This window comes from Bacillus sp. FSL K6-6540 (assembly GCF_038007545.1).
In genome coordinates, this window is the sequence record NZ_JBBOXH010000001.1 from 6,903,529 (window position 1) to 6,961,199 (window position 57,671).

51 protein-coding genes (2 of these 51 only partly in view) are annotated in these 57,671 nt (G+C 54.0%); 16 read left to right on the forward strand and 35 right to left on the reverse strand.

Going from position 1 to position 57,671, the window contains the following annotated elements:
• From MHH82_RS31105 to MHH82_RS31135, 7 genes are all read right to left on the reverse strand, one after another.
• Positions 1 to 1,387 carry the 5' portion of a solute symporter family protein gene (locus tag MHH82_RS31105; protein WP_015737891.1) on the reverse strand. Its footprint begins 125 nt before the window's first position, so the window shows 1,387 of its 1,512 coding nt (coding positions 1–1,387); its start codon is at positions 1,385 to 1,387; its stop codon lies off the left edge, out of view.
• 5 nt (positions 1,388 to 1,392) lie between these two features.
• The gene (locus MHH82_RS31110; RefSeq protein WP_009593006.1) at positions 1,393 to 1,692 is read right to left on the reverse strand and encodes a DUF485 domain-containing protein; all 300 of its coding nucleotides are present in this window, start codon (positions 1,690 to 1,692) and stop codon (positions 1,393 to 1,395) included.
• A gap of 195 nt (positions 1,693 to 1,887) precedes the next feature.
• The gene (locus MHH82_RS31115; RefSeq protein ID WP_081746233.1) at positions 1,888 to 2,682 is read right to left on the reverse strand and encodes a LytR/AlgR family response regulator transcription factor; all 795 of its coding nucleotides are present in this window, start codon (positions 2,680 to 2,682) and stop codon (positions 1,888 to 1,890) included.
• Positions 2,669 to 4,435: a LytS/YhcK type 5TM receptor domain-containing protein gene (locus MHH82_RS31120; RefSeq protein ID WP_340969375.1), complete on the reverse strand. Its 1,767-nt coding sequence runs from the start codon at positions 4,433 to 4,435 to the stop codon at positions 2,669 to 2,671. Before MHH82_RS31120 ends, MHH82_RS31115 begins: the two co-directional genes overlap by 14 nt.
• A 418-nt stretch (positions 4,436 to 4,853) precedes the next feature.
• Complete coding sequence (locus MHH82_RS31125) at positions 4,854 to 5,300, reverse strand: threonine/serine exporter family protein (RefSeq protein WP_036659345.1); 447 nt, start codon at positions 5,298 to 5,300, stop codon at positions 4,854 to 4,856.
• 23 nt (positions 5,301 to 5,323) lie between these two features.
• Positions 5,324 to 6,079: a threonine/serine exporter family protein gene (locus tag MHH82_RS31130; RefSeq protein ID WP_015737894.1), complete on the reverse strand. Its 756-nt coding sequence runs from the start codon at positions 6,077 to 6,079 to the stop codon at positions 5,324 to 5,326.
• A 197-nt stretch (positions 6,080 to 6,276) separates the two neighbouring features.
• Complete coding sequence (locus MHH82_RS31135) at positions 6,277 to 7,260, reverse strand: aldo/keto reductase (protein WP_340969378.1); 984 nt, start codon at positions 7,258 to 7,260, stop codon at positions 6,277 to 6,279.
• A 221-nt stretch (positions 7,261 to 7,481) separates the two neighbouring features.
• Between MHH82_RS31135 and MHH82_RS31140 the strand changes: the two genes are divergently transcribed.
• From MHH82_RS31140 to MHH82_RS31160, 5 genes are all read left to right on the forward strand, one after another.
• Complete coding sequence (locus tag MHH82_RS31140; protein WP_145039432.1) at positions 7,482 to 8,006, forward strand: PadR family transcriptional regulator; 525 nt, start codon at positions 7,482 to 7,484, stop codon at positions 8,004 to 8,006.
• 88 nt (positions 8,007 to 8,094) lie between these two features.
• Positions 8,095 to 8,820 carry an ABC transporter ATP-binding protein gene (locus MHH82_RS31145; RefSeq protein WP_145039434.1) on the forward strand — a complete coding sequence of 242 codons (726 nt, stop codon included), beginning with the start codon at positions 8,095 to 8,097 and terminating at the stop codon, positions 8,818 to 8,820.
• Between the two features lie 24 nt (positions 8,821 to 8,844).
• Positions 8,845 to 9,615: an ABC transporter permease gene (locus MHH82_RS31150; RefSeq protein ID WP_015737898.1), complete on the forward strand. Its 771-nt coding sequence runs from the start codon at positions 8,845 to 8,847 to the stop codon at positions 9,613 to 9,615.
• Between the two features lie 330 nt (positions 9,616 to 9,945).
• On the forward strand, positions 9,946 to 11,247 hold the full coding sequence (gene serS, locus MHH82_RS31155; RefSeq protein ID WP_340969383.1) for a serine--tRNA ligase: 1,302 nt from the start codon (positions 9,946 to 9,948) through the stop codon (positions 11,245 to 11,247).
• 789 nt (positions 11,248 to 12,036) lie between these two features.
• A complete protein-coding gene (locus MHH82_RS31160) occupies positions 12,037 to 13,074 on the forward strand; it encodes an LLM class flavin-dependent oxidoreductase (protein WP_251501113.1) in 1,038 nt (345 codons plus the stop codon).
• Between the two features lie 70 nt (positions 13,075 to 13,144).
• Here MHH82_RS31160 and MHH82_RS31165 read toward each other — a convergent pair whose 3' ends face one another.
• The 15 genes from MHH82_RS31165 to uxaC form a co-directional block, all read right to left on the reverse strand.
• Complete coding sequence (locus MHH82_RS31165) at positions 13,145 to 13,903, reverse strand: SDR family NAD(P)-dependent oxidoreductase (protein ID WP_340969386.1); 759 nt, start codon at positions 13,901 to 13,903, stop codon at positions 13,145 to 13,147.
• A gap of 106 nt (positions 13,904 to 14,009) precedes the next feature.
• On the reverse strand, positions 14,010 to 14,762 hold the full coding sequence (locus MHH82_RS31170; protein ID WP_036659355.1) for an SDR family NAD(P)-dependent oxidoreductase: 753 nt from the start codon (positions 14,760 to 14,762) through the stop codon (positions 14,010 to 14,012).
• Between the two features lie 17 nt (positions 14,763 to 14,779).
• Positions 14,780 to 15,211 (reverse strand): MarR family winged helix-turn-helix transcriptional regulator, encoded by a 432-nt coding sequence (locus MHH82_RS31175; protein ID WP_340969388.1) that lies wholly within the window; start codon positions 15,209 to 15,211, stop codon positions 14,780 to 14,782.
• A 468-nt stretch (positions 15,212 to 15,679) separates the two neighbouring features.
• On the reverse strand, positions 15,680 to 16,321 hold the full coding sequence (locus MHH82_RS31180) for a nitrite reductase (protein ID WP_340969390.1): 642 nt from the start codon (positions 16,319 to 16,321) through the stop codon (positions 15,680 to 15,682).
• An 87-nt stretch (positions 16,322 to 16,408) separates the two neighbouring features.
• Entirely contained in the window at positions 16,409 to 18,841 is a 2,433-nt protein-coding gene (locus MHH82_RS31185; RefSeq protein ID WP_340969391.1) for a heavy metal translocating P-type ATPase, read from the reverse strand.
• A gap of 36 nt (positions 18,842 to 18,877) precedes the next feature.
• The gene (locus MHH82_RS31190) at positions 18,878 to 19,078 is read right to left on the reverse strand and encodes a cation transporter (protein ID WP_015737908.1); all 201 of its coding nucleotides are present in this window, start codon (positions 19,076 to 19,078) and stop codon (positions 18,878 to 18,880) included.
• Positions 19,079 to 19,351: 273 nt separating this feature from the next.
• Positions 19,352 to 19,675 carry a metal-sensitive transcriptional regulator gene (locus tag MHH82_RS31195; RefSeq protein ID WP_009592707.1) on the reverse strand — a complete coding sequence of 108 codons (324 nt, stop codon included), beginning with the start codon at positions 19,673 to 19,675 and terminating at the stop codon, positions 19,352 to 19,354.
• Between the two features lie 245 nt (positions 19,676 to 19,920).
• The gene (locus tag MHH82_RS31200) at positions 19,921 to 21,999 is read right to left on the reverse strand and encodes an alpha-glucuronidase family glycosyl hydrolase (protein WP_340969393.1); all 2,079 of its coding nucleotides are present in this window, start codon (positions 21,997 to 21,999) and stop codon (positions 19,921 to 19,923) included.
• Positions 22,000 to 22,192: 193 nt separating this feature from the next.
• Complete coding sequence (locus tag MHH82_RS31205) at positions 22,193 to 23,209, reverse strand: endo-1,4-beta-xylanase (RefSeq protein WP_340969395.1); 1,017 nt, start codon at positions 23,207 to 23,209, stop codon at positions 22,193 to 22,195.
• Positions 23,210 to 23,370: 161 nt separating this feature from the next.
• Entirely contained in the window at positions 23,371 to 24,306 is a 936-nt protein-coding gene (locus MHH82_RS31210; protein ID WP_036659372.1) for a carbohydrate ABC transporter permease, read from the reverse strand.
• A gap of 52 nt (positions 24,307 to 24,358) precedes the next feature.
• Positions 24,359 to 25,399 (reverse strand): ABC transporter permease, encoded by a 1,041-nt coding sequence (locus tag MHH82_RS31215; RefSeq protein WP_015737912.1) that lies wholly within the window; start codon positions 25,397 to 25,399, stop codon positions 24,359 to 24,361.
• Positions 25,400 to 25,490: 91 nt separating this feature from the next.
• Positions 25,491 to 27,176 (reverse strand): ABC transporter substrate-binding protein, encoded by a 1,686-nt coding sequence (locus MHH82_RS31220; protein ID WP_015737913.1) that lies wholly within the window; start codon positions 27,174 to 27,176, stop codon positions 25,491 to 25,493.
• A gap of 239 nt (positions 27,177 to 27,415) precedes the next feature.
• Positions 27,416 to 29,158, reverse strand: a complete 1,743-nt coding sequence (locus MHH82_RS31225) for a sensor histidine kinase (protein WP_340969400.1) — start codon at positions 29,156 to 29,158, stop codon at positions 27,416 to 27,418.
• Entirely contained in the window at positions 29,155 to 30,756 is a 1,602-nt protein-coding gene (locus MHH82_RS31230) for a response regulator transcription factor (protein WP_340969402.1), read from the reverse strand. The genes MHH82_RS31225 and MHH82_RS31230 overlap by 4 nt, the downstream gene beginning before the upstream one ends.
• A gap of 112 nt (positions 30,757 to 30,868) precedes the next feature.
• A complete protein-coding gene (uxaC, locus tag MHH82_RS31235) occupies positions 30,869 to 32,272 on the reverse strand; it encodes a glucuronate isomerase (RefSeq protein ID WP_340969404.1) in 1,404 nt (467 codons plus the stop codon).
• Positions 32,273 to 32,359: 87 nt separating this feature from the next.
• On the opposite strand from uxaC, the gene MHH82_RS31240 reads away from it, so the two are divergent.
• From MHH82_RS31240 to MHH82_RS31250, 3 genes are all read left to right on the forward strand, one after another.
• The gene (locus tag MHH82_RS31240; protein ID WP_009592701.1) at positions 32,360 to 33,037 is read left to right on the forward strand and encodes a GntR family transcriptional regulator; all 678 of its coding nucleotides are present in this window, start codon (positions 32,360 to 32,362) and stop codon (positions 33,035 to 33,037) included.
• A gap of 115 nt (positions 33,038 to 33,152) precedes the next feature.
• A complete protein-coding gene (gene uxuA / locus MHH82_RS31245) occupies positions 33,153 to 34,250 on the forward strand; it encodes a mannonate dehydratase (RefSeq protein ID WP_340969407.1) in 1,098 nt (365 codons plus the stop codon).
• Positions 34,247 to 35,182: an SDR family oxidoreductase gene (locus MHH82_RS31250; RefSeq protein ID WP_340969409.1), complete on the forward strand. Its 936-nt coding sequence runs from the start codon at positions 34,247 to 34,249 to the stop codon at positions 35,180 to 35,182. The genes uxuA and MHH82_RS31250 overlap by 4 nt, the downstream gene beginning before the upstream one ends.
• 182 nt (positions 35,183 to 35,364) lie before the next feature.
• Here the strand turns inward: MHH82_RS31250 and MHH82_RS31255 are convergent, their stop codons facing one another.
• The 4 genes from MHH82_RS31255 to MHH82_RS31270 all read right to left on the reverse strand — a co-directional run bounded on the left by MHH82_RS31255 (position 35,365) and on the right by MHH82_RS31270 (position 40,043).
• On the reverse strand, positions 35,365 to 36,681 hold the full coding sequence (locus MHH82_RS31255; protein ID WP_036659380.1) for a 6-phospho-beta-glucosidase: 1,317 nt from the start codon (positions 36,679 to 36,681) through the stop codon (positions 35,365 to 35,367).
• A gap of 75 nt (positions 36,682 to 36,756) precedes the next feature.
• Positions 36,757 to 37,740: an N-acetylglucosamine kinase gene (locus MHH82_RS31260; RefSeq protein WP_340969412.1), complete on the reverse strand. Its 984-nt coding sequence runs from the start codon at positions 37,738 to 37,740 to the stop codon at positions 36,757 to 36,759.
• A 109-nt stretch (positions 37,741 to 37,849) separates the two neighbouring features.
• Positions 37,850 to 38,746, reverse strand: coding sequence for an AraC family transcriptional regulator (locus MHH82_RS31265; protein WP_041622075.1), 897 nt, complete (start codon positions 38,744 to 38,746; stop codon positions 37,850 to 37,852).
• Positions 38,747 to 38,966: 220 nt separating this feature from the next.
• On the reverse strand, positions 38,967 to 40,043 hold the full coding sequence (locus MHH82_RS31270) for a branched-chain amino acid aminotransferase (protein WP_036659382.1): 1,077 nt from the start codon (positions 40,041 to 40,043) through the stop codon (positions 38,967 to 38,969).
• Positions 40,044 to 40,166: 123 nt separating this feature from the next.
• On the opposite strand from MHH82_RS31270, the gene MHH82_RS31275 reads away from it, so the two are divergent.
• Positions 40,167 to 41,057, forward strand: a complete 891-nt coding sequence (locus MHH82_RS31275) for a LysR family transcriptional regulator (protein ID WP_015737923.1) — start codon at positions 40,167 to 40,169, stop codon at positions 41,055 to 41,057.
• 61 nt (positions 41,058 to 41,118) lie between these two features.
• Here the strand turns inward: MHH82_RS31275 and MHH82_RS31280 are convergent, their stop codons facing one another.
• From MHH82_RS31280 to rlmN, 6 genes are all read right to left on the reverse strand, one after another.
• On the reverse strand, positions 41,119 to 41,937 hold the full coding sequence (locus MHH82_RS31280; RefSeq protein ID WP_340969414.1) for a GNAT family N-acetyltransferase: 819 nt from the start codon (positions 41,935 to 41,937) through the stop codon (positions 41,119 to 41,121).
• Between the two features lie 447 nt (positions 41,938 to 42,384).
• Positions 42,385 to 42,921, reverse strand: a complete 537-nt coding sequence (locus MHH82_RS31285) for a GNAT family N-acetyltransferase (protein ID WP_015737925.1) — start codon at positions 42,919 to 42,921, stop codon at positions 42,385 to 42,387.
• 297 nt (positions 42,922 to 43,218) lie between these two features.
• Positions 43,219 to 44,160: a macrolide 2'-phosphotransferase MphI gene (gene mphI, locus MHH82_RS31290; protein ID WP_340969417.1), complete on the reverse strand. Its 942-nt coding sequence runs from the start codon at positions 44,158 to 44,160 to the stop codon at positions 43,219 to 43,221.
• 505 nt (positions 44,161 to 44,665) lie between these two features.
• Entirely contained in the window at positions 44,666 to 44,959 is a 294-nt protein-coding gene (locus MHH82_RS31295) for a DUF6509 family protein (RefSeq protein ID WP_009592692.1), read from the reverse strand.
• 268 nt (positions 44,960 to 45,227) lie between these two features.
• Complete coding sequence (locus MHH82_RS31300; protein WP_251501041.1) at positions 45,228 to 45,698, reverse strand: DUF3052 domain-containing protein; 471 nt, start codon at positions 45,696 to 45,698, stop codon at positions 45,228 to 45,230.
• A gap of 150 nt (positions 45,699 to 45,848) precedes the next feature.
• Positions 45,849 to 46,910, reverse strand: a complete 1,062-nt coding sequence (gene rlmN / locus MHH82_RS31305; RefSeq protein WP_015737928.1) for a 23S rRNA (adenine(2503)-C(2))-methyltransferase RlmN — start codon at positions 46,908 to 46,910, stop codon at positions 45,849 to 45,851.
• Positions 46,911 to 47,224: 314 nt separating this feature from the next.
• Between rlmN and MHH82_RS31310 the strand changes: the two genes are divergently transcribed.
• Complete coding sequence (locus MHH82_RS31310) at positions 47,225 to 48,706, forward strand: NAD(P)/FAD-dependent oxidoreductase (protein ID WP_340969422.1); 1,482 nt, start codon at positions 47,225 to 47,227, stop codon at positions 48,704 to 48,706.
• A gap of 59 nt (positions 48,707 to 48,765) precedes the next feature.
• Positions 48,766 to 49,371, forward strand: a complete 606-nt coding sequence (locus MHH82_RS31315; RefSeq protein WP_096775714.1) for a TetR/AcrR family transcriptional regulator — start codon at positions 48,766 to 48,768, stop codon at positions 49,369 to 49,371.
• A gap of 90 nt (positions 49,372 to 49,461) precedes the next feature.
• On the opposite strand, the gene MHH82_RS31320 is transcribed toward MHH82_RS31315, so the two are convergent.
• Positions 49,462 to 50,421, reverse strand: a complete 960-nt coding sequence (locus MHH82_RS31320; protein WP_251501033.1) for a metallophosphoesterase family protein — start codon at positions 50,419 to 50,421, stop codon at positions 49,462 to 49,464.
• A 187-nt stretch (positions 50,422 to 50,608) separates the two neighbouring features.
• On the opposite strand from MHH82_RS31320, the gene MHH82_RS31325 reads away from it, so the two are divergent.
• From MHH82_RS31325 to MHH82_RS31335, 3 genes are read left to right on the forward strand one after another with little or no spacing between them, the layout of a single operon-like run.
• On the forward strand, positions 50,609 to 51,379 hold the full coding sequence (locus MHH82_RS31325; RefSeq protein WP_340969426.1) for a DeoR/GlpR family DNA-binding transcription regulator: 771 nt from the start codon (positions 50,609 to 50,611) through the stop codon (positions 51,377 to 51,379).
• Positions 51,380 to 51,382: 3 nt separating this feature from the next.
• On the forward strand, positions 51,383 to 52,234 hold the full coding sequence (locus MHH82_RS31330; protein WP_145039489.1) for a DMT family transporter: 852 nt from the start codon (positions 51,383 to 51,385) through the stop codon (positions 52,232 to 52,234).
• A 57-nt stretch (positions 52,235 to 52,291) separates the two neighbouring features.
• Positions 52,292 to 53,095, forward strand: a complete 804-nt coding sequence (locus MHH82_RS31335; RefSeq protein WP_340969429.1) for an alkaline phosphatase family protein — start codon at positions 52,292 to 52,294, stop codon at positions 53,093 to 53,095.
• Positions 53,096 to 53,116: 21 nt separating this feature from the next.
• Here MHH82_RS31335 and MHH82_RS31340 read toward each other — a convergent pair whose 3' ends face one another.
• Both MHH82_RS31340 and MHH82_RS31345 read right to left on the reverse strand, forming a co-directional pair.
• Positions 53,117 to 53,647, reverse strand: coding sequence for a cysteine hydrolase family protein (locus tag MHH82_RS31340; RefSeq protein WP_096775711.1), 531 nt, complete (start codon positions 53,645 to 53,647; stop codon positions 53,117 to 53,119).
• Between the two features lie 205 nt (positions 53,648 to 53,852).
• Positions 53,853 to 54,332 carry a MarR family winged helix-turn-helix transcriptional regulator gene (locus MHH82_RS31345; RefSeq protein WP_015737936.1) on the reverse strand — a complete coding sequence of 160 codons (480 nt, stop codon included), beginning with the start codon at positions 54,330 to 54,332 and terminating at the stop codon, positions 53,853 to 53,855.
• Between the two features lie 484 nt (positions 54,333 to 54,816).
• On the opposite strand from MHH82_RS31345, the gene MHH82_RS31350 reads away from it, so the two are divergent.
• Both MHH82_RS31350 and MHH82_RS31355 read left to right on the forward strand, forming a co-directional pair.
• The gene (locus tag MHH82_RS31350; RefSeq protein ID WP_340969432.1) at positions 54,817 to 55,911 is read left to right on the forward strand and encodes a GntR family transcriptional regulator; all 1,095 of its coding nucleotides are present in this window, start codon (positions 54,817 to 54,819) and stop codon (positions 55,909 to 55,911) included.
• A 35-nt stretch (positions 55,912 to 55,946) separates the two neighbouring features.
• Positions 55,947 to 57,671 carry the 5' portion of a GH92 family glycosyl hydrolase gene (locus tag MHH82_RS31355; RefSeq protein WP_015737938.1) on the forward strand. Its footprint extends 468 nt past the window's final position, so only the first 1,725 of its 2,193 coding nucleotides appear in the window; its start codon is at positions 55,947 to 55,949; its stop codon lies beyond the right edge, outside the window.

Below are 57,671 nucleotides of genomic sequence, written 5' to 3' on the forward strand. Positions count from 1 at the left end.
TCATCGGGAAGATCGGATCGCCTACCAAAATCGCTTTGCCGGCCGGATCCCATATATTCGGGCTAAGGGCCACGAGAATCACCGTGCTGATCAAACCCGTCAGCATCCCTGTGACCGCGCCCGTCGTATTGAATCTCTTCCAGAACACTGTGAACAGAATGACCGGCAAATTCGCGCTGGCTGCAACGGCGAAGGCCAACGAGACCAGAAACGCCACGTTCATCTTCTGGGCGAACAACGCTAGCAGGATCGAGACGACGGATACGCCGATCGAAGCGTACCGTGCCATCTTCAGCTGCTCCTTCTCGGAAGATTCGCCGCGGCGCACGATTTGGCCGTAGAAATCATGGGCGAAGGCCGATGCGGCGGACAGCACAAGCCCCGTCACCACCGCAAGGATCGTCGCGAAGGCAACCGCCGAGATGAGCGCGAACAGGAAGTCGCCGCCGATCGCTTTGGCCAGGAGCGGCGCTGCCATGTTGCCCGCTTTATCGACCTCGGTAATATCTGCCGCGCCTACGAAGGCGGCTGCCCCGAACCCGAGAAAGATCGTCATCACATAGAAGATGCCGATAATCCAGGTGGCGTACACCACGGAGCTGCGCGCCGTCTTCGCATCCTTAACGGTAAAGAAGCGGGTCAAAATATGCGGCAGACCTGCCGTGCCGAGTACCAGGGCAAGGTTGAGGGACAGCGTCTCGAGCGGGATTTTGTATTTATTCCCCGGATTCAGGAAGTCCTCCTGCAGCGGGGTGGCCGTCTTCATATGGTGGAACATCTGGGTCAGGCTGAAATCGAATTTGGCGAATACGATCAGCGAGATGATGAACGTGCCGGCCATGAGCAGCACGGCTTTCGAGATTTGAACCCAGCTTGTCGCATGCATGCCCCCGAAGACAACATAGATGGTCATGAGCACGCCCACAATCAATACGGACGTGACATAGTCCAGCCCTAACAACAGCTTAATCAGCGCGCCCGCTCCAACCAGCTGCGCAATCATGTAGAAGATGGAGATGGAGATCGTATTCAGCGCAGCCACGCCCCGCACCTTCTTGTCGGAGAAACGGGCGGCAATCATGTCCGCCACCGTATACTTGCCGAGGTTCCGCAGCGGCTCGGCGACAAGGTACAGCACCACCAGGTAAGCCACGAGGAAGCCGATGCTGTAGAAGAAGCCGTCAAAGCCGACTAACGCGATCGAGCCTGCGATCCCGAGGAAGGAGGCCGCAGACATATAGTCGCCGGCAATGGCTGTCCCGTTCTGCCAGCCCTTGAGTCCTCCGCCTGCCGTATAGAAATCGCTCGTGTTGGTCGTTTTCTTGGCAGCGTAATACGTAATGATCAGCGTAAGCAGTACAATTCCGCAAAACAACGCAATAGCCATGTCGATTACGCCCCCATATCCTTTTTGATATCGTCTACCATTCGGTCAAACTGGGCTGCCTTGCGGGAGTAGAGAATGCACAGAACCCATGTCATGACGAATTGGGCGAAGGCAAATACCCATGCCCACGTGATCGGGCCGATCGCCGGGTGATTCAACACGTCGGTGTACGAAGTAAGGATCGGCAGCGCAAAATAAAACAGAAGAAAAAAGACGGTCATGGGAATAATGAACCGTTTCTTGCGGGAGAGCAGCGTTTTGAATTTTTCGGAATGCCATACTTCGGTATAGCTTTTTTCTTCCATTGCCTTTCCCTCCATTAACGATCAGGATCTATTGCGTCTTTCATTAATGAAAGCGCTTTAGAATGATTATATACGGGAGGATTGCCATCGACCACAGCTCCTGCGCGAAACGTCGGGCAAGGTGCGCGAAAGGGCGGATATGCCGCCCGAACCGGGAGGAAACCGCCATACTTGAGCGCTATTCTTTGTCCTTTTTCAAGCCTCCCTAAGCAACCGGAACAAATCCCGTGCAGCCTCCCGGGACAATGGAATCATCGACCGCTGCTCATCCTTCAGCACGATGTTGTAAGCCCCGTTCTGCCAAGGGGAGAGCTCCGCGATCCAGTTCACGTTAACCAGATAACTGCGATGAGGGCGAAAGAAGGAGTAACCCGCAAGCTTCTCCTCCAGCTCCTGCAAGGTGCTTTTGCTCGTAATCCGCTGGCCTTCCGCCGTCCATACGCGAATGACACGTTCCTCGCGCACCGCGTACAGGATCGCCTCGGGATCAACCAGCACATGTTTATCCCCGTCGTCGAACAGAAGTTTGCCGCGCATGCTGCGGGCGGCAGCCTCCGTGGATGGATAAGGAGCGGCCTGAATAGCATCGTGAGCCTCCTGTTTCGGGAAGGCATTCCCTTCCTGAATCCTGCTTCGAATTCGCTGCAGGGTTTCCTTCAATCGCATATGGCTGTAAGGCTTCAGCAAGTAATCGATCGCGTTCAGGCCAAACGCTTCAACGGCATACTCGTCGTAGGCCGTCGTAAACACAATCAAGGGCGAGATCGGGGAGGCCTTCAGCATGCGCGCCGCCTGCAACCCTTCCAGCTCCGGCATATGAACGTCGAGAAAGACGACATCCGGCTGCCGCAAGGGGACAAGCTCCAGCAGCTCCCGTCCGTTCGCGGCATGCGGAAGCAGCTCGATATCGGGCTCCTGTTCCAGCAGGTAAGCCAGCTCCTCCCTTGCCAATCGTTCGTCTTCCGCTATCATCGTTTTAATTCGCTTCATGGTACCGGCTCCCTTCCGACAAGCTGCAGGGGATGCTGAAGGATATGCTGCAGCCGCCCTCTGCGAGATTCTCCACGATAAGTCTGGCCTCTTTGCCAAACATGCTGATTAAACGCTGATTGATATTGTAAATGCCGTTTCCCGTACCCTCGCTGCCGATGATCGGTTGATCGCCTAAGCTGTCCAGCACTTTCGGCGAAATGCCGATCCCGTTGTCCCGCAGTTGAACAACCGCCATATCACCGGCCCGGCTTAGGCTCAGCCGAATGACGCCTCCGCTCGCTTTGTCGCGCAGGCCGTGCTTAATGCTGTTCTCCACCAGCATTTGCAGCGTTGCCGGCGGAATCATAAGCTCGCCAAGCGCGGGATCGAGCTGGCACTCAAACGCGAACTGATCCTCGAACCGGATCTGTATAATGTCCAGATAGGCATTCAACAGCTCCATCTCCTCGCGAATGGTCGTTCTGCGGGACGCCATGACCTTGACGTTCAGGCGCATGAATGCCCCCAGCTGCATCGTGGCATGTCGTGCCAGCAGCGGATCGGTGCGAATCAACGAATGGATCGCGTTGAGGGTATTGAATAGAAAGTGCGGATTGATCTGCGCCTGCAGCAGCTTGAGTTCCGCCTCTTTCATTAAATGGCTCATCTTCTCGTGTGCGGTGGCCCCGAGCTGATAGGAAATCAGCTGTCCCAGCCCCTGGGCCATCACCAGCTCGACGCGCCGGATATCCTCCGGCCGCTTGAAGTAGAACTGAATGACGCCCACGACCTGGCCCGCCTCTATGATCGGGACAAGGATGGCGGCCCCGAGCGCCGGATGACGGGGCTGGATCTCTTCCGCATTCTCGATGATCCGAAGCTCGCCGGTCGCGATGACGCTCTTGGTCAAGTCCGATTGGATCTCTTCTCCGGGATCAAGGGTACGGCTCCCGGCGCCGGCATGAGCCAGGAACCGCTCCGTATCCGTAATGGCGACGGCCGCTGTTTTCAGCTCTCGCAGTAGCAAGGCCGCCACGGCCTGAGCCGTACGGTACGTCAGCCCCTGCTTCAGATGCGGGAGCGCCGATTCCGCGATATGGAATGCCTTCTCCGTCTCATACGCGGCTGCACGTTCCTCCTCGGTGAGCGCAACCCGCAGCATCGTCGTAAAGATTGCAATGGAGATGCTGTTCGTCAGCACCATCGGCAGGCCGATCAGGTTGACCAGTTCCACTGCACGATCCGGCTCATCCGCACAGATCAAGATCATCCCCATGAGCAGGATCGGAGCGAACATGCCGACGAATAACGCTTTCGCCGGCGAGATGACCCGCTCCTGCGAGAAGAATCGGGCCACGCCTCCCGCCAAAGCTCCCGTAAGCGGCACGGCGATTGCCCCTGCAAGCCCCGTGGCACCGCCAATATACAGGAGGTGGGCGCCCGCCAGGAGCCCGCCCCCGATGCCTACGCGGGGACCGCCGATCAGTCCGCCGATCACCACCCCGACCAGGGCAGAGTGTGCCAGGGCCTGCTCCGCGGTCAGTCGCATCAGCCAGAAGGAGGAACTGGACTCGCCGTTCTCCACGACAACGCCCGCATAGGTCCCGAGGATGCCGAAAAGCCCGAACAGGCCGGAATAGATGAACATCCGCATGCCGGACATCTCTTTGCGGTCCAGCAATTGGCGGAACAGCGGAATTCTCGTCAGTATAAAAGTCAGGATGAGCAGCATGCCCATCCGTTCGAACAAATGCAGCGTCAGCTCCTGCATGGACATCCCTCTTTTTTGATGGACTGCGAATCGAATCTTCACCTGACGTTCGGTAACGCTGTAGATACGGAAAGAACCTCTTTGAATACGGTTTCATTTTTGCAAGAAAGATTATATAGCATGTCGAGGATTTGGACAATAAAAAGGCATAACATGAAACTAATGTAAAAAAATGCATGAAGGAGGGGAGGATATTCACGCCTTGGCGAGCGCGCAAAAAACCGTATCCCGCAAATGCGTACATACGGCTGGTTCATCAATTCAATTACACACGCATAGGTGCCCCTCCCCCGGATACCAACGAGTCGGAGCATGGGCATTTCCCGTCGGATCGAAGCGCATGCTTCGCATATAAACCAGGCTCGTTTCGGGTTGTCGGGGTCCGGATTTCAGGGTGCAGGATTACTGGTTTATCGGTTTATCGGGTGATCGACCATTTCCTTATGACCTGATTGGTCACCTCCGACAGCAGCAACCCCAGCGCGATGGCGCCAGAAATCATGAACGCTTGGGCCCCCAGCTGGACGGCCTGATCGAATTGATTCTGGGCCACATGGCGAAGGGCATTATAGGCGACACCGCCCGGTACGAGCGGAATAATCCCCGACACGCTGAACACGATGATAGGAGTCTTGTATTTTTTGGCGAAAAAATGACTGATCATCGTCACGCAAAATGCTGCGACTACCGTGGCCGTCACCGGCTCAACTTTCATATCCTGAAGCATGATGTAGAGCAGCCAGCCCACCATGCCGGCAAACCCGCACTGCAGCAATGCTTTTTTGGGTACGTTAAAAATGATCCCGAAGGCCGCCGAAGCAACGAAACTCGTAATGAGCTGCTGTATATAAAAGGTTGCCACCATTATCCCTCCACCCTTCCCATCTCTTAGAATGACAAAGTAAACGCAATGCCCGCGCCGATGGCAAAGGACGTAACAAAAGCCTCCGCCCCTTTGGACAAGCCGGATATCAGATGCCCTGCCATCAGATCGCGGATGGCATTCGTGATCAGCAAGCCCGGTACGAGTGGCATCACGGAACTGATGATGATCGTATCCAGCTGATGGCCGAATCCGAATCTGACCATCCAAACGGAGGTTATGCCGATGACGAGCGCCCCCGAGAATTCGGCGAAGAACCGGACGGGGATGACCCGATGCATGAACACGAAGCAGGAGAAGCCCAGGCCGCCCGCAACGGCCGCCGGTACGAAATCCGGCCAGATGCCGCGAAACATGATGAGAAAGCACCCGCTAGCGATCGCTGACAGTAGAATCAGCACCCATGTCGGATAAATGGCCTGCTCATGCTCGATTCGCTCTAGGGCCCGGTAAGCCTCTTCCATCGTCAGCTCGCCGAGGCTGACGCTCCGGGACACGCTGTTGACCTGATCGATCTTATGGAGATTGGTTGTCCGATCCGAAATACGAATAAGCCGCGTAATATGCTGCGGCTCCTCCACCGAGAAGATAATGCCCGTCGGGGTCATATAGCTATGGCTGTTCTCCACGCCGAAAGCCGCGGCGATCCGCATCATCGTATCCTCGACCCGATAGGTCTCCGCGCCGCTCTGCAGCATGATTTTGCCTGCTAACAAGCAGACCTTGATAATGTCATGCTCCCGCTTCAACAAATCATTCAAATCGACAATCCTCCTGCTGAACACATTCCGATTCAGAATCTTTGCCTATATTATAGTATCATTTCCATGATAAAGCATAGGATATGCTTTAAAGCAGCGCTGCAGCAGCTTCCATTCGTTTGATTCCAACTCATCGCCCGCAACAAAAAGCCTCCTGGTGACCGGGAGGCTTCTCTCCTATTATTCTCGAAATCGGCTTAATAGGCGCCGCGGATGTGCATGGCTACCTGCTCCTGATAGAAAAGCGCAAGGCGTTCTTTCTCCTCCATGCTGAACGAAGGCACGTCCAGCGTGCCCAGGTTGTCTTCGATCTGGCGGACGTTGCGGAAGCCGGGAATCACGGCAGTGACCTCCGGGCAATCCAGAATCCAGCGCATGGATGCACGAGCCATGTCGCCTCGGCCCTCGGCAATCCAGGCGAGCTCTCTGGCGAGCTCGACACCTTTTTCAAATCGGAGGCCGGCAAAAGTCTCGCCTACGTTAAACCGCTCGCCGTTCGCGTTGAAATTCCGGTGATCCCCCTCGCTGAAGGTAGTGCTCTCCGTAAATTTTCCGGTTAGCAAACCGCTGGCGAGCGGCAAGCGCACCAATATGCCGACGCCCGACGCTTTGGCCTTCGGGAGCAGTTGGGCCAGCGGTTTTTGGCGGAACAGATTGAAAATCACCTGCAGGGACCTCACCCCCGGTGCCCCAAGACAGAACAATCCTTCCTCCACCGTTTCCACGCTGACGCCGTAATGTCGGATTTTCCCCTCGGCCTGCAGCTTGTCCAGCACTTCAAACACCCGTCCGTCCTTCAACACCTCGAAGGGAGGGCAGTGAACCTGATAAAGATCAATCCGCTCCCGCTGCAGCCGCTTCAGACTGCCCTCGCAATAACGGCGGATCGACGCCTCGGAATAGGTCTGAAGATCATGAATATCACCGGCGCGGCAAAACTTGGTGGCCACATGCACGGTATCTTCTTTCCCTTTGGTTGCGCGCGAGAGCAAATCCTCGGCATGCCCATCTCCATAGACGTCGGCCGTATCGAAGAAGTTTACGCCCTCGCCGATGGCGCGGTCCAATCCCTTCAAGGCTTCCTGATCATCGGTCTGCCCCCATGAGCCTCCGATCGCCCATGTGCCGAAGCTGACCTCGCTAATGTGAAGCTCCGTATTTCCCAATTGTCTGTAATTCATCGACGTTATAGCCTCCTCATCCAACTGCCATACTAGTTCACACTACTAGACTAAACGTTAAATCGCTTTCATTCAATCCATATGTCATATATCTATTTCATCGGGGATCGTTGACAAATGATTCCATCGTCTTTATAATTACAATCATTGAATAACCAACGTTGGATATTCAGTAATGGAATTCATCATTCTACACACACATCCTAAGGAAGTGATCCTACATGACCAACCTCATCCTGCTTTCATTTCTTCGACAGCGTCCTATGCACGGATATGAAATCCAGCAGCTCATTCAGGCCAGCCGTATGGACCTGTGGACGAATATCCTGTCCGGTTCGATCTATTACGCGCTGAACAAGATGGAAAGCGACGGGTTGATTGCAGCCACTGCCGAAGAGCGAACCGGCGCGAGACTCCGCAAAATTTACAGCATCACGGATGAAGGTGAGAAGCTATTCCAGCAGATGATCCGCGAGACGTTGAAGCTTCCTCCCCACACCGTTAAATCCGACTTTTCGCTCGGTTTGGTCTGGATCGAGGACATTCCTAAGGAGGAAGCGGTGGAATTGCTGGAGCAGAATCTCAAGCAAGTGGAGGAATCGTTGGCCCAGTGGCGTTCGGGTAAGGAAATCAAGGGCCAGTACGGCTTATCCAAGATCGCCCTTGCCACCTTCGATAATGCGATTTCGATCCTGGAACAGGACATCGCCTTTCTCCACAAGATCATTGCACTCGTTCAAGAATAAGCCTCAGCTTCAGCTGCGGCTTTCATTTTCGGCTAATATCCAACATTGGATATATAACATTGGTCAAATAAGGAGCGTGAAACGCAAAATGACGTCAACTACACTCATTCAAGCAAGGGGATTAAGAAAAACCTATGGGCAGCGGACGGTCGTACGGGATGTGACTCTGAACATACGGGAAGGCGAAGTGCTGGCGATCATCGGGCCGAACGGCGCGGGGAAATCAACGACGCTGGATCTGGTGCTGGGTCTGCGCCGCCCCGATGCCGGCTCGGTCACCTACTGGACATCCGATCCTTCGCCGCATATCGGGCTTCAGCTGCAGTCCACTCCCTTCTTTCCCGGATTTACCGCCATAGAGAATCTGCGCATGTTCGCCGCCTTCTACGGCAAACGTCTCAGCGGCGCGGAGCTGATCCGGCACCTGGACCGCTGCGGACTTGCGGAGGCTGCCAGAACCGATGCGCTCAGACTCTCCGGGGGGCAGCAGAAACGGCTCGCCATTGCCATGACGCTGGTCCATGACCCCAAGCTGCTGTTCCTCGACGAGCCCACCGCTGCGCTGGACCCGCGGGCCCGCCGGGATATCCGGGAGCTGATCCGTTCATTGGCGGATATCGGCACCTCCATCGTGTTCACCTCGCATGACATGGAGGAGGTCCATAAGCTTGCCACCCGGTTGGTGCTTATCTGCGGTGGAAAGGTGAAGGCCTCCGGCACGCCGGATGAGCTGCTCAGCCGTTACGGCACGGACAGCCTGGAACAGCTGTATATCCAATTGACCGATGAACTCGAAAATGGAGAATGCAAGTAAAAAGAAACCTTAGGAGGAATCGATATGCGTATGATTATGGCAACGATGCTGCGGAGCATGTTCCGCGACACCCACACCCTGGTTTGGAACATCGTTTTTCCAATCGCCATACTGGTCGGATTGGGTCTTTATTTCCATGATGCGACCTACTCCCACCGACTCCTCGCAGGCGTGCTGACAACCAACATCCTGTTCGGGGCCACTATGGTCACCGCTTTTAACGTCATGGCCCAGCGCAACCGGGGCATCTACAAGCTGCTGCGGGCGACGCCCTTTCGAACCGTCTCCTTCATTGCCGCAATGACAGGGGCACGAACCGTGCTGGCCCTGCTCGTCAGCGCCTGCGCGATTCTCATGAGCCTGCTTCTGCTTGGGGTGCAGTTGAGCCTCACGGGACTGGCGCTGATGCTGCTCGTACTGCTGATCGGCTCCGCGTGTTTTACCGCGCTCGGTTTTCTGGCTGCCAATCTGTCCAGGGACGAAGGCAATGTCAACATGATCTCGAACTTGATGAGCTTTCCGATGCTGCTGACCAGCGAAGCCTTCTACTCCTTGGAACATGCCCCATCATGGGTCGTCACCCTGGGGCAGCTGCAGCCGTTTCACCATCTGGTCGATGCCATGGCGATCGCTGTCCATCCGCAGGGAGATATCGCCGGCATATGGATGCCGCTCCTCATCCTGACCGGCTTTACGATCCTCATTCTCGGAGCGGCGGCGTGGACTTTCCGCTGGGACGCAGAGCAGCCTGTCAGCTGGAGGCAGGGATCCGCGAAGAAAGCGGCGTCGACGTAACGGCGTACAAAAATCCGGTTAACCCCTTGTATAAAAGACATCTCATGCGGTATACTGAACAACAATATCAGTATCAGGCCGATGATGAGCTTCCAACTCTGAGGCGTTCTCGTCAAGGGGATTCGATCTACACCCGATCAGCCGTCCCCCTAAGTTAACCGGACCCGCCCGTTATCGCGGAATCAAAGTGGATTGAACGCAGGCCGACATGTTCCCTGGTCAGGTTACGGTTCAATCAATTTGGGTGGCACCGCGAGCGCATAAGCGTCCCTCGTCCCATATGGACTAGGACGCTTTTTTATTTTTTTAGGGCAAAGGAGCGCGGTGATTATGTTAGATATGAAATGGATCCGGGAGAGCACGGATCATCAGGAAGAATTGCAGCAAGTGGCTGACCGGAAAGGCATCGCCCTTTCGGTTGCCGAGCTTGTCCGTCTGGATGACCAGCGGCGTACGCTGCTGTTGGCCGTGGAAGCATTGCGTCAGCAGCGTAATGCCATCTCGCAGGAGATCAGTGCCCTGGTGCGGCAAGGCAAACCGGATGAAGCGGAACGGCAAAAACAGCAGGTCAAAACCATCAACGAGGAACTAGACCAGCAGGAAACGTTATACCGGGAGGTTAACGAAGCTTATAACGAGCTGCTTATACTCGTACCGAATATCGTGTCGCCGGACACGCCTGTGGGAGCCTCGGATGAGGACAACGTGGAGATCAGACGAGTAGGCGAGCTCCCCGTGTTTGATTATCAATTCAGGGACCATGTCACGCTCGGGGAACTGCACCGCATGGTCGACATTCCCCGCGGCGTCAAAACCGCTGGCACGCGCAGCTACTACCTGACAGGCATCGGCGCAATGCTCCATCGGGCCGTTCAGCAGCTGGCGGTGGATATGCTGGTCGCCAAGGGTTTCACCCTTATGGATGTACCGTTAACCGTAAGGACGGAGGCCATGCAGAATACCGCCTTCTTCCCGCTCGGTCAGGATCAGGCCTTTCAAATTACGGAGCAAGATAAATGGCTCGTCGGTACCTCGGAGGTGCCGTTGGTATCGTTCTACAGCGGGGAAATCGTCGATGTAGCGGAGCCGATTCGCCTGGCAGCAGCATCGCTTTGCTTCCGGAGCGAGGTTGGCTCCGGCGGCCGGGACGTCCACGGCCTCTATCGGGTGCACCAGTTCGCGAAGGTGGAACAGGTCGTTCTCTGCGAAGCCAGCACGGAGGCCTCGGAGCAGCTTCTGCAAGAGATTACGGCCAATGCCGAGGAGCTGCTGCAGAAGCTCGAATTGCCTTACCGGGTCGTTGCCGTCTGTACCGGGGACATGTCGCAGAAAACATACAAACAATACGACATTGAGACATGGATGCCAAGCCGCGGAGCTTATGGGGAGACCCACTCGTCGTCGAATCTGCTCGACTTCCAGGCGCGCCGCTCGAACATCCGCTACCGGGACGCGGAAGGCAAGCTGCGCTACTGCCACACCTTGAACAATACGGCCGTGGCTTCGCCGCGAATTCTCATCCCGCTGCTGGAGAACCACCAGCAGCCCGACGGTTCGATCCTCATTCCGAAGGCGCTCAGGCCTTACATGAACGGGATGGAGCGGATTGAGCTGCCCAACGGAGCGGAATAAGGACACCATCAGCTTATTATCTAACGTTCAACAACGCAGCCATGTGATGGCTGCGTTGTTTGGTTTTTTCGAACTCATATTATGTGAGAAGCTGCATAGAAACTCCTTCATTAAAAATGCATGAATAGGGTTTGGCGATACTTAGACCAGCTTAAAAAGCATATACTATATGGATGAGCTGCATGCCGATTTCGAATCTGCAAGCTTTCGGCAAAGCTAGACCATTCGATCATCGCAAGAAAAATTTCCGCTAAAAGCGGTCTGGCTTCTATGACAGTACATCGATGTACATTTTTCTTTAGATGATCGAATCTAAAAGCTTTCAGCAAAGCTGGACCTTTCGATCATCGCAAGAAAAATTTCCGCTAAACGCGGTCTGGCTTCTGTGAAAGTACATCGATGTACATTTTTCTTTAGATGATCGAATTTGCAAGCTTTCAGCAAAGCCGGACCATTCGATCATCGCAAGAAAAATTTCCGCTAAACGCGGTCTGGCTTCTGTGAAAGTACATCGATGTACATTTTTCTTTAGATGATCGAATTTGCAAGCTTTCAGCAAAGCCGGACCATTCGATCATCGCAAGAAAAAATTCCGCTAAACGCGGTCTGGCTTCTGTGAAAGTACATCGATGTACATTTTTCTTATGGATTAAGTAGGTATATAATGTTCGTTATATAGAGATACCATTTTTCGATAGATGGATTTCATGTCCGGCGTCCGTTCGACCGGGTGCCCGTCTCTATATAGAATACTTACCGTGCCGTGCACGAATAAGGAGGTCATTCCGTATGACAGAAGCAAATCTTGACCCTACAGCGTCCAAAACGCTTCGCGATATCCCGATTTCCATCCTCGATCTGGCGCCGATTACAGCGGGCAGCACAGCTGCACAGTCGCTGCGGAATACGCTTGATCTGGCTCAGCATGCCGAGAAGTGGGGCTATAACCGCTACTGGCTTGCCGAACATCACAACATGCCGGGGATCGCCAGCTCGGCCACTTCGGTGGTCATAGGCCATGTGGCCGGAGGCACCAGCAAGATCCGCGTCGGATCCGGCGGCATTATGCTGCCGAACCATGCTCCGCTTGTCATTGCCGAGCAGTTCGGCACCCTCGAATCCTTGTATCCTGGCCGGATCGATCTAGGTCTTGGCCGTGCGCCGGGTTCGGATCAGCTAACCTCCCGGGCGCTCCGCCGCGGCCCGGGCAGCGACGGCCAGGACTTCCCGGACCGCCTCGGCGAGCTGCGGAATTACTTCCAGCCTACCTCCGGCTCGTCCATGCGTATCCGGGCGATTCCGGGGGAAGGCCTGCATGTTCCGATCTGGCTGCTCGGCTCCAGCGGTTTCAGTGCGCAGCTTGCGGGTCAGCTGGGGCTTCCGTTCTCTTTTGCTAGCCACTTTGCTCCGGACTATCTAATGGCTGCGCTCGATCTGTACCGGACCAGCTTCCGCCCTTCATCCGAGCTAAGCAAGCCGTATGCCATGATCGGCGTGAACGTGATCTGCGCGGACACGGATGAGGAAGCGCAGCGCCTGGCTACCTCGCCGTACCAGCAGTTCCTGAACATCATCCGGGGCCGCACCGGCCAGCTGAGTCCGCCGGTGGACAGCATGGATGATCTGTGGAACCTGCAGGAGCAGGCCATCGTGAAGCGCCAGCTCAGTTTTTCCGCCATCGGCAGTCCCGCAACCGTCCGCGCGCAGCTGGAGCAGTTCCAGCAGTCGACGGACGCGGACGAAATCATTGTCGCGGCCGCGATCTATGATCATCAAGCGCGCCTCCGTTCTTATGAGCTGCTGGCGGAAGTCGTCGGCATCAAATAAACGTCATGCCAAAAAGACCAGTCAAGCCCGGAATCCCGGTGCCTGACTGGTCTTTTTTTCAATCCGGATATTACAGCGTCAGCCCGCCATCAATCGTAACCAGCGAGCCTGTCATGTAGCTGGAGCCCGGGGAAGCCAGGAAGGCAACCACGTTTGCGATTTCGTCCGCCTCAGCCGGACGGCCCATCCGCATGTTGCCCACTTCCTCAGGCACGTAGCCGCCTTCCATGAAGGACTTGGCCACCGCTGCGGTCAGCGGCGTCTGAACGCCGCCCGGGCAGATGGCGTTCACGCGAATGCCCTGCTTCACGTATTCCAGCGCAGCTGCCTTGGTCAAGCCCACAACCGCGTGCTTGCTTGCCGAATATGCGGCGGCACTGTGTTCGCTGCGGATGCCCGCCGTGGAAGCCGTGTTCACGATATGTCCGCTGCCCTGTTCCTTCATGACCTTCAAAACATACTTCATGCCAAGGAAAGCGCCCTTCACATTCACGGACATTTGACGGTCAAATTCGTTCTCGTCGATATCGTCCAGCATGGAGAACTTTTGCACGATACCTGCATTACTGAAGAAGAAATCGATTCGGCCGTAAGCTTCAACCGCCTTGTTCACATAGTTCTGAACATCCTCGGTTTTTGTCACATCCGCCTGCACGAAGATTCCCTCTCCGCCCTGCTCCTTAATCAATCGCAGCGTCTCTTCGCCGGCTTCCTTGTTGAAATCCACGAGCACAACCGCGGCACCGTTCTCTGCCAATTTCAGGCTGGCGGCTCTGCCGATCCCGCTGGCCGCGCCGGTAATGACAGCAATCTGTTGGTTATCGGACATGAAACAACACTCCCCTTGATGAAAATAAATATAACGTCTGACTGAGCTTGTGTCCTTATGATTCAAAACATTGACAGCTTATGAACAAGCTGAATGAATGTCCGGCTTACTTCGCGAAATACCCGCCGTCGATCGGCAACTCGACGCCCGTAATGTAAGAGGACTCGTCGGAGGCCAGGAACAGCACGCCGCGCGCGATATCTTCCGCTTTGCCGAGTCGTGGCAACGGCGTCTGGGATTGGAACCACTGCATCATTTTTTCGTCCTTGAAGAGATCCACGGTCATCGGCGTTTCGATGTAGCCCGGGTGAACCGAGTTGCAGCGGATGTTATGCTTCGCAAAGTCAACGGCCGTGGCTTTGGTCAGCATGCGTACCGCGCCTTTGCTTGCCGTGTAAGGACCGGCGCCGCTTCCGCCCGTCAGGCCGGCAATGGAGGAGATGTTGACGATGGAGCCGCCCCCGGCTTCGATCATGTGCGGAATGACATATTTTTGGCCGAGGAATATGCTCGTGACGTTGATCGACATCGTCTTCTCCCAGCCTTCGACCGTCAAATCCATGAACGGCGTTGCATTGGAGACACCGGCATTGTTGACCAGAATATCGATTTTGCCGAATTTTTGAACCGTCTCGTCCACGACGCGGACCCAATCTTCTTCGGAAGCAACGTTATGCTTGATTCCCAGTGCTTCGCCGCCGAGCGCTTCAATCTCAGCGACGACGTCTTTGATTTTGTCCTCCTGAAGGTCCGTAATCGCAACCTTGGCCCCCTCTTGCGCAAACAAAAGAGCGTCAGCTTTACCCATGCCTCCAGCCGCACCCGTAATAATCGCTACTTTATTGTCTAATCTTCCCATATAAATACCTCCTAATGTTAGCCGTTGGATTGGCTGTCCATATGGGACTGCCCGATCTTAAGCTGCAAATGCTCGATCATCTTCTCGTACGAACCGATCAAGACATCCATCTCCTGATCCGAGAAATCCGACCATAAGCCTTCATTCAATTCACGGTACTTCGCAATCATCCGGGCTTCCACCTCGCGTCCCTGCTCCGTGATCCTAAGATAGACTTGACGCCTGTCCTCGCTCGACGCTACCCGTTCAATATAACCCTTGCTCACCAGCTTGTTGCTCAAGTTGGTGACAGCCGACAACGTAACATTCAGGGCATTGGCAAAATACGAGCTGGTCTGCTGCCCCTCATACGCCAAGGTCTGAAGCACGTAATACTGGGGGCCGGTCAAATCATTGTCCAGAATCTTGGCATAGTTCGCCACAAGCGTCATCATCTGACGGGCTACCATGTTAGATAAATGCTCCCGCTTATCCAGTTTCATCACCTCGATGCTTAACGAAGTCCCACACTTATATATTACGAAATTAAATAGTTAAAAGCTTTTAACAATTCAAATTGTATACCCTTTCACATCGCTCGTCAACCACGATAAAATGCCCGATTTGGTGGTTATTCCCACATTCACGCCCGATGAAAACCCGTCTATATTAAAAATGATTCAACTTGGCCGAGCTGGGCAAAGATGCTGCTACACTGCCAATCTGCCAAATAAAAAAAGAGCACCCGCAGGTGCTCTTGAAAGTATATCCATCGTTGCTTCGGCGTAACCCTCTAAACTACACATGTTACCTTGAAGAATAAAGAAGATGTCATGGTGGCGCCGAGCTGGACTCCGACGGATGGGAAGAACTCCAGTGCCAGCCTCCACCAACAAAAAAAGCACCACCCTGAGGTGATGCCTTTCATTGTCCTTCGTTCATCCTGCCGTATCCATCCGCGCATCCAGCGTGGATTGGCGGAGATGATCCAGTGTCATGCGCTCAACGAAACGCGAGAACTTCTCTTTTTTCTTGCCGTGCTCCTGGTAGATGGCGATCAGCTTCAGGATGATCGGAGCCAGCCGATCCGGCGTCAGATCCGTATGGAGCTGCTTCGCCAGTAAAGCCTTCAAGCCTCTCGGCTCCCCGCCTACATAGATATCGTAGGTATTTCGCATCTTAATAACGGCAATATCCTTCAGCAGCGGCTCGCTGGTGCCGAGCGCGCAGCCTGCGTACCCGATCTTTAGCGGATTGGGTACGGGATGGTCGGCGATAGCTTCATCCAGCATCTTGGCAACATCCAGTCCCGAATCCTCCGCCCCCCGGCAAAAGTTGCAGGTAATCAGGCTCTTGGAGACGAAGCCGGCGGGATGTACCTCCAGTCCGGCGGCTTCCAGCTTCGTCTTGGCTTCCTCCACCCGCTCTTCATCCATCTCCACGTACAGCTGCTTGAAGGTTGTCATCTCGATGCGGGCATCATCGCCTACGATGGACCCCAATACGGCCAGCTGATCCGGGCGGAACAGCGTTCCGCCCACTTCAAAGCCGGGGGTCACAGCAAATTTTTGCATGGCCAAATGTCTACACTCCCATCAAGTCACCCTAATATCGTTTTCTTGCTTGGTTACCAACATACTCTATATAAAAGGCCTGCCTGCTTCCCGTTATACCTTCATCCGCTGCAGACGAAGGGCATTCAGCACGACCGATACGGAGCTAAGTGCCATGGCGGCCCCGGCCACCCAAGGCGCCAGAAGCCCGATGGCGGCAATCGGAATGCCGAGCGAGTTGTAACCCAAGGCCCAGAACAGGTTCTGACGGATGTTGCTCATCGTCTTGCGGCTCATGTAGATGGCGTCCGGAATGCTGTTCAGGTCGCCCTTCATCAGCGTAACGTCGGCGGCTTCCATAGCCACATCCGTGCCTGTGCCGATGGCCATGCCGATATCGGCAACCGCAAGGGCCGGCGCATCGTTAATGCCGTCGCCGACCATGGCGACCTTCTTGCCCTGCTGCTGGAGTTTCTTCACTTCATCCGCTTTGCCCTCCGGCAGTACCTCTGCAAGCACATGGTCAATGCCAACCTGTTTGGCAATGGCCTGAGCCGTGCGTTCGTTGTCGCCGGTAATCATGATCACTTCAATACCCATTTGCTTCAGCCTTGCTACAGCAGCCTTAGACGTCTCCTTGATGGTATCCGCTACGGCCACAAGACCGGCATATCGGCCGTCTACCGCGGTAAGCATAGCGGTCTTACCCTCGGTTTCCAGCTCCGACATTCTGGTTAAGGTCGCATCGACCGGCACGTTATGCAGTGCCATCAGCTTGCGAGTACCGACCAGAACTTCGTGTCCTTCCACGCTGGCCTGGATGCCGTAGCCTGGAATCGCTTCAAAATGCTCAGCAGTCGGAAGCTTCGTTCCTTTCGCCTCAATCCCGGCCACGATCGCTTCGGCAAGCGGATGCTCGGAGCTCTTCTCGGCAGCTCCGACCAAACGCAGGAACAGCTCCTGATCGATGTTATCGACTTCCACATCGGTCAGTTCAGGCTTGCCTTTCGTGACCGTTCCTGTTTTGTCCAGAATAATCGCGTCGATTTTGTGCGTGGACTCCAGATACTCCCCGCCCTTGAACAGAACTCCCAGCTCTGCAGCGCGGCCCGAACCGGCCATGATCGAGGTCGGCGTAGCCAGACCCAGCGCGCACGGACAAGCAATAACCAGGATTGCAATGGCAATTTCTAACGATTGCGCGAAATTACCGGGCGTTACCCAGAAGTACCATACGAGGAAAGCAACAATCGCAATGCCGACCACGATCGGAACGAAAATGCCGGAGATGACATCGGCCACCCGCTGAATCGGGGCCTTGGAGCCCTGCGCTTCCTCAACCACCTTGATAATTTGGGCTAGAGCGGTCTCTTTGCCCACCTTCGTTGCTTCAAGCGTCAAGCGTCCGTTCTTGTTAATCGTGGCGCCGATGACGGCATCGCCCGCTTTTTTCTCAACCGGAATGCTCTCACCGGTCAGCATCGACTCGTCTACCGCCGACGTGCCCTCCACGACTTTACCGTCAACCGGAATTTTCTCACCCGGCTTTACCAGTACGAAATCACCCACCAGGACCTGTTCCACCGGGATGGTCATCTCCTGACCGTCACGAACGACCAGCGCCGTTTTGGCCTGAAGACCCATCAGGGTTTTAATGGCCTCCGAGGTGCGGCCTTTGGCCAGGGATTCGAACAGTTTCCCCATAATGACCAGCGTGATCAGCACCGCACTCGTTTCATAGTACATTTCAGGCCCATGGTGTGCATTTGCTCCGGCAGCGGCCCAATCGATCGTTAAATACAGGCTGTAGAAATAGGCTGCCGAGGTACCGAGTGCGACCAGAACGTCCATATTGGCGCTTTTGTTGCGGAGAGCCTTATAAGCTCCCACATAGAACTGTTTCCCGATAAAAAACTGTACCGGCGTTGCCAGGATCAGCTGGAACCAAGGGTTCATGAACAGATCCGGCATCCAGATCCAGGAGGTGAAGGAGAAATGGCTTACCATGGCCCAGAGCAGCGGCAGCGACAGAATCGCCGACAGGAGCAGCTTCCGCTTTTGCTTGGTGATGGCCTCCTTGCGGTGACCTTCCTGATCAAGCGTCTCCTGTTTGGAAACCGCCTGATACCCGAGCTTCTCCACGCGCTGTTGAATATCGCTAAGGCTGACCTCTGCGGGATTGAATTCCACCCGGGCCGTCTCCAGTGCAAAATTGACGTTGGCCTGATTAACACCTGGCATCCGGCTAACCACTTTCTCGATTTTCGTAGCACAGGCCGCACAGTACATGCCAATCAGCTGCAGGTCCACCGTTTCCTTTGCTGTTCCGTAACCCAGCTTTTCGATTTTCTCTTCCATCTGCTGGACGGTAACCACATTCGGATCAAATGTAACCGACGCTTTTTCCAGCGCAAAATTCACATTCGCTTCCTGGACGCCCTCCATTTTGCTAAGACCCTTCTCAATCCGATTCGCACAGGCGGCACATGTCATACCCGTTAACTGCAGCGACGTTTTCTTCTGTTCCATTGTTGCTTCTGCTCCCATCTTCTCCTCACCCCTCTTCATCCTCGTGCCGTTTGGTTAAACTACGTTATATCCTTGTTCCTCGATAATTTCTTTGATTTGATCCAAATTGACTTTGCCTGTGTCATATTTCACGGAGACCGTGCCTGCCTTCAAATCCACGTGCCCCTCGATGTTCTCATTCTTTAAAGCTCCTTCAATGGAATTCACGCAATGCATGCAGGACATGCCTTCTACTTTGATTGTTACCTGTTCCATAATCAATCTCTCCTTTTGGTATTGGATTTATTAGGGCTCTGTAACAGCCAAGCCCGAAACTCGTTGTTCTCATTTCTTGATGTTAGTATACCCCCCTACCCTATAATTAGTCAATGGGTTTTCTCATTTTTTTTGAAAAACATGGCCGCGCTATGATGAAACTGCATAACCGTGCGGTATTTCTCCACTTCAACAAACAATTACTGCCACCTTCCCAAGGTGGCAGCTCCATGGATATTCATCGTAATCGGATAGCCCCAGCAGGGAACTCCGTTACTTCATCAGTTTATTCATGGTGGTTAACAGCTCGGTAATGACCTCATCGTCGCCTTCCTGCAGGCGCTCCACCACGCAGCTCTTCATATGATGCTCCAGCAGCAATTTGCTGACGCCGTTCAAGGCCGACTGGATCGAGGAGATCTGGTTTAACACATCGTCACAGTACGTATCCTTCTCAATTAAGCCCTTCACGCCGCGGATCTGCCCTTCAATCCGGTTCAACCGGCTGATGAGATTGCTTTTCGTTTTGTCCGAATGATGGCTCTTCCGTTCACCGGTTACTGCGCATGCATCATGTACATGGTTCTCGGTTGTCATACCCATTCCCCCCTTGATCACGTTACTTCTTCTTATTCTAACCCTAGTATATCATATAGCCCCCCACCCTATAAAGCCCAGCTTATGGAATGAGATTGCGGAACATTTTGCCGTGGGGGCATGTCATCTACAGTATATGCTTGTACCCGCGATAATTTTCGGCCCATGAAAAAGGGTGCCTCATCAGGCCAGCAGCCTGATGGGGCACCCCCCTATATTTCCGCATGCGGAAAACCTGAGCTCCATTAATAAATCGTCCGCCCCTGCGCATCCGGCACGCCGGATTTGCGGTAAAAATACGTATTGATCACGTCCCGCCAATGCTTGGCATGCTCGGCCTGGTCAGCTAACCGTTCGGTGACTTGGGTTAAACGCTCCAGATCGACCTTGCCTTCGAGCGATGTCCAGGCTTTCAGGAGCCCGGCCGCAGCTTCCGCACCTTCGAAGTGCGTGTCATAGATATGCTGAATCACCGTTTTGCCCGATTTCAGCACATGCGAGTACGGCACATGATGGAAGAACAGCAGCAGCTCGTCAGGACACTCCTCCAGCGAATCATATCGGGCCGCATTCGGCTCGAAATACTGTGCGGTGTACCCCGTGCCCGTCGCCACCGTGCGGTCCACCCCAATACCGTCCCGATCCGCGAAATGGTAGGTGCCCCACCTTGAATATTCATAACCGTCCACATCCGGTCCGTAATGCGTATGCGGCGTAATCATCCAGCCCACCCCGAGCGGCGACGTGTAGCTTTCATAGATCGGCCACGATTGCATCAGCATGCCGCACACCACGGCGACCACCGTCTCATCATTGCCGAAGGTCAGCCTCGTCCATTCCTCCGCGATCCCTTCGGCGGACATATCCGGATTCCAAACCAGCCGGCCGAATCCATACAGATTCGCCTGCGCCAAGGTGTGTCCCGTCCAATTCTCATCATTCCCGATGTTGGAAACGGCGGCGATCCCGCTGTATCTCATGCCGTGCAGCGAACCGTCCACGATCTTCTTAACCTCGGACCCCGTTCCGTTCGCGTAGGTATCGAAATCCAGCACCTCTTTCCACTGCGGCACCAAATAGCATACGTGGCGCTGCTGTCCGGTATATTCCTGGGCGATCTGGAACTCCAGCACCTGATTGGTCTCTTTCATGCTGCCGAACAGCGGGGATACCGGCTCCCTTACTTGGAAGTCCATCGGACCGTTCTTGATCTGCAGCAGCACATTGTCCTTAAACCGTCCGTCCAGCGGGGTAAAATGATCATAGGCCGCCCGCGCGCGGTCCGTGCTGCGGTCCCGCCAATCCTGCATGCAGTTGTAGACGAAGCAGCGCCAGATGACAAGCCCGCCATGCGGTTCCAGCGCTTCAGCCAGCATATTGGCGCCATCGGCGTGGTCTCTGCCATAGGCGAACGGGCCCGGACGGTGCTCCGAATCCGCCTTGACCACAAAGCCGCCGAAGTCCGGTATATGATCGTAGATCTCATTCGCCGTATCCTTCCACCACTGCCGAACCTCTTGATCTAGCGGGTCCGACGTGGGTACGCCGCCGATATGCAGCGGAGCGGCGAAGTTTATGCTCAGGTACAGCGTGATGCCATATTCCCGGAAGATATCCGCGATCTTTGCAATCGTCGGCAAATATTCAGCGGTAATGAACTTCGTCTCGATTTCATGCACATTGACGTTATTAATGGAGATGGCATTCAGGCCCACGGAAGCTAACAGACGGGCGTAGTCTCTTACGCGATCCAGATTTTCGGTGAACCGTCCGTTTTCGTAAAAAATCGAGTTGCCCGCGTACCCCCGTTCAACCGAGCCGTCGGCATTATCCCATTGATTTATCATCCGCACTCCGTTCACAGGCTGCTCGGTTATGTTCAGACCGGTCAACGGCTGGTGGGATGCCAGCAATCTCAATAAATGGAACACCCCGTATAACACGCCTTTCCCGGATCCACCGGTCAGGATCAGCTTCTCCTGCTGCCCATGGACTGTATGCTCCAGCCGAAAACCCTCTGCGCCCAGCCGGGCTTTCCCCACTCCCATCGAATCTTCCCCAATCTCTTCCGTGCCCTCTTCGGCGTCTGCCGCATGAATACGCACCTCGAAATAGGATGAAGCCTTGGCCTCGGATGTGATGGACGGTACGATGCCGAGCATGGATCGACATGCATTCCTCAGTTCCTGGATCACAGCGTTTGCCACCCGCGACTGCTGCAGATCCGCAACCACGGTGCCTAACAGTCGGCTGTACGCGGCAGCAAGCTCCTCGTCCTTAATGGGCGCATACTGCAGCCATGCTTGATATAAAGTGCTGTTCAACGTAATTTCCCCCTTCTTGGGCCAAGGTTAACGTTTCTCCCCAGCATCTCAATGTTTTCGACTCCTGCTTCCTTAAGGACTAACATGCAGACGCCGGTCACAAGGACCGGCTAGATGACAAGCTGATGGCGTCTTCAGCCGCCTATATTATCGCTGTCGTTATCTAAAATGATGGGTTCAACCCCTAAAATCCTTACACTTTGACCATACGCTCCACCAAGCGATGAAACGCCGGTTTCGGCTGATGCCGCTCATCGAACAGGAAAGGCCAATTCTTCCGCCCCCGTACCGGGAAATTGTCCAACCAGGTGTAATCGTCAGCAGCACCCCAGAAGGTCACGGACGTAATATAATCCCGGTATTCCTTCAATATGCCGAACATCGCCTCATACCGCTTCGCTTGAGCCTCCAGCAGCTCCTCCGGCGCCTCGGTCAGATCCTTCCGCTTGTCGTCGAACCGGAACATCGACACATCGAGCTCCGTGAGTTGAAGCTGCAGGCCGAGCGACGCGTACTTCTCGATCGCCGCCCGGATATCGTCAAGATCCGGATCGTACAGATTCCAGTGGGCCTGCAAGCCAACGCCGTGAACAGGAGTTCCTTGATCCAGCAAAGACTTGACCAGCGTGTAGATTTTGTCCCGTTTATTCGGGTGGGACTCATTGTAATCGTTATAGAACAAGAGGGCCGACGGATCGGCTTCATGCGCATACTCGAATGCCTTGGAGATAAAGTCGGGGCCCGCAATGTCCAGCCATTTGGACGGACGAAGAAGTTCGGCGCCTTCATCGGCGATTACCTCATTCACGACGTCCCAGGCGTAAATATCGTCCTTGTACCGCTTCACGACCGTGTCGGTATGCGACTTTAGCCGTTCGTACAGCGTGTCTTTATCCACCAGGCCCCCGTTCTTGTCCTCGAACAGCCAGTCGGTCGTTTGGTTATGCCATACCAGCGTATGGCCGCGCATCTTCATGCCATGCTTCCGGGCGAAAGCGGCAAGCCGGTCCGCATCCTCGAACGTGTACGTATCCTCCGCCGGGTGCACGCTGACAAACTTCATTTCATTTTCCGCCGTAATGCTGTTGAAATGGTACGCTAGCAATTCCTCCTGCGTTTCGATCGTCCTCGGGTTCACGGCCGCTCCGATGAAAAAGTCATCCGCGAACATCTCCTTAAGCCTGGGTTCACTTCGCTGCGTGTTGGACATATCCAATCCCTCCTTAGAATTAAAGACAATAGCAAAATTGATCGTTGATGATCGTGATGCGGCGGCATCCGTTGGTCGACGGACATCCAGACATGCCGCGGACCACGCACCGTGCGACAGGGAGCAATCGTACGGCGTACATCTTTAGCAACTCCCGCAGCTTAACCTTTCACCCCGCCAAGGGTCATCCCTTGCACGAAGTATTTTTGCAGGAACGGGTACACCAGAATGATCGGCACGCTGGCCACAATGGTCATCGTCGCCCGAATGGAGGTCGGCGTAACCTGATTCGCGCCGCTTTCCGAGCTTGCAAACTGGCTTGCATAATCGTTGCCCGAATTCAGCGAGGAGTTGGAATTCTGAAGTATCTTCATCAGCTCGTATTGCAGGGTGCTAAGCTCGCCGTACGAGGAGTTGTACAAGAACACGTCGAACCAGGAGTTCCACTGGGATACTGCCGTAAACAGCGATACCGTGGCCAGCACGGGCACGCACAGCGGAAGCACGATTTTCAGGAAGGTCGTGAATTCGCCGGCGCCGTCGATCCGGGCCGATTCCAGGATCCCCTCAGGCAATCCCTCGATGAACGAGCGGATGACGATGACGTTGAATACGCCGATCAGGCCCGGAATGATGTACACCGAGAAGGTGCCCAGCATGCCCAATTCGCGAATCAGCAGGAAATTCGGAATCAAACCGCCGCTGAAATACATGGTCAAAATGAAGGCGATCGACACGAATTTGCGCAGCACGTATTCCGGACGGCTGATCGTGTAGGCCACCATGGCACAGCAGAATACGGAAGTGATCGTACCGATCAGCGTACGCAGAACCGAGATGAAGGTAGCGTGGAATATCGTGGCTTCGTTAAATACATATTTATAATTCTCCCACGTGAAATCCCGCGGCCATAAATATATGCCGCCTTTCACCGAATCCGTCGCATTATTGAAGGAAACCGCGAGCGTATTGATGAACGGGTACAGCGTGACAATCATGAGACAGATCATGAAGACTATATTAAAGGTATCGAATAACCGGTCCGCGGGAGACTTGAACCGGGCATGGGCTCGCGGTGCATCTGAAATCTTCGCCATATGAATCCTCCTGTACGTTTTCTGATAGAGAACGGTTCTCGCAAGCTTTCGCTTAGAACAATCGGTCTTCGCCCAGTCTCTTCGCGATATGGTTAGCCGTGAACAAGAGTATGAAGCTGACGACCGTCTTGAACATGCCGGCTGCAATCGAGAGCGAGAAGTTGCCCATCTGAATACCGTATTTCAGCACGAAAATATCCAGGTTCTCGGAATAATCCACGTTCATGCCGTTGCCAAGCAAGTATTGCGGTTCAAAACCGGATTCGAGCAGGTTGCCGATATTCATGATCAGCAGGATGATGAATACCGGCTTCAGACCCGGCAAGGTGATGTTCCAGATCCGTTGAAAGCGCCCGGCGCCATCGATTTCCGCCGCCTCGTACTGCGAGGGATCGATCATCGTCATGGCTGCCAAATATATAATGGTGTTCCAGCCGACATTCTTCCATACTTCCGAAACACCGAGTATTCCCCAGAAATATTCCCCTTCCCCAAGCCATAGGATCGGTTCCTTAATGATCCCGAACCACATGAGGAGTTCATTGATAATCCCGCCGTCTGCGGACAAGGCCGTCGAAATAATGCTCGCAGCCACAACCCAAGAGATGAAATGGGGCAAATAACTGATCGTCTGCACGACCCGTTTGAACATCAAATTACGCAGTTCATTAAGCAGAATCGCTAACACAATCGCCGTCACGAACCCTAAGACAAGGTTGATGAAACTCATGGCGAGCGTGTTGCGCATGACCCGGAGGAAGTGTTCGTCCTGAAACAGGAAGGTAAAATGCTGCAGGCCTACCCATTCCTGATCGAATATCTTCTTCGCCGGTTTAAAATCCTGAAACGCGATGGTCCAGCCCCACAGCGGCATGTACTTAAAGACAAACAACCATATCAAAAAAGGAATCGACATGAAGACCAGCGCCTTCTGCTGCAGCAGCTTCCGGAAGAAGCTTTTTTCGCCTGATGGCCGTTCATGATTCAAACCAGTATCGTTTTTTCGTTGTTTATTGAAGAAACCTTTCGATACCGCCGGCGTTTCACGTAGCGCCGTGGTCTCTGCAGGTCCAATCGGGTTCGCCTTATCCACGGTTTCTTCTCCTTCCTATCCAGCCCTAGAAGAGGAGGGACGGATTTGGGCCATTTCGGCGGTCCGCCCCTGTTCGCCTCTCCTTCATCTATTATTGTCCTTGGGCATTTGCGATTTTCTTGGCTACTTCCTCGGTGATCAGATCCTCGTATCCCTTCACGTCCAGCTTGCCGAACTCGCCCACGTATTCGTTCCAGATGCCGTCAAACTCGGCAGGGCTGGCAAGAACCAGTTTCGGGAAGTATTTACGCTGCAAATCGCTTTTCTTCTGCGTGAAGATTTGGGCCGGCGAGCCCTGATCGATCGGAATGCTCCAAGCCGGGTACCATGGACGGTCGTCCGGTGCCGCAAACAATTGCGAGAAGGAATCGATGTCGTATGCTTCAAGCAATGTCTTGTCCGGTTCGGAGTAGGACATTTTGGCAACCTCAGGCTGGCGTCCCGCACCCACGGAATTACCGTCAGGAAGCGTAGATCCGTTCCCGTAACGAGGCCAGTTGTATTCAAAGTACTTGAAACCGAACGATTCGCGGAAGGCTTCCGTATTGGTCTGTGCAATCTGCTCTTCCGTACGGTAGAAGCGGCCGTTCTCATCGACGGAATACGTCTCGTCCTTGATGCCCCAGTTCGACAGAATCTGGTTCTCGTCCGTCAGCAGGTTGTTGAAATACTTCACAATGCGCTCCGGATCCTTCGCGCTGACGGAGATCCCGACGCCGCGGTTGTTCACAAAGGATGGCGGATCCAGATACTGATCCTTGGTATTCTCATCGTATACGATCGGCAGCGCCATATATTCGAGATCGTCGTTACCCGATTTACTGGCTGTTTCGCGCAGATTGTTCATCGCTTGGCCTACCTGCCATCGATAATCGAAGAAGCCAAGCACCTTACCGGAAGTCAGTTTGGCAAGGTATTGATCATAGTTGTCCACGAAAGAGGATTTATCGAACAGGCCTTCCGCATTCAGCTTGTTCAGCTCCTGCAGGTACCGCTTCGTAATGTCGTCGTCCGCGTAATCATTCGCTACGTGAGTCTCCATGTCGATGATGATGCCGCCGTCGTTCGGATAGCCGGCCAAGTGCATCGGGGCATTGGTCAGGGCAAAAAATTTATCCTGCGTCGTCAGTGCCAGATATCCGGTCAAGCCTTCCTCCGGATGTTTCTTCACGTAGTCGCGAATCAGGGCCAGGTACTCGTCGAAGGTCTTGATTTTCGGATAACCCGCTTCCTTCAGGACGCGGCGTTGAATCCAGAATGCTCCTTGCTCGATATTCGGAGCCGACGTGTACTCTCCAACAACCGCGCTCAGCGGCAGGAAGTAAATGTTGCCGTCCTCGGCTTTCATCAGGTTGTAATAAGGCTCGTACACCCGCTTGATGTTAGGGCCGTACTTATCGATCAGGTCATTGAGCGGAATGAAGGCGCCCGCCCCGACCAGCTTATCGATTGAGCTCCCCGGCACAATCACATCGGGATAGTCGTTACTGGCAATGAAGGTTCCCACCTTGGTGTTCTCGTCTCCTACCAAATGCTCCATTTTAAAATTCACGCCGGTTTGGTCTTCGAAAATTTTACCGATGGTGGTTTCGTTCGTATTTTTGTCTTTACCGGCTGCCGCGTTGAAATAGGTGAAGGTGACCTTCTCTTCTTTCTTCTCGCCTTCGCCGCCGGCTGCCGGTGTATTATCCGCTGCCTCTTTACTGCCGCCGCATGCTGCCAGAAGCGATACCATCATAACCACGGTCAGACAGCTCAGCCAAAATTTCTTGTTCATGCTCTTGACCTACCCCTTTCGGTCTCGTTAATTTGTAAGCACTTTCATTATAAGAGAGCTCTGGGACGATTTTCACCCGTCAATCTTTAGGTGATACTTTGAAAACTATAGAACCGTATCCTTAGCCGTGAAAAATGGCAGCTCCGCAGCCAGCCTTCTCCCCTGCACTTCCGCCGACTAACGAACAAATCCTGCTAGGGTCACTCCGATTCGGAATGCCACAGCAGGATTTGCCGTCCTTATGATTCAATGGGAATGGACAGTTTGACCCGTGTGCCCTGTCCAGGCGAGCTGTCCATTTCAAACCGGAACCGGCTGCCGTAGTAGAGCTTTAACCGGTAAATCACATTCTGTATGCCGATCCGCTCTCCCATCTCGTCCTCGGTCTCGAGATAACGGTAGATGCGTTCCACCTTCTCCGCGGGCATGCCTGCCCCGTTATCCTGAATGGTACAGAACAGGGATTGGCCCTCGCGCACAACCCGAACTTCAATGCGCCCCCCGTGCTTGAGCGGCTCGATGCCGTGAATGCTGGCATTTTCCACAAACGTGACGATGGCCATTTTCGGTATTTGCAGGTGACCCTCTTCGGCTGGAGCATGAACCGAATAATCGATTTTGTCGCCAAACCGGTATTTCTGGATTTCAAGGAAACAATGGATGAACTCCACTTCCTCCTTGAGCGTCACCATGTCTTTTTTCCAAACGAGCGAATTGCGGAAGATCTTCGCCATATTATGAATGATCCTTGCCGTCTCATCCTCATCCTTCATCAGGCTGCGCATGCGGATCGTCTCCAGGGCATTAAAGAGGAAGTGCGGATTAATCTGGCTCTGCAGCGCATTCAATTGCGCGTGCCGCCGCTGCAGCTCCAAATTCTTCTTCTGGATATCCGCCACGTACACGTCATTGATCAGACTCTTGAGCTGCAAGGTCATCCGGTTGAATTCACCCGTCAGCTGACCGATCTCGTCACGCGCCTCAGCCTCTTGGATGGTGTCGTAATTCTGGTTCTTAACCTTCTTCATATGTTTGAGAATCCGTACAAGTCGTACGTTAAGGGAACGGCTGATCCAAACAATCACCAGGCTCGGAAGCAGAAAATTCAGGCAGGTCAGCACAATGACGAACCGCAAGGACTGATGCACGTCGCGCAGCACCACATCCTCCGGCGTCACCGCCATGATCGTCCAGGTGTTCAGATTGTTGGTCGTGAACGTATCGGTATGAAACTCCAGAAACCTGTCGCCATGCGCGATGCTGCTGTACGGTACAGCGCCCTGCGTGACATCGACCTTCGGATCCGTAGTGTATTCGATATTTCCGGCGCCGCTCAGCAGATACACTTTGCCCTGCACATTCAGATTGCTCATGATCTGCCGGATCGAGGGCATCCGCATATCAATCTTGAGATACTTGGTATGGTCATCCTGGGAGCTGAAATAATTCATGCTCCGGATGATGCTGAAGCTGTCCAATTGACCGTTCTTGCCCGTACGCATCACGATCGGCTGGGTTACGTTCTTGCCCGCGATCGCCTTGTACCAAGCCTCTTCCTTCACCTGGCCATCGATATAATTGATGCCGCCGGAATACAGCAGGGTCGGATTGTCGACATACACCGCAATTTCGCTGACCGAATTGTATACGGCGCTGCCCGAATTCAATATGCGGCGGAGATAAGTATCATACGCCTCGATATAATCGGCTGGATGATCGTACACCGTTTCCACGATCTCGTTCAATTGAACGTCCGTGTAGAAGACCGAGGAGATCTCCAGGGCGTCCTCGACTTCACGGCGGAACTCGTTCTTCATCTGTTCAAGCGCTACGGTAATATCCTGGATCCGCTGCTCCCTTACGCTGCCGGACGTCACATTGTAGAAGATGAGGTTGGTAATCAGGATCGGCAAAAAGACGGCCAGGAAATAAAGCAGCAGCATCTTGTCCCGCAGACGGACATTATTCAGGCTCGGCTTCATGCATTCGTCCCTTCGGACGCGGCCTCCTTCATCAAGCGGTTCCGGTACTCGCTTGGCGTCATCCGCTCAATCTTCTCGAATTGCGTCACGAAATAGTCCGGATTGCCGAAGCCGACCCGCTCCGCCACCTCATAGATGCGCAGATCCGTCTGGCGCAGCAAGCGCTTGGCTTCGTTCACGCGCAGCTGGAGCAAAAAATCATTAAAATACATGCCGTACGCTTTTTTGAACAGCTGACCCAGATAAACCGGGTTCATGTAAAACTTCCCGGCGATGCCCTTCAGACTGATATTCTCATGATAATGGGCCTCGATATAAGCCCGGATCTTCTGGATTCCGCCTTTGTGCTGTTCCTTGCGCAGCTGTCCGATATAGTTCGCGCTCTCAATCGCAAAATCCGTGAACAGCCGCTTCAGCCCCTGAAGCGACAAGTTGCGGTCATGCCACTCGGTCATCGGCTCGAGACTGGACAGCCGGCTCTGATCCCCGTCCATGCTGCTGAGCACACGGACCACGCCCAGCACGCATTGGTTGATCGCCGTCTTCACCGCTTCGGGAGCATACAGCTTCTCCTGGAAGGATTCGAACAGCGAACGAATCGTCTCCTCCAGCTTCTCGAAATGCAGCTCCTCGATCTGCTCCAGCAGCTGCTGGTAAAGACGCTCCTCCAGCCCGATGTATTGCAGATCATGCACCGCGGCTTCTTCATGGATCACGATGCCGCTCTCATCGTAGATGTACTTGTATAGGAGCGATTGCTTGGCCGTTTCGTAGGCATCCTGGACGAGGGACAGACGTGAAACCGGCCGGCCAAAATAGACGAAGATTCTTTCGTGCTTCGAATCGGCGAGCGATTGCTGAAGGCGCCTAGCAAATCCCCGCTGACACCCCTGGAACGATTGCAGGATGCTTCCCGGAACGATGATGCCGATCCGGTTGCGGTGCTCATGCAGATAGAAGGGCTGTTCTCCATTCGAGATCGCAAGAAGCGCCGATTCCACCCTGTCCTTGAAGTCGCCTCCGTCATTGTCGTTAGCCGAAGCCGGCGGATAGTCGTTCCGTTCGACAAAAACATAGAACAGACGGTCTTCCGGCCGGAGTTCAAGACGCCGCTCCCATTCCTGCAGCAGACTCTCATCCGCCTCCCCTATAATGAGCGATTCCATCAAGGCGCCCGACAATAGCTTCTCTTCCCGCGAGCGTGCCTCGCGGTCCGACTCCAGCCTTTCGCTGAGCCGGACCAGCGCCTGACTGAATTCCGTCTCGTCAATCGGTTTCAGAATGAAATCATGCACCCCGTAACGGACAGCCTGCTGGGCATAGTTGAAGTCATCGTATCCGCTTACAATAATGAAATACGGCTTCACGATATCGTCCGTGACGACGCGTCGGATCAGCTCGAGTCCATCCAGCACCGGCATGCGGATATCGGTGATGACCACATCCGGCCGAAGCCGTTCAATCAGTTCCAGCGCATCTTCCCCGTTATCCGCCTCATCCACAATGTGAAAGCCGCAGGCTTCCCAATCAATCAGCTTCAGAAGCCCTTTGCGCGTAAACACCTCGTCATCCACCAATATCGCCCGGTTCCCTTGCACGGTATGTCCCCCTCGCCTTTTCGCGCACATCTGCCTGTAACAGATCTTCTATCGGTTCATCAGCAAACGCTTTCATATAGTAAATCTATTGTTCATGCTCTGCACGCAATTGTCAATGAATTTGAAAATAACGCTCGGCATTGTGGTAGCAAATATCCTGGATGATAGCACCGATATATTCATAATCCGCGGGCAGTTCCCCTTCCTTGATCCAATCGCCGAACAGGCGGCACAGCACTCTCCGGAAATATTCATGCCGCGGGAACGACATAAAGCTCCTGGAATCGGTCAGCATGCCGACAAAGGTGCTGATCAGCCCCATGGAAGACAGCGCGGTGAGCTGCTTCAGCATCCCTTCCTTCTGATCGTGGAACCACCAAGCGGAACCGAGCTGAAGCTTGCCCTCGACGCCGGCCGACTGGAAATTCCCGATCGTGGTAGCGATCATTTCGTAATGCGAGGAATACAGGCTGTACACAATGGTTTTCGGCAGCTGATCGTTCCTGTCGAGCCTGCTCAGGAATCCGTTCAGGCTTTCCGCCAGATGGAAATCGAGAATCGAGTCATACCCGCTGTCCTTGCCGATCTTCGCGAACATGCGCGCATTATTGTTCCGAATCGCCCCAATGTGCAACTGCATGGTCCAGCCCTTGGCATGATACATTTCCCCCAGCTTGAGCAGGGTATGGGTGCGGTATTTCCGTTCCTCGAGCGGGGTTAAGCTGCCTCCGCCGATGGCTTTGCCGTAAATGTCCGCAACTTCTTTAACGTCGGCCTGTTCATAAGGAAAAGCGCCAAAGCCGTGATCCGACAGGCGGCAGCCATGGTCATGGAAATATTGGGTCCGATCCTGCAGGGCATCCAGCAATCCCTGATAGGTGTCCACGGCTATACCGGCCGTTGTTCCCAGCGTCCGTGCATAGGAGGGGAAGTCCGCGTTCGCGATATCCAGTACCCGGTCCGGCCGAAATGCAGGGGCCACGACGGTGGACAATTCCCCCTGATCCCGAATGGCCCGGTGAAACTCCAGCGAATCGACGGGATCATCCGTCGTGCAGGCCACGTTGACCTTGAATTTTTCCAAAATTCCGCCTGCCCGCAAGGCAGGAGCCTTCAGCTGCTCATTGCAAGCGTCCCAGATCTCCTTGGCATTCTCCGCGGTCAACCGCTCTTGAATCCCGAAATAGCGGGTCAGCTCCAGATGGGTCCAGTGATAGAGCGGATTGCCGACCAATCGCGGAACGCATGCCGCCCAGGCCATGAACTTCGCTTCAGGACTGGCGCTGCCTGTAATCAGCTCTTCGTCGACGCCAAGCCAGCGCATTGCCCTCCATTTGTAATGGTCCCCCTCCAGCCATAGCTCTGTCAGGTTATCAAACTGCCGGTTGATGGCAATATCCTTCGGGTTCAGATGGTTGTGGTAATCGAATATCGGCATCCCTTCCGCATAATCATAATAAAGTTTCTTCGCGCTGTTGCTGTTCAGCAGCAGATTTTCCGTGTCCAAACGGCTCATGTGGTTCCCCTCCGATTCTTATTTCGATTTTCAGTTCCATACTACCATACAAGTATGGTAGTATGGAATACATTAGGAGGTGATGCAGTGGTAGAATCTTTGCGATTACAGCCAGGATCGGCCGGACATATCGTGTACTCCCGGCTGAAGCAGCAGATTGTCAGTCTCGAGCTGCCCCCGGGAACGGCTCTGTCCGAGAAGGAGGTTTCCCTTTCCTTCGAAGTCAGCCGGACGCCGGTGCGGGAAAGCTTCGTCCGCCTGGCCCAGGAGGACCTTGTGGTCGTGCTTCCCCAGCGCGGCACGCGCGTCTCGCTCATCGATTCGGAGCTGGTCGAGGAAGCGCGCTTCATGCGCGAGCAGCTGGAGAAGGCCGTCGTCCGGCTTGCCTGCGAAAGCTTCCCCGAAGAGAAATTCGCCGAGCTGGAGCGAAATCTGTCCGAGCAGCGCGAGAGCATCGAGAAGCATGACGGCAAGCACATGTTTGAGCTGGATGAGGCCTTCCACCGTATTCTGTTTGAAGGCTGCCGCAAGGTCGGCACATGGAACGTGCTGCAGCAGATGAACGCTCATCTGAACCGGAGCCGAATGTTATGGCTGTCTGCCGATCCGAATTGGACCAACCTGTACGAGCAGCATCGGGAGATCGCGGATGCGATTTCGCGTCATGACGCCGATCATGCCGAACGTGAAATGCAGCAGCATCTGAGCCTGATTATCTCCAATCTGGCCGTGCTGAAAGAGAAGCATCCCGATTATTTCAAATAAGCCGTTACCCGCAAAAGACCCTTATTCGTCACGGCTTCATCTTGGCGTTACACTCGTAACTGCAAAATTCCCCGCAGTGCGTTAACTCCTTAAACTTGTAAAGGACGGTGAAGAAATGCGCATGGTATTCAGATGGTTCGGCGAGGGCAACGATACGGTCTCGCTGGATCAGATTAGACAAATCCCCGGCGTGGAGGGCATCGTATGGGCACTTCACGATATTCCTGTCGGCGAGGAATGGCCGATGGAGCGAATTGAGGAAATTGCGGACCAGGCCAAAGCGTACGGGCTTCATATTGACGTCGTGGAAAGCGTGAATGTGCACGAAGACATCAAACTCGGCCTTTCTTCCCGGGATCAGTACATAGCCAACTACATCCGGACGATTGAGAAATTGGGCCAGGTCGGCGTCAAAGTCATCTGCTACAATTTCATGCCGGTGTTCGATTGGGCTAGAACCGATCTTCATAAACAGACCCCCGATGGTTCGACGGCCCTCTTCTTCGAGAAGGCCAAAATCCACGGCATCGATCCGATGGAGCTGGTTCAGACGATCAACCGGAACAGCGCGCTTACCATGCCGGGCTGGGAGCCGGAGCGTTTGGCGCATCTGACCTCCCTGTTCGAAGCGTACCGCGGCGTTACCGAGGAGGACTTGTGGAGCAACCTCGAATATTTCTTGAGCGCCGTCATCCCGGCTGCCGAGAAGAACGGCATCCGAATGGCCATTCACCCGGATGATCCGCCTTGGCCGATCTTCGGCCTGCCGCGGGTCATCACCAGCCAGGAAAATCTCCGGAGATTCCTGCAGCTGTACGATAGCCCGGCGAACAGCCTGACCCTGTGCAGCGGCTCGCTTGGCGCCAATCCGGACAATGACATCGTCTCCATGATCCATGAGTTCCACGACCGGATTCCGTTCGCGCATATCCGGAACGTACGCGTCTACGAGAACGGCGATTTCATCGAAACGTCCCATCGTACCGAGGACGGCACCGTCGATATTTCCGGCATTGTGCAGGCCTATCATGACAACGGTTTCACCGGATACGTAAGGCCCGATCACGGGCGGCATATCTGGGGCGAGCAGTGCCGTCCGGGTTACGGCCTGTATGACCGCGCCTTGGGCATTATGTATCTCTGGGGGCTGTGGGACGCTTACAGCCGGGAGCGCGCGGGAAGTCCAGCCGAGCTGAAGGAGGCCGTACAATGAGTGAGGCAAATATCCATGGAGCGGGTACATCTGAACCCGGATCAAGCGGAGCTTCTGTTGAATCCGCACCGCAAGCGACGCCATCCCTTCCCATTCATCCGTCATTAAACGGGAAGACGGTTGTCATTACGGGCGGCTCCGGCGTATTGTGCCGGGCGATGGCTCTTGAGCTGGGGCGGCAAGGTGCCAAGGTGGCCGTCTTGAACCGTACGGCCGAGAAAGGGCAGCAGGTGGCCGATGAAATTACGGCTGCCGGCGGTACGGCGATTGCCGTTCCCTGCGATGTAACGGATGTGGAAAGCGTCCGGCAAGCGGAAAAAGCTGTGCGCGAGTCTTTCGGACCCTGCGATATCCTGATTAACGGAGCCGGCGGCAATCGGAAAGACGCGAATACAACCAACGAGATTTTCCGTCCGGAGGATGTGGGGCAGTCCGATGTGACAACCTTCTTCGGGTTAAGCGTACCTGGCTTCCGCAGCGTATTCGATTTGAACTTCATCGGCACGCTGATACCGACGCAAGTCTTTGCGGAAGGGATGCTGGGACGTCCCGGGGCCGTCGTGCTGAATATCTCGTCCATGAGCGCACCCAGCCCGATGACCAAGGTTCCGGCTTACAGTGCAGCCAAAGCGGCCATCAACAACTTTACGCAGTGGCTGTCCGTACATCTCGCGGAATCCGGCATTCGCGTGAACGCGATTGCGCCGGGCTTCTTCCTGACCGAGCAGAACCGCAATCTGCTGACCCATAGCGACGGTTCATTAACCGAGCGGTCTCATAAAATCATCTCCCATACCCCCATGAGGCGGTTCGGCGTGCCGGAGGATCTGCTCGGCACCCTGCTCTGGCTCGTGGACGATCAGACCTCCGGCTTCGTTACGGGAACGGTCATTCCCGTGGACGGCGGCTTCATGGCATATTCAGGCGTATAACGGGTGGCAGCGCTGGCCGCGTGAATCGATCTGCGGCACCGATCTTCGGACCGCGGCATTCCGCTGCTGTCCGTCAGTCTTAGAGGTTAAGCCTGCAAGGAAAACATAAAAAACGAGCTTCAGCGCCATGCTGAGGCTCGTTTTTTTTCAAGTTTCCACTTTATGTTGCCCTGGATATCTTGTTACACCACGGCCTCCGGATTAAAAAAAGCCGGCAAGTATTTTTTGTTCGCCTCCAGCATTTCATCGAGCAGCTGCTTCGCTACGGTCACGGACGGCACCAGCGGATGATGCACCAGCGCCTGCAGCGCAATGCCGCGATCGCCGGTAATGGCAGCTTCGATCGTCAATTGTTCGTACACTTTCACCGCATGCATCAGTCCCTTCACATGGGAAGGAACCTTTTGCGGCGCCAGCGGTATTGGCCCTTGGCCCGTAACCACGCAGTTGATCTCGATGCTGGCATCCGCAGGCAGGAAGTCGTAGATATTGCCGTTGGAAACGTTCAGCGTCTGAATATCATGACGGTCATTATAAATGGACGTCATCAGGTTGACGGCCGCTTCGGAATAATAAGCGCCGCCGCGCTGCTCCAGCTGCTTCGGCTTCACGGCCAAATTCTCGTCCTTGTAGAGCTCGAACAGCTCCTCCTCTACCCGGCTGACCACGTCCGCCCGGGTTCCGTCCTTCTCCAGCGAGGCCTTCATGTCCGCGAACATCGTATCGGTCATGTAGAAATATTTAAGATAATAGGTCGGAATCGCCCCAAGCGAACGGATAAAATCCGCATCCCAGCCGAAGGTCGGCACGTTCTTCGCCGTATACGATTTCCCGCCGTCCAGCAGCTCCGGCATTTTCTCTTCGCCGTTGACGATCGCCGACGTCACCCAATGGAGATGGTTGATCCCGACGAACTCGGCCAGAACGTCCCTCTCCGACACGCCGTACTCCGCCGCCAGGAACTTCTGAAAGTTAATCGGGGAGTTGCACAGACCGACGGATTTGACCTTGCTGTGCTTCGCAACCGCCTCGGTGACGATGCCTGCCGGATTCGTGAAGTTCAGCATCCACGCATTCGGTGCCAGCTCTTCGATATCGCGGCAAATGTCCAGAATCACCGGTACCGTGCGCAGCGCCTTCAGCATGCCTCCCGGACCCGTCGTCTCCTGGCCGATGACGCCGTGTTTAATCGGAATATGCTCATCCTGCTTGCGTGCCGCCAGCAAGCCGACGCGCATCTGGGTCGTCACGAAATCGGCACCCGCAATCGCCTGCCTCCGATCCAGCGTCAGGTGAACCTCGATCGGCAGACCCGACTCCTTGACCATGCGTTTGGCCAAATTGCCCACGATCTCCAGCTTATGCTTACCTTCTTCAATATCAACGAACCATAGTTCGCGAATCGGCATTTGCTCATAATTGCGAATGAAACCTTCTACAATTTCCGGGGTATAGGAGGAACCTCCCCCGATGACCGCTATCTTCAATCCTGCTGCCACGTTAATCGCCTCCAAGGTATGATATCAATCCGTTTCGATCCGGATCTATTACGCTCTATTACAACGATATGCTGATCAGGCTGTGGTTGCCTGCTCAAACGTAAATGCTTTCAGTTTGGCCTCCGTCTCAACATCAACGGCATGACCGTCGGCATCCATCGCGCACAGCAGCGCGCCGGAAACCGGATCGGATGTCAGCCTTACGCAGGATGCATGGGGTGCCCGGACCGCAACGATCCGTTCGATTGCATCCGTCAGGATCGAGCTGTTCGGCCTGTTCAGCACGCTGCCGATGTAGACGATGTCGAAGGCTTCGTCCGCCATGTCCAGCCGTCGGATCAGCGTGCATACCGCATTGGCCAGCTCCTCGCCTTCGTTCTCGAGAATCCAGGTAGCCACCTCGTCGCCCGCTTCAGCCGCCTGAAACAGCGTCTTCACCAGACTTGGCGGAACCTTCGTCTTGCCGTAGAGGACATCCTCGTACATCGGTTCGACGGATGTATATCCCATCTGCTCCAGAACGAGCGACGTCAACAAGGTTGCCGGTCCCCGCTCATCCCAGGCCCGAATAACCGCCCGGAAGGCAAGCGTAGCAAACCCCGATCCGCCAGCGTATCCATCCCCGTACAAGAAACCGAAGCCGCCATACTGCAGCTCTTCCCCCGCACGGTTACGGGCGGCGCTGTTGAAGCCCGTACCGCAGATCAATGCGGCGCCATACGGACGGCTCGTTCCCGCCCTCATCCCGATGATGGTATCGCATGCGATGGCATGCCTCGGATATCCGAGCGCCCCGATCATCGGACGCAGAATCTCGTAATCGGCTTCCCGATCGGCTCCGGCCAGGCCGAAATAGGCATAACTGATATCTTCCTTGGCAGCTCCAGCCTCTTGAAGCGCCCGGTTGCAGGCCTCCTCAATGTTACGGGCCGCATGCTCACGGTGAATCTGGTGATTGCCGTTGCCGGACGCTCCCTTGCCAAGGATATTCCCTTGTTCATCGCAGATGACGGCGTGTGTTTTGCTGCCGCCGGCATCCACGCCCAGATACAAACTCATGGACTTCACTCCTACCCGCCTAACGGCGGCGTCATGTGGTGGTATATGTTTAAGATACCGCTTCCACAGGTTGCCATCTACTGTTATACGATCAAGGAGTGATACTATCTTACTGTTTCTTGGAACTCGTGGCGGAGGGGATCATGGGACTGCCTGCATAAGCGCGCTCCCGGATCTCGCTTGGCGAAGCCCCGACATGCTGCTTGAACAGACGATTGAAATTGGACAGATTCCGGAACCCGCAGGTTTCCGCGATCTCGATAATCTTCTGGTCCGTCGTCTCCAACAGGTGCACGGCATGGGTCAAGCGCAGCTGGATCAGATAATGATGCGGTGAGGTTCCGACCGCCTGCTGGAACAGGGCGCTGAACCGGGAAGGGCTCAGATGCGTTAAATCCGACAGCTCCTGCAGCGTCCAGCCGTAGTCCAGATGAAGCTCCATCGTGCGCAGTACTTCTTTTAACGCGTGCATCCCCCTGCCCTTGATCGGCCTGTGCTCCTGAGCCGGAGACGACAGATGGCGGTTCGCCAAGCTCAGGAAACGAATGAGATCCGAACGGATCAGGCTCATATAAGAGGTCCCCCGGGCTTTATACTCCTCCATCATGCGCCGAAGCAGCCGGGCCAGTTCATCGTGCACCGGAGATTGCCTGTCTACGTTTCCGAGCGAGCGGAAGGGAGCCATCAGGTCCGGATCGAACTTGAGATCGATGGACAGCAGGGAGGGCTCGAACATAATGACGTCCATGACCAGGTTCTCGGTCTCATACGCGCGATGCAGATCATTACTGTTGATGAATATGATATCCCCCTGCCGAAACGGGAGCTTCATCCCGTTGATCAGAATAAAACCGGTTCCGCCTTGAATATAGTTAAGCTCCAACGCATGATGCCAATGCAGGCGCTGGGCTCCGGCGAATATGCCGTGCGTGGTCGACGCGGTAAACGGAAAGGCAGCGTTCGAAAAATCTATGGCGTCCGGAACGACGCTTTGCGGACGATTCACTTCAATTGCACCTCCATGCCTCGTAAATAACGTGTCAACGATGTACTCACATCGTAACATGAGCGCCTCTCTTAAGAAAAACATGGAGCGACGTTTACGCTCAGATGATTAAACCGCAAGCTGCGGCGAGATAGAAGGTAAACCACGGAAGCCTTATTCTTGCCCGTGAAAAAAAAGGATCCGCCCCCAAGTATGCCTGGGGCGGATCCTTACAGGTGCATTAAGATAATGGAAGTTCAACCGTCCAGCCGAACGGATCCTCAACGGTTCCGAGCTGGATGCCCGTGATGGCATCATAAACGCGTTTGGAAAGCTCGCCGGTCGCTCCCTCGCCAATCACCAATTGCTCCTCCTGCCATTCCAGTGAACCGATCGGCGATATCACCGCTGCCGTGCCGGTGCCGAAAGCCTCGGTCAACAAGCCGCTGCGGTGAGCCTCCACGATTTCATCGATGGAAAGGGCCCGCTCTTCCACGGGGATGTTCCAATGCTGCAGCAGCTGGATGACGGAGTTCCGGGTAACCCCATCCAGGATGCTTCCGTTCAGCGCAGGCGTTATCACCTTATCGCCGATCTTGAAGAACACGTTCATGCTGCCGACTTCCTCGATATATTTGCGGTGCACCCCATCGAGCCACAGCACCTGCGAATATCCTTTTAGGGTGGCTTCATCCTGCGCTTTCAAACCTGCCGCATAGTTGCCGGCCGTCTTGGCATTGCCCACGCCCCCGGCAACGGCACGCACGTATTTCGGCTCCACGTAGATGCTGACCGGATTGATGCCTTCCGCATAATACGAACCGACCACCGACAGGATGATCATGAACTTGTATTGCAGCGACGGCGCTACGCCGAGCACGGGCTCGGTTGCGATGACAAACGGACGGATATAGAGCGATGTGCCCGGCTCGGAAGGAATCCAGTCGCGATCCACGAGCACGAGCTGCTTGAGCGCTTCCATCACAAGCCCTTCGTCCAATGTCGGAATGCTCAGGCGCTGGTTGGACAGGTTCAGCCGCTGAATATTTTTGTTCGGACGGAACATGAGAATCCGCTGATCTTCCGTCAGGTAAGCCTTCAGGCCTTCGAATACGGTCTGGCCATAGTGAAATACTTTGGCGGCAGGGTCAAGTTCGATCGGTTGGTACGGGACGACGCGCGGGTCGTGCCAGCCTTTGCCGGCGTCATAGTCCAGAATAAACATATGATCCGTAAATACCGTGCCGAAAGCCTGTTTATGATGGCTCGGCTTCTCCTTCGGGGTGGTCGTTAATTCCACGGATATCGCGTAATTCATGTGCACACATCTCCTTATTTTGCAAACGTTATTAGTTGAATCATATCAATCGATGCCCTATATTAAAAATATCTGATTTATAGGGATACCATACCTTTAAGGTATGGAGAGGGGGTATGAAAAATGGACATTCGGCAGCTGCGATATTTCCTGACGATCGCCCAGGAAGGACAGATCACACGTGCGGCTAAACAGCTTAACATGGAGCAGCCTCCATTAAGCCGTCAGCTGAAGCTGATGGAGGAAGAACTCGGCGTGCTGCTATTTGAACGCAGCGGCAAGCAGCTTCAGCTCACCCACGCAGGCGAGCTGCTGCAGAGCAGGGCCGCCTCCCTGCTGAACCAGTTCAATGAAACGCTGACCGAGGTGAAAGAGATCCACGCGGGAGTCCGCGGCATGCTCTCCATCGGTGCCGTCGTCTCCTGCATTTCGCTCCTGCCTCAGCGCATCCATATCTTCCGGCAGCAATATCCCGAGGTCACCTTCAAGATTCGGGAAGGCGACCATTCCCTGCTGGCCGATCAGCTCGACAAGCGCAATATCGAGCTCGCAGTGACCCGGCTTCCGTTCGAATCCAGCTTCGGGCCCGAGCGTTATGCCGTTCAGCCCCTGCCCTCCGACCCGTTCGTCGCGGTCATTCCAAGCAGCTGGGAGAGCATTGCCTCCCATTCGGAAATCTCGATGCGCGAGCTGGCGGAATATCCGTTCCTGTCCTTAAAAACCGATCAGACGATCGGGATGCATGAGCGGGTCATTCAAGAATTCAAACGCGGCGAACTTGAGCCGCGCGTCATATGCGAATGCTCCAGCGTTGCCATTATCGTCGCTTTGGTAGCCGAAGGCATTGGCGCCACCATTTTGCCCGAGTCGGTCATGTCCTCATTCGCGATTCCCGACATCCGGACGCTATCCATTACAAGCGCTGATTTCCAATCGGACGTGGGCATTGTTTGGCTCAGGGATCATGTCCTGTCCAATCGGGCCCGGCATTTTCTAGCTACCTTTATAGAATAACACTTGTTGAGGCCCCTCGTCTTCCCCAGCTTTGTCCAGGCCTTGCCGCATCGGGGCTTCGTTATCCATTGTGGACAAACTTGAAGTCGCTAATCGTCCCGCATCGGGTAAACCCGATATGTTGATACAGCCGGTTGGAGTCCGGGTTGGCCTGGTCGGCGTACAGCATGGGAACCAATCCTTCCTGCAGCAGGATAGATCCAAGGTCTGCAACCAATGCGCTAGCATACCCTTTTTTTCGTTCCTCCTTGGGCGTGTACACCGCGTTGATGCGGCCGTGCCTTGGCGACCGGTGCGCAATGTTGGCCATCGATACCGTGTGGCTGCCGGCCATCCATACATATAACCCGCCCTGCTGAATGAGTCGTTCGGCGGTCTCGACCTGGCTTGCCGCATTCGCTCGGACCCCATAAGCATCTTCCGAGAATCCGACCAGAAACCGGGCCACCTTCTGCGTATCTTCCACAGCGGCTCGTCTGATCCTCCCCTCTACGCCAAAAGGGCTCTTGACGGCGGGGGCATGGTAAGACTCCATCGTCATCTGATGACGGTAGGCTCCATGGCGCTCCTCTGCGTAGCAGCTGGCGAACTGCTCGGCCACGCCCGGTTCTCCCGTTACGCCCGGCAGGGCTGCTTCCCCCAGCTCGCTGACCAGTTCTCGAAGCAGAAGCTGCCGCCGATCCATGGTAACGTCCCGGGATATCCATAACCAGGCGTTCCCGCGGGGCGACTGCGCATAGATCATGCGTCCGTCCGGCGATTTCAGGCCAATACGCTGCGGCGACCCGGCAATGAGATGGATCAGGTTGTACGATACCTCATCCCGAATAAATTCTTCCCGGCACAGCGCCTCGTCCTGTGGCATCAGCTTCGTTAACATGATTCATCCCTCTCTCTTCCCATGATCTTTCCCTGCCCGACCCAAGTGGTGGACCGATCGACGGCCCCGCCGCCTTTTGGCGTCTCCGGCATCCCAAAGCACAAAAAAGCCCCGTCCCCTGTAGGGACGGAGCCTTGTCTCCGCGTTACCACCCTGATTCGTGCCGGCTAGCCGGGCACGCACTCTTGTCATCATCCATCAATGATGCCCCATGGTAACGGCTGGGTAAACCCGGATACGCCTCAACATAAATCGGCGGATCTGCTCCGAGGTGATGGCCAATTCATCGCCGCTGACTGCTTCGCACCGCCCAGCAGTTCTCTGATTCAGCTTCCTTTGCGATCTTGGCGTCCTCATCCAAGCATTTTTCGAAAAATTTAACTCAGTTTATCCCGGCATCATCCGGCTGTCAAGCCCTATTCCAACTAGGATGCTTAAGTCCCCGTCTTATTTGTTATTAAAACGGAAGACCAGCATATCCCCCTTCTCCGGATGGACGCCATCATGTTCCGTATACCGTCCGCCCGTGTACGTGTTTAACGTTTTGCGCCAAAAAATCTGGGTGCTCATATTGCGCTCGGTCGGATTCGTCTGAAGCTCCCATGCGCCTTGGAACTGATCGAACACAAGCTCAGCCGCTCGTTGGGCTACACCTTGTCTTCGAAAAGTCCGAAGCACAAAAAAATCATTCAAGTAGTACTGGATATTCGGCGATGGAATGTATGGCGTGGTCGCCACCAGGGCCAACCCTGCCGCAATGCCATCTACGGATATCAGATAAGGAAAAAGAACCGACGGCTGCTCCCACCACACATCGAGCTGCTTGCTCTGCTCGCTTAAGGTCGGCACATCCTCTTTTTCAAATACACCGAACCGGTTAGGACGGACCCCCCATATCTCAGCAATGTCATGCAAGTACAGCGGATATATGTTATGCAGAATAAATGACTGTTCCTTCGGGCATAAACGTACCTCAATATTCACGGTCAATCCCTCCTTAATGAATGATGTATGTAAGTTTAGTATGTCTAGGATAACATATTTACTCTTCCAAGAGGTTTACAGGTATGTAAATTGCGTTACGAAATGGAGTAAAATACGTTAAACCTACTCCTTATTTCACCACGATTTCATTATATGTCCTACGGCTCATCCAAAATTATGTTGAATTCTGTTATTTATATCATGCAAAGAGCCAACCGAATGTATGCGTCGGTTGGCTCTTTAATTTCTGCGGAATCAGGGTGGATCGGATCGAGCACCTCGCCCCTCCCCGTCCTCTTAATTCGAACCAGCTTGCTCCGTCAAGCCCAGCGCATTCCGCGCCATCGTCATATATTCCTCCTGACCCGTAAGGAGCGCGAACTGGGCGATCAGCACGGGATAAGCCGCATGCTGCTCGACAATATGGTCGAACATGCGCGGCCATACCTTTCCTCCCGCTTGTTCATACCGATCCAACAGGACACGAAGATTATGCTCGCCGTATATGGCGTAATACAGCACGAAATCTTTGGCGGGACTGGCTACCTCCGACTCCGTCCAATCCAGCAGCCCGGTAACCCGCACCCGCTCATCAATCAGGATATGCGGCGGATGAAGATCTCCGTGGATCAGCGCGGAATGCGTTGGCCAGTAAGAATCGTCTCCCAGCCACTTCTGCCACCTCTCCCAGAGCGTTTCGGAAACGCCTAGGCGGGCCTTGATGTCGTCCATGTTTCGGGCAGTCTCCTCGCGAACTTCTTGGGGGCTTTTTACCCGCAGGCCTGCGGCTCGGGCTGCATCGTGGTCGATTCCGTGCAGGGCGACCAGTGCCTCAGCCAGGGAGTGAACGAACGGCTCACCCGGATTCTCGGCATCCATATTAAATGCATATCCTTCCATGCTGACGGAAGCGGCAGGCTGCCCGCCGAGCAGCGGGTAGGCGATGAGCTCCGGCGTATATATGCGCCAATCCGGCACGTCGACCGGCAGATGGGACTGGATCAGCTTCAGGACCCGCGCCTCATTATCCGCCCTGTCCAGCACATCCGTTCTTCTCGGCTTCCGCAGGATCCACCTTGCCCCGGTCTTGGCCTCCTCCGCGAATCCAACGAGAAAGTCCATCCCGGATTCATTCATCTCAATGCCTTCGGGATTCAAATCCACCCCGTGCTTACCGGCTATCTCCAGCATCTCTTGGATCACTTGCGTATAATCGTCATTGGGCTTAGCTATTGTCATAAGGAATCCATCCCTTCCATATTTCATTGATATCGTAATAGGCCGTTATCACAACAAAAAAGCACAGGCAACGAGCTGCCTGTGCTGGGTAACCGAAACGGGACCTTGCCGTCCACCGTTCCTGGAAATGCCTACTCGAATACACGTTCAAATACGGGAAGGTGAAGACACCTCTTGTCCCGCACATGAAAAAACACGCACTCCTATAGACATATCATAAAAATGGGTTACGTAAAAATGACGGACCCATCCCGATTACCCTGCAACTGTGCAGGTCTCTTTAGCGCTATTTCATTAGCCGCGAAAAGATCTCAATCGGGAATAATCCAACATACGTAACCCTCCGTTCATCCTAAGTTGTGTATAACTTTACCAAAACCACGAAATCTTTGCAAGAACTTCTTGAGCAGTTTGCTGCCTTTATAAGGTGACGCATAACACGCAAGTTCACACGGGATGAGCAATGAAGCCCTCAATGGCGTTTTTCTAACCGCATCATTTTGCCTTAGGCTTCTTCCTGCAAATGCTCCCTGCAAAAAGCCGTGAGTTCTTCCTCTTCCTCGGGCTCCATATCAAAATCCAGATACTGATCCGTTGTGCGCTCATAGAAATCGTATTTGACGATACGCGAAGCATCCTCATCATCCAGGTAGATCACTCGCAGGTAGACGCCATGCTCCGAATAGAGCTCGTCATCCTCCGGCACGTCCAAATCGCATACAAACTCAAAGCGTTTGCCGGTCAGGATTCCAAACGGGTCCTTCACCAGTTCGACGCTGTATTCTTTGATCGTTAACATATTCCCACCCTTTCTATCACTCTGCTTATTATACTCAAGAGAGCGCCCATCCCTACACTCTTTCTAATTGCTCAAAGGCTGCCTCTGCCGGAAAATCAGGGCCGTTCCCCAATTTACGATTCTATCAGCGCATACCTTTAACGAGCTGCACCGAATTGACTTACGGTAAAAAAGAAGACCACCCAAGAAGAGCACGTATTAGGAAGACAAAATGACCCTTGCAGGGGTCATTTTGCTGATTCGGGCTATAAAATATCCCTGAAGCCGATCACTTGCCGTCCTCTTGACCGGTCCGTTCCTTCCCCTTCGCGGTTGCGGCGAACGATCGGGTCATCGTCTTGATCAGCTCCGCTTTGCGGTAACGCAAGGCGGACCAATCCTCGTCGATGGCGATCTGCCGAACGGGCTCGTAGCCTTCGTCGGCAAGGATGCCCGTAACGCTCTCCCGGCTGCAATCGGAGTTCTTGTACGTCTTGGACGTCTTCTTGGGGTAACACAGCCAGAGCAGGCCGTTATCCGCCGCGGAGCCGGCTGCAATCTCGGCCAGCCGCCGTAATTCTTCATTGCTTGTCCCAAAGGCCTGCACGAAGTCGTAAGGTGCTTGCACAGGCTCCGTATGAACATCTCCCTGCAGGGAACTGATGACCTCTTGATAGGCCTGCGGTGCGTTAAGCATCAGAACCGGCTGGCCGAGGTCCTTGTACTGCAGCTTTTTTATGATTGGATGAATCTCCGGCATTTCTGCTCATTCCTCTCGCGATGGATTCGTATAGGCCACCTACCGGCCCCAATTTAAGAAGAGCATACCCATACGAATGGATACGCCCTTACTTCTCGGCAACCCATGGTGCGTTGGTAATGCCTCCAAGAGATGCCCGTTGTCTGCTTGTTACTGAGCCTTCTTGATCTGCTTGCTGCGCAGCTGTCCGCAGGCTGCGTCGATATCCGTGCCATGCTCCAGCCGCACGCTGCAGCTGATGCCCTGTTTCTTTAAGGTATCGTAAAATGCGGTGATCGATTCTTTGGTGCTGCGCTGGTACTGGCTGTGCTCATCCACCGGGTTGTACGGAATGAGGTTCACGTTCGCCAGATTGCGGCGCTCGCCCACGAGCTCGGCCAGCTCGAGCGCATGCTCCCGCTGATCGTTCACATCCTTCAGCAGAATGTACTCCAGCGTGATGCGGCGATTCGTTTTTTCCAAATAGTAATCAATCGCTGCCATCAGTTTCTCGATCGGAATCGCTTTGTTGATCTTCATGATGCGGGTCCGGATCTCGTCGTTCGGCGCATGCAGGGAAATGGCGAGATTCACGCCCAGATCGCTGTCCGCGAACTCGACGATTTTGTTAGCCAGCCCGCTGGTCGATACCGTAATATGACGAGGGCCAATCGCAAGCCCTTTATGATCCTTGATCACGCGGATGAAATCCGACATGTTCTCATAATTGTCAAAAGGCTCCCCGATCCCCATTACGACGAGATGGCTGACCCGTTCGCTGCTGCCTCTCCGATCCAAGTGAAGCTGAACCTGCATGACCTGCTCCACGATTTCCGCTGCGGACAAATCCCGGCTCTTCTTCAGCAACCCGCTGGCACAGAAGCTGCAGCCGATATTGCACCCGACCTGTGTGGTCACGCACACCGACAATCCGAATTTATGCCGCATCAATACGGTCTCGATCAGGTTGCCGTCCACCAGCTTGAACAGAAACTTAACCGTGCCGTCCAGAGACTCCTGCTTGGTATGCTCCTCCAAGGTCAGGATCGTATAATGTTCCTCGAGCAGCTGCAGACATTCCGGATGCACATCCGTCATATCGGAAAAAGACGTTACCCGCTTCCGATACAGCCATTCCCACACCTGCGTTGCCCGAAATTTTTTATGTCCACGCTCGCCTAGCCAAGCCGTCAACTGATCTAATGTTAATCCATAAATGGATGGTTTGTTCATTGATTGGTCCTCTTTCTATTCATAGTCCACTCCTTATTGTCCCAAAATTCCGAGGGGAACACAAGGGGAGTTATAGGCAATTCACGCTTCTTTGACACAAAACGGGATTGACATATCCAGGAAATCCCTTTATCTTATTATTGACTGACTGAATCAATCATAATTTAGGGAGACGGAAAGAACTACAACTTCTCGTTTATTCTTAGGGAGCTCACTCCCAGTCAGTCCGTCACCTTCGTCCAAGTCAGAAAACCAGATGGTATTTTTTCGTTTAAGATTGACTGATTAAATCAATCTACATTGGAGGTAAACAAATGAATTCCAAAGGAAAAGCCCTGATTCTTGGTGGAGGCATAGCCGGACTATTCACCGCCAACGTGTTATCGAGGCATTATGAGGAGGTGGTCATCGCCGATCGGGATGAATTTCCCGCAGGTCCGGAGAATCGAGCCGGTACGCCGCAGGCTTATCATCCCCACCGTTTTCTTGAACGCGGCAAAATGATCGTTGAACGATGGTTCCCTGGCATAACCGAGGAACTGCTTCAGCAGGGTGCTCACCCCCGAGCGCAAAAGTCCGTTAAAATGACCAACCGTTTCGGCACGCTGGAACTGCCCGATGAGCCTAATGCGGGATGCAGCCGATCCCTCCTGGAGTGGACCCTTCGCAGCAGAGTGGCCAAACTGCCAAACGTTACTCTCTTACCGAAACTGACGGCGCAACAATTGCTGTTTGACGCCGGCAAGAAGGCCGTTACCGGCGTTGTGTTCCGGGACAGGAACGTCAAGGAGCCGGCGTTCCTTCATATGAATGCGGATATCGTCGTGGATGCAAGCGGTCGCGGGTCCAAGCTGGCTGATTGGCTGCAGGACCTCGGTTATGCGATACCGGAGGCTGAACGGCTGCACATCTCTCTCGGCTATAGCACGCGGCATTATAAGGTGCCTGAGGAAATCCATGCGGCGTGGAGCACCATCGTGAACGAAGGAGACCCCGCTCTCGGCATCGGCACGGCCGTCTTCAATCCAATCGAGAATCAGCTTGCGGAGATCGTGCTGTATCGAGCGGGAGGGGCATCTTATCCGACAACCGAAAGCGATCTGTACAATCAGGAAGCCGAGAATCTATTCGGACCCGCCATCGGAAACTTGCTTGAGCAGTTGGAGCCTGTTTCGAGTCCGCGAGGCTACCGGATCGAAGAGTGCGTGAGACAGCATTTCGAGGAGATGGAGGACTGGCCCTCCGGTCTTCTAGTGCTTGGCGATGCCTTCTGCAGCTTCGATCCGATATTCGGCCAAGGCATGACGGTGGCGGCTATCCAGGCAGATACGCTGGACCGCTGCTTGCAGTCTAAGCAGGAAGGAGTCCAGCTTAAACAGGGATTCGAGCGTTCGGCACTTCAGGAGATTCAATCCGCCATAGAACCTGCATGGTGGCTTAGTGCAGCGGCCGATCTAAGATGGGCAGGCGTGAAATACGAAGGCCGCTTGTCCGCCCAAGGGTTTTCTTTTGCCCAGAGGCTGTTCGACATATGCCAGGAACTGGCCTACAGCCATCACGACATGGCCGTATTTGAGCAGTACATGATGGTCACCGGCCTGCTCGCTTCGCCTAATGATCTGTTTAATGCTAAAAGCATCACCGCCATCGTGAATGCGGATCGTTCCGGACAGGGCAACGTTTGGCTCCATCAAGCGCTGGAAGAGGCCGGCGTGCCGCTGGAGGAGCTATTGGAACAGATCATCCCCGCTTTCAATACGGAATTCCTGCCCTTAACCATGGGATTGCCCGAATAATTCAAATGCGTTATTGTGGATATCAGCAAGAGAATACCATGGTGAGGGATTGACAAGAAATGGCCCCGTTGAATGAAGAACAACTGCATCAAATACGCGACGAACGAAAAGAACAAATCATGCGAGCAGCCATCAAAGTATTCTCAAAAAGAGGTATTTTCGGAACCAAAATGAGCATGATCGCCGGCGAAGCCGGGGTCAGTCACGGCCTGCTTTATCATTACTTCAAATCCAAAGACGAGTTGTTCATTACGCTCGTACAATGGTCAATGGATGAGGCACGGCACGCGCTCTCCGACATCTATGACGTGCCCGGTACCCCTCTTGAGAAAATTACATTGCTGACCTCCATGATTCTTCAAGAGGACGATAATTCGCACTTCATGCTGATTCAGCAAGCACGCACCTCGGATGGCGTGCCGGAAGAGGCCAAACGGATTATCGAGAGCTATTCCATCCATGCCTTCGTGGATCAGCTCATGCCGCTGTTCGAAGCCGGACAGCAGGCAGGAGAGATCGCGGCTGGCGATCTGAGAGAACTGGCGGCCTGTTATTTATCCGTGCTGTCGGGATTAATGACGCTGAAGTCCCAGGAGGATCCGAGCTATGCGCCTCCTAGAGCGGAGCTGCTGCTGCGCATGCTTACGAACGGACAGGGAAAATAACGCAAACAGACACACCTCTCATGAAATGGCCAGGTTCATAACCGCCATGTTCATAAGAGGTGTGTTTGTTACTGCCGTGCGTGTCGTGTATCAGTCAGACGCCCCGGGTTCATGCTTCTCCTGCTCCCGGATCTGCGAGCCGTCGCTCAGCGTGATCCAGGTGTTGAACTGCCGCTGTCCTTCATGCAGGCGAATGACCCTTGCCCCCCGGAGCATGCCTTCGCGGCCATATGTGCCATACCCGGTCGCTCTGCCGTAGCAGAGGCGGATGCCGTGCAGTTCGCCCCAATAATCATTGATGTGATCATGTCCTGCGAACGTGCCCATTACATCCCCTCGCTCGAGCATCGCCGCGAACAGCCCGGTATTCACCTCCGGACAACATACCCTCTCAAACTTGCTGCCATAACACGTCCTCCGCTCCCACACCTCGCGATACTCCGGCAGCGGGATATGGAAAAAAGCCAATGACGGCAGCGGGTTCCCCTGATGCTTGGCGCTGTATGCCCGGGACGCCATTTCATACCACTGGATCTGGTCGCGCCGGATCCAATCGTACCCCGGAACGGCAGGGTGTTCAGATTCTCTCCCTGAGTCGAAGAAGTACAAAACGGCCGCCGTCTCTTCTCCGTTACTTCCGTATAAAGGCAGCGTATAATTCCCTACGCCATGAATATCCGGCGAGCCGTGCTCTGCGCAATTATAAGCGTGCTGCATGGCGACATCCATCAGCTCTTCGCGCGTGATCTCGCCCTCCGTATCATGGTTCCCGAATACGAAGGCCCAGCGGATTCCGCGGGACTCCACCGCAGACACGGCATCCTTGAAGGCCTGCGCCGGATCCTGGCACTTTCTATAACCGGTGTCGGCTTCGCCGGAATAAATAAGATCGCCCGTAAACACCACCAGATCGGGCTGCTCCAGGTCGAGCACCGTCTCCATGCAGCGCCGGCTCATCAGATCCTCCGGCTCCCCATTCTTCCAATGAATATCTGTAAACTGCACGATCTTGAAGGTATGATCGTCTCCGAATCGAAGAATCGGCTTCATCGCACATTGCCTCCTTTTACTTGGACATGTGGTTTTCATGTTGGTTGTTGTGGTTTTATGTGTATATTAGAGGAGGAAACGCCCCGAAGTCAATGATTTTTGTTGACATTGTCATTTATCCATCCTAATATAAGATCGATTCCACAACTTCGGTCATCATCAGTCATATATGGAGGCGAATGCATTTATGTCCGTAACCTATGAGGAGCGCAGAGGGAAGATTTTGAATCAATTAGAGCTTGAAGGCAAGGTGAAAGTCCACGCCTTGGCAGAACAGCTGGAGGTATCCGCGGAAACGATCCGGAGGGATTTGGACCGGTTAGAGAAAGAAGGCCAGCTGCGCAAGGTTTACGGCGGCGCCGTCAAATCGCGTTCCGGGCATATCGAGCCGTCCTTCACCAGCCGTACCCAGACATGCGCGGAAGAAAAAGCCGCAATCGGCAAACTCGCCGCCTCCCTTGTCAAGGATGGCGAAACCGTTCTGCTTGATAACGGGACGACCACGATTGAGGTCATGCGCTATCTTAAGGACCGGCCTCATGTCACGGTCATCACCCATTCGCTGCCTATATTGAACCTCGCGATGGAGATGTTTCAGGGGAGGATTATTTTTATCGGCGGAGATATGGACCGGACCAAGCAAGCGTCAACCGGACCTCTTACCGAAATGCTGCTGGAGCAGTTCAAGGTGAATAAAGCGTTTATCTCGGTTGGCGGGATCTCGTTAACCGATGGCATTACCGATTATGATCTGGACGAAGCTTATATCTCGCGAAAAATGCTTGCGCGTGCGGAGGAAGGCATCGTTCTGGCGGACCATACGAAGCTTGGGGTAACCACGTTCTCGAAGCTCGCCAAGCTGGATGATATCTCCATGGTCATCACGGATCAAGGATGCTCACGGGAATGGATGGATAATCTGTCCGCCCGCGGCATCGAAGTGCTCATAGGACAATAGCTGATGGAGCTGCTGTCACTGCTGCTGGTGCTGTCTTCCGGACTGACCCATGCCCTCTGGAATCTGTTTACGAAGCGAAGCATTCATAAATCGGTATTTCTGTGGTGCATCCACTCCGTCACGTTAGTCTTTCTGATGCCTTATTTTGTCGTGGAGATGTCGGGGCTGCGGTTGGAACTGCCCGTTTACGGTCTTATGCTGCTGTCCATGACCATTCAAGGCTGCTATATCACGCTGCTCTCCAAAGCCTATACCCATGGCGACATGTCTCAAGTGTATCCTTTCATGCGGGGGCTTGGCGCCATGTTGACTTCGCTGTGCAGCCTCGTGTTGTTTCATGAACAATTAAGCACGGCAGGCTATATGGGACTGAGTCTTATCATTTTTTCGCTGTTTGCTTTATCGGGTTTGAGACTCAGGGGCCAATCCAGCGTAAACCCCAAAGCCTTGTTATATGCTTGTCTGGTCGGGCTTTGCATTTCCGGATATACCTTGACCGACAAAGCCATTCTGGATGCAGGGGTCTCCCCCGTCTCGCTGATCCAGTTATCCAACATCAGTTACTTCGTCGCCCTGGTCGTTCCCGTGGTGCTGTCCAGGCAGCTGAAACGGGAATGGTCGGTGAACTGGCGCACGATTCTGCTGGGCTCCATCCTGGCACCGGGTTCATACTTGCTGTTCCTGTTTGCCATGCGGCTCACCCCGCTTGCCCATATTGCCCCGGTCCGTGAAATCAGCACGGTGTTCGGCACCGTTCTGGGCATCATCGTGCTGCGCGAACAGCAAGGCTGGCGGCGAATCGTCATGTCTGCGCTCATCACGATAGGCATCATCACGATTGCCCTATGGGGGTAGGAATCGTCTGCATGAATTCACGAAGATCAAAATGTTCATACCGAGGAGGATCTATCGATGGCTAACCGTGTCGTTATTCTTGGAATTGATGGAGCAGGCGGGTTCATTCAAAACGCGGACGCTCCGCATATTCACGCTCTGCTGAAGGCAGGAGCATACTCTTACGATGCTCAGACCGTATATCCGAGCATTAGTGCCGAATGTTGGGGCTCGTTGTTATACGGCGTAAAACCGGATCGACATGGTCTTGATAATGACCGGGCGATCCACGGAAGGATTCCGGAGGACTTCCCCTATGCCTCGCTGTTCAAGCTGGCTCGCTGGCAATGGCCGGATGCCCCCTTGTCTGCATTCAGCTGCTGGGCACCGATCAACACGGGAATCATTGAGAATACGATTAACGTTCATATGGAATCCAAACCGGACCCCGAGCTGGCGGAGGCCATCGTCGATTATATTCATCAACAGCCCGAGTTCAAGCTGATGTTCATTCAGCTGGATCACCCCGACGGCGCCGGCCACAAGCACGGATTCGCTACGGATCAGCAGCTGGAGCAAATTGCCGTAACCGATCAGTACGTAGGCATGATAGTCAAAGCACTCGAAGATCAGCAGCTGCTGGAAGACACCTGGATCCTTACGGTCACGGATCACGGCGGAGGAGGCGCACATCCTAACGATCACGGAAGTGATCACCCCATGGATATGACCATTACTTGGGGAATTACGGGCCCAGGCGTAAAGCCCGGCCTTATCGAAGCACCGATCAGCATCATGGACACGACCGTCGTCATCGGTCACGTCCTGGGACTGCCCGCTCAGGCTTGCTGGGAGGGAAAAGTGCCCGAAGGCATACTCTAACTCCAAATAAAAAGCCGGCATTTACGCGCCGGCTTCTTCTGTACAAAGGGCTTCTTCCGTTGTCTTGATGTCCGCAAACCATCTTAGCGTTGCATTCACGTGATCGATGATCTGCTGCGCCGTTAACGCCGAATTGTTCCAGGTGCTGTGGGCATCGGACACCAGCGTGACATCATAGCCCAAACTGGATGCTCTCCGGCAGGTGGTATCCACGCATAATTCGCTTTGCATGCCCGCAAGGATTACATGCTCGATGCCCTGCCTCTTCAATTCCTCCTCAAGCGTCGTATGGTAGAAGGAATCCGGTCTTGTCTTCTGAATGACGGTATCCGACATCGCAGGCGTGATCTCAGGATTAATCTTCCACGCCTCCGAACCTGCCTTCAACCCTTCGTCATTATGCTGGATGTAAATAACAGGAATGCCGCCGCTTCTCGCTTTTGCGATCAGCTGCTTGAGATTGTGGAGCAATCGGTCTCCTTCGTACACCGGATCATTTACTTGAAACATCTCATTCTGCACATCAATGACCAACAGCGCGCTCTTCTTCAACTATAACAACCTCCCGTACAGATCATAATCATCCCTTTCCATTATAGAACGTTTGTTCCCGACTTGTATATCAAAATTTGTGTCTCATTCTTAAGGAGGGAGTACCCTTCCACGCAAAAAAAGGAATCCGCTCTTAAGGGGACTCCTTATCATGGCTGATCGCCCATCCGGGTATCGCTATAAGAGCAGTGATGGTTCCTCTCCGCTACTCTTCTTCGACGCGAATCCGAGGGTTTGCCGACTTCTTCTTTAAGTTATACTGATGGAGCTTTCTCATGGTCTTGTAAAGCTGCTGTAATTCTTGGTCATCCAAAATATCAAACATGGAGGTTTGAAAATCCGACAGCAGCGGGATAATTTCTTCCAGCAAGGCTTGTCCCTTCTCGGTTAGCGAGATGTACTTCACCTTCCAATCCTGCTTGCGGACAATCAGGCCCAGCTTCTCCAGCCGTTTCACCATGTGGGAAACGCCGCCGCCGCTGATGGACAGGTATTCGGCCAGCTCCTGCTGAGATAGAGGTTGGTGGGCCATGACCTGGATCAGCACGTCGAATTGGGCAACGGTAATGCAGAAAGGCTGCAAAAACTCATTCGAGATGTGATTGCCGATCTGCTGAAACCGGGTGATCCGAATCCATGACAGCATGGCTAACCGGTTCTCCTGATGAAATCCCAATTGCTTCATTGATTCCATTGACCTCCTCTATCGTAATCACAGTCAATTTATCACTCAAATGATAAGCTGTCAAATCATGTACATAAAGCTGATACCAGCAAGCATCAAGGCTGCCAAGATGCAATATGCCAAGGGTCAGCATGATTACGGGAATAATAAATGTGCCGGATGCAGGTCCTCCGCTGAATACATACAGCTTATATTCGATATATCAAATATCCCTTATTTTTGATCAAAGGACATATCATTTAATCGATATTTCAGTGCTCATCTTCTCTATTTAGCGGCTCGGCGCACGTTTCATTCCGAAGTATAACCAGGGAGACTATCCTTATAATAACAACCATACTTTAATAACCCCGTCTGACACATATCGGGAATTCCCACTCCAGCCGCTCAACCATAACAACCGTATCATCTTATTCAAATACATCTTTAAACTTTGACATTCTTCCTGAAAAATGATATATCAAATTTAGCGAGGTGATCTCATATGGAACAAATTCCACTATATCAACATATCGTCAACGCTCTAACAGCCAAGATTGAATCCGGAGAGCTTCAGGCTGGAGACCAGCTTCCGACCGAAGCCGAGATTTCCAAGGAATATAAGGTCAGCCGGATTACATCGAAGAGAGCGCTGAACGAGCTGGAGAATGCCAAGCTGATTTACCGGATCCAGGGCAAAGGGAGCTTCGTAAGCGACGCTAAGGCTGATCACCGACCATTGAGCAAGACTGGCAAAGAGATTCTGCTGATTCTCCCGTTCGCCCATAATCCGGGACTCGGCGATTACGAGAAAGGCATCAATGAATATCTCGCAACGACCGACTATAGCTTGAACATTCAGTCCAACACGATTGTCGGGCAGCGCAAGCTGTTGGAGTCTGCGCTTCAAAGCGCCTATTCCGGATTGATCCTCTACCCGATCAGCAGCATCTCGGACCTTGGGATTCTGTATCAATATCACCTGGCAAAGTACCCGCTTGTGACGATGGACAAGTGCATTGAAGGCATCCCCTTCCTGTCGGTCGTCTCCGATAACTTTGGCGGCGGATACCAAGCCTCCAAACATCTGATCGAGAACAATCACAAAAAAATCGCCTTTATCTCCTCCTTGAAGGTAGAGAATTCCTCTTCCATCCGGGAGCGTTTTTTCGGTTACTTGAAGGCTCTGTATGATTACAGCCTGATCGATTACAGCGTCAATGACTTGACCGACCGTTACTTAACCCATGACCACGACAACGGCAGAGAATACTATATTCAGTTTCTTCAGTCCGTCGTGAACCAAGGAATTACGGGGATTGTGGCAGAGAATGACCTCATTGCGATCGAGATCATTCAAATCGCCAAGGAGTTGGGCTTGTCCGTTCCGGACGATTTCTCCGTGGTCGGTTTTGACGACATTCATCTCGCGAGCTTCGTTGAACCCAAGCTGACCACCATATCGCAGGATTTTGGACAGATGGGATATCAGGCTGCACGGAACCTCATATCCCTCATAGAGCACCCTCTGGAACACCCTCTTGAGAATGTGGTGATTCCCGTTCGGCTCATGGAACGCCAGACCGTGAAGAAGTTATAATCCGCCTATTCCTCAATAACAAAGGAGACTTTTACATGTTGAACTATGTCGATACCAGACAGGGCACCAACAATCAATATACCTTTTCCAACGGGAATGCACTCCCTTACACGGGTGTGCCGTTCGGTATGAACCACTATGTCGTGCAGACCAAAAACGAAGGAAGCTGGTTCTTCAACCCCAATGACCGGATCTTCCAAGGCATTCGCTTGACGCACCAGCCGAGCCCGTGGATGGGCGACTTCGCCCACTTCCTGATGACTCCGATCGCAGACGACAAAATCAGGGGCTCCGTCTTCACCTGCCAAAGCTCCTATCGGCCGGAGGAAGCGATATTCAAGCCTCATTATCTCAAAGTGAAGCAGCAGCGCTACAACATCACCACGGAGCTGGTACCGAGCTGCTATGGCGCGTCGCTGCGCATCAAATACAATTCCGGGCAGCAGGCTGGCCTCGTGCTAAACATCCATAACCAAAGCGAGTTTCGGGTGGATGCTGCCCAGCGCCGAATCACCGGCTATGTCAGCAACTTCGCAGACTGTCACGATAAAGGATTCCGCATGTACGTGGCCATGAGCTTCAGCAAGGACGTGGATCTCTCTGCGACCGGTTACTACGACGCCGAAGGCCAGTTCTTCCCGGAGGTCGCTTTCGTCAATGCGGACCAGCATGTCGTCATTCGCTTCAAAGACTGTGAAAGGGGCACGCTGGATGTTAAGCTGGCGACCTCTTTCATCAGCCAGGAGCAAGCGGAGCTTAATCTGACGCGCGAGCTCGACACAACCTTGGACGAACAGAAAGAATTGGCGGCGGAAGCCTGGAATCATTACCTGAACAAAATCCGGGTCACTCACCCGAACGAGGAATATATGCGCACTTTCTATACCTGCCTTTACCGCATGTTCTTGTTCCCGCAGAAGTTCTATGAGCTCGATGCCGATATGGAGCCGGTTCATTACGACACAACGGCCCGATCCGTCAAGAAGGGCGTGCTCTATACCAATAACGGCTTCTGGGATACTTACAAGACCGTATATCCGCTCTATTCCATCATCGCGCCAAAGGAATATGAGGAAATGCTGGAAGGTTTCCTGAATTCTTACCGCGAGACCGGCTTCCTGCCAAAATGGCTGTCCCCGGATGAGCGCGGACTGATGCCGGGCACGCTTATTGACGCGGTCATCGCGGATGCGGCGGCTAAGGGACTCGCCCAGCATCTGCTGCCGGAACTGCTGGAGGCCATGCTGACCGCAGCCACCACGCAGAGCGGACAGAATTGTTATGGACGTCAAGGAACGCTGGACTACATCAAGTACGGTTACGTTCCGAGCAGCTATCATGAGAGCGTAAACCACACGCTGGATTACGCATACAGCGACTACTGCATCAGCCGCGTGGCCGATGTGTTGGGCCGGTCGGACATAGCCGCGCAGTACAGACAAAGCGCGCTCAACTATCAGAATATTTTTGATGCGGAGACCGGCTTCATGCGGGCCAAAGATCAGAACGGCCAGTTCCGTCCGAATTTCAACGACACGAGCTGGGGACTCGATTATGCCGAGGGAAGCGCTTGGCAAACCAGCTTTGCCGTATTCCAGGATTTCCAAGGCTTGATCGAAGCGTATGGTTCGAAAGAACGCTTTTTCGACAAAATTACCGAATTGTGCAACAAAGCGCCAGACTTCGACGTCCGGGGCTACGGCTTTGAAATTCATGAGATGAGCGAGATGGCCGCCATCGATTATGGCCAGCTGGCGATT

Excerpts from the sequence above, each read along its gene's own strand:
- MHH82_RS31110 (WP_009593006.1), bottom strand. The coding sequence starts at position 1,692 with ATGGAAGAAAAAAGCTATACCGAAGTATGGCATTCCGAAAAATTCAAA.
- MHH82_RS31115 (WP_081746233.1), bottom strand. The coding sequence starts at position 2,682 with ATGAAGCGAATTAAAACGATGATAGCGGAAGACGAACGATTGGCAAGG.
- MHH82_RS31120 (WP_340969375.1), bottom strand. The coding sequence starts at position 4,435 with ATGCAGGAGCTGACGCTGCATTTGTTCGAACGGATGGGCATGCTGCTC.
- MHH82_RS31125 (WP_036659345.1), bottom strand. The coding sequence starts at position 5,300 with ATGGTGGCAACCTTTTATATACAGCAGCTCATTACGAGTTTCGTTGCT.
- MHH82_RS31135 (WP_340969378.1), bottom strand. The coding sequence starts at position 7,260 with ATGAATTACAGACAATTGGGAAATACGGAGCTTCACATTAGCGAGGTC.
- MHH82_RS31140 (WP_145039432.1), top strand. The coding sequence starts at position 7,482 with ATGACCAACCTCATCCTGCTTTCATTTCTTCGACAGCGTCCTATGCAC.
- MHH82_RS31145 (WP_145039434.1), top strand. The coding sequence starts at position 8,095 with ATGACGTCAACTACACTCATTCAAGCAAGGGGATTAAGAAAAACCTAT.
- MHH82_RS31150 (WP_015737898.1), top strand. The coding sequence starts at position 8,845 with ATGCGTATGATTATGGCAACGATGCTGCGGAGCATGTTCCGCGACACC.
- serS (WP_340969383.1), top strand. The coding sequence starts at position 9,946 with ATGTTAGATATGAAATGGATCCGGGAGAGCACGGATCATCAGGAAGAA.
- MHH82_RS31160 (WP_251501113.1), top strand. The coding sequence starts at position 12,037 with ATGACAGAAGCAAATCTTGACCCTACAGCGTCCAAAACGCTTCGCGAT.
- MHH82_RS31165 (WP_340969386.1), bottom strand. The coding sequence starts at position 13,903 with ATGTCCGATAACCAACAGATTGCTGTCATTACCGGCGCGGCCAGCGGG.
- MHH82_RS31170 (WP_036659355.1), bottom strand. The coding sequence starts at position 14,762 with ATGGGAAGATTAGACAATAAAGTAGCGATTATTACGGGTGCGGCTGGA.
- MHH82_RS31175 (WP_340969388.1), bottom strand. The coding sequence starts at position 15,211 with ATGGTAGCCCGTCAGATGATGACGCTTGTGGCGAACTATGCCAAGATT.
- MHH82_RS31185 (WP_340969391.1), bottom strand. The coding sequence starts at position 18,841 with ATGGGAGCAGAAGCAACAATGGAACAGAAGAAAACGTCGCTGCAGTTA.
- MHH82_RS31190 (WP_015737908.1), bottom strand. The coding sequence starts at position 19,078 with ATGGAACAGGTAACAATCAAAGTAGAAGGCATGTCCTGCATGCATTGC.
- MHH82_RS31195 (WP_009592707.1), bottom strand. The coding sequence starts at position 19,675 with ATGACAACCGAGAACCATGTACATGATGCATGCGCAGTAACCGGTGAA.
- MHH82_RS31205 (WP_340969395.1), bottom strand. The coding sequence starts at position 23,209 with ATGTCCAACACGCAGCGAAGTGAACCCAGGCTTAAGGAGATGTTCGCG.
- MHH82_RS31210 (WP_036659372.1), bottom strand. The coding sequence starts at position 24,306 with ATGGCGAAGATTTCAGATGCACCGCGAGCCCATGCCCGGTTCAAGTCT.
- MHH82_RS31220 (WP_015737913.1), bottom strand. The coding sequence starts at position 27,176 with ATGAACAAGAAATTTTGGCTGAGCTGTCTGACCGTGGTTATGATGGTA.
- MHH82_RS31225 (WP_340969400.1), bottom strand. The coding sequence starts at position 29,158 with ATGAAGCCGAGCCTGAATAATGTCCGTCTGCGGGACAAGATGCTGCTG.
- uxaC (WP_340969404.1), bottom strand. The coding sequence starts at position 32,272 with ATGAGCCGTTTGGACACGGAAAATCTGCTGCTGAACAGCAACAGCGCG.
- uxuA (WP_340969407.1), top strand. The coding sequence starts at position 33,153 with ATGCGCATGGTATTCAGATGGTTCGGCGAGGGCAACGATACGGTCTCG.
- MHH82_RS31250 (WP_340969409.1), top strand. The coding sequence starts at position 34,247 with ATGAGTGAGGCAAATATCCATGGAGCGGGTACATCTGAACCCGGATCA.
- MHH82_RS31260 (WP_340969412.1), bottom strand. The coding sequence starts at position 37,740 with ATGAGTTTGTATCTGGGCGTGGATGCCGGCGGCAGCAAAACACACGCC.
- MHH82_RS31270 (WP_036659382.1), bottom strand. The coding sequence starts at position 40,043 with ATGAATTACGCGATATCCGTGGAATTAACGACCACCCCGAAGGAGAAG.
- MHH82_RS31275 (WP_015737923.1), top strand. The coding sequence starts at position 40,167 with ATGGACATTCGGCAGCTGCGATATTTCCTGACGATCGCCCAGGAAGGA.
- MHH82_RS31280 (WP_340969414.1), bottom strand. The coding sequence starts at position 41,937 with ATGTTAACGAAGCTGATGCCACAGGACGAGGCGCTGTGCCGGGAAGAA.
- mphI (WP_340969417.1), bottom strand. The coding sequence starts at position 44,160 with ATGACAATAGCTAAGCCCAATGACGATTATACGCAAGTGATCCAAGAG.
- MHH82_RS31295 (WP_009592692.1), bottom strand. The coding sequence starts at position 44,959 with ATGTTAACGATCAAAGAATACAGCGTCGAACTGGTGAAGGACCCGTTT.
- MHH82_RS31300 (WP_251501041.1), bottom strand. The coding sequence starts at position 45,698 with ATGCCGGAGATTCATCCAATCATAAAAAAGCTGCAGTACAAGGACCTC.
- rlmN (WP_015737928.1), bottom strand. The coding sequence starts at position 46,910 with ATGAACAAACCATCCATTTATGGATTAACATTAGATCAGTTGACGGCT.
- MHH82_RS31310 (WP_340969422.1), top strand. The coding sequence starts at position 47,225 with ATGAATTCCAAAGGAAAAGCCCTGATTCTTGGTGGAGGCATAGCCGGA.
- MHH82_RS31315 (WP_096775714.1), top strand. The coding sequence starts at position 48,766 with ATGGCCCCGTTGAATGAAGAACAACTGCATCAAATACGCGACGAACGA.
- MHH82_RS31320 (WP_251501033.1), bottom strand. The coding sequence starts at position 50,421 with ATGAAGCCGATTCTTCGATTCGGAGACGATCATACCTTCAAGATCGTG.
- MHH82_RS31325 (WP_340969426.1), top strand. The coding sequence starts at position 50,609 with ATGTCCGTAACCTATGAGGAGCGCAGAGGGAAGATTTTGAATCAATTA.
- MHH82_RS31330 (WP_145039489.1), top strand. The coding sequence starts at position 51,383 with ATGGAGCTGCTGTCACTGCTGCTGGTGCTGTCTTCCGGACTGACCCAT.
- MHH82_RS31335 (WP_340969429.1), top strand. The coding sequence starts at position 52,292 with ATGGCTAACCGTGTCGTTATTCTTGGAATTGATGGAGCAGGCGGGTTC.
- MHH82_RS31345 (WP_015737936.1), bottom strand. The coding sequence starts at position 54,332 with ATGAAGCAATTGGGATTTCATCAGGAGAACCGGTTAGCCATGCTGTCA.
- MHH82_RS31350 (WP_340969432.1), top strand. The coding sequence starts at position 54,817 with ATGGAACAAATTCCACTATATCAACATATCGTCAACGCTCTAACAGCC.